Consider the following 57,044-nt stretch of genomic DNA (forward strand, 5'->3'; position numbering starts at 1 on the left):
CTCAGAAGTGAAACGCCGTAGCGCCGATGGTAGTGTGGGGTCTCCCCATGCGAGAGTAGGGAACTGCCAGGCATCAAATTAGAAGTATGGCACTGACTTTCGAGGCAGTTCACTACTCGATAAGAGAGTAGGACAAAAGCAAAAGCTTTTGAACGTTGCAAAGCAACGGCCCGAAGGGTGAATCACCAAGGGATTCATAAACTGCCAGGCATCAAATTGCAGTAAACCGGGATGAAGAATCCGGGTAGTGACAAAGAAATTCGGTGGAGCGGTAGTTCAGTTGGTTAGAATACCTGCCTGTCACGCAGGGGGTCGCGGGTTCGAGTCCCGTCCGTTCCGCCACTTATTAAGAGCCCTGAGCATTAGCTCAGGGCTTTTTCTTTGCCTGCAATTTAATTATTGCTACATCCGCAAAAATCCTCTGCATTTATCACTCTTTTTCTATAAAGAGCTGGAAGTCATAATCCTCTTAGTTGATGAACATAGTGATTAAAAAGAGGAGTTCTATGGCTATCCCTGCATTCGGTTTGGGTACTTTCCGCCTGAAAGACGACGTGGTTATCGCTTCTGTTAAAACGGCGCTTGAGCTGGGCTACCGTGCTGTCGACACTGCGCAAATCTATGATAATGAAGCGGCTGTTGGTCAGGCGATTGCCGAAAGCGGCGTACCGCGTAACGAACTGTACATCACCACCAAGATCTGGATTGAAAATCTCAGCAAAGAAAAACTGCTCCCAAGTCTGAAAGAAAGCCTGAAGAAACTGCGTACAGATTATGTTGATTTGGCGCTGATCCACTGGCCATCTCCAGGAGATGCTGTATCTGTTGAGGAATTCATGCTGGCGCTGCTCGAAGCAAAACAGCAGGGACTGACTCGTGAAATTGGTATCTCAAACTTCACTATTGCGCTGATGGAAAAAGCCATTGCCGCAGTAGGCGCAGACAATATTGCGACCAACCAGATTGAGCTTTCTCCGTATCTTCAGAGCCGTAAGGTGGTTGACTGGGCGAAAGCACACGGTATCCACATCACCTCTTACATGACGCTGGCTTACGGTAACGCGCTGAAAGATGAAGTGATTGCGCACATTGCCGCTAAACATAACGCGACCCCGGCGCAGGTTATTCTGGCATGGGCAATGGGGGAAGGTTACTCCGTAATTCCTTCTTCTACCAAACGTGAAAACCTGGCAAGCAACCTGCTGGCGCTGGAACTGCATCTGGATGCCGAAGATAAAAAAATGATCGCGGCACTGGACTGCAACGATCGTCTGGTCAGCCCGGAAGGTCTGGCTCCTGCCTGGGATTAATTGCCCGATCCTGTGTATCCCTTACCCCTCTTTTACAGCTCCTTCGGGAGCTGTTCTTATATATTCACTTAAAAAGTCTATAAATGCACGAATACGTGTACTGACCGCACGATCGCTGTAGTAAACGGCGCTGAAAGGCATTTTTACCGGCAGACGTTTATCGGCCAGCAGTTCCACTAGCTTTCCCCGCGCGATCTCTTTATCTATCATATAATCTGAAAGACAGGCGATGCCGTTGCCGTTCAGGCAAAGCTGTTTTAGCGTTTCCCCACTGTTGGAAGAAATTCCACACTCGACCTCATGCAGCTGTCCGTCGCTACAGGCAATCGGCCAGGTATTGAGCGAAACCGGTTCGGAAAACCCCAGACACAGATGCTGTTTTAACTCTTCGACGGTCTCTGGTCTACCAAAACGGGCAATGTACTCCGGTGAGGCAATAATCTTGCGATAGCTGGTAAATAACGGACGCGCACGTAGACTCGAGTCAGTCAGTGTACCCGCTCGTATAGCAACATCCACTTTTCGTTCAATAAGATTGATGAATGTTTCCGAGGAGACGAGAGACAACGTCATCTCGGGATACCGCTCCCGGAACGGTTTGATTAGCGGCATCAGGAAATGCAACATCACCGGTGTTGCTGCGTCGATGCGCAGCAGGCCGCGCGGAGTATTACGCGACTCCATGATTTCCGTTTCTGCTGCACCCATCTCTTGCAGTATCTGCTGCACCCGCCTGAAATAGCGCTCTCCTTCCTCAGTGAGACTTAGCTGTCGGGTCGTTCGATTAAGCAAACTGACGCCCAGTTTCATCTCCAGCTTTTTTACTGCCCGACTGATCGCGGAATTGGCTTGTCCAAGCTGTTCTGCCGCCCGGCTAAAGCTGCCGCTTTCCACTACCGCTACAAAAATCGCAAGTTCTTCAGAGGTTGCTTTCATTTTTGCACCTGACGCAAAATTATATTGAGATTTTGAATATTTTTGTCATTAAAACATCCAGGCATACTGCGTGTCATCTGATTACTGATGTTACGGAGTTATTTATGCCTCTCGCTTTATTTGCACTAACAATTAGTGCCTTCGCTATAGGCACTACTGAGTTTGTGATTGTTGGTCTGGTGCCGACCATCGCTCAACAACTGGCGATCTCGTTACCTTCCGCCGGGATGCTGGTTTCCATCTATGCGCTGGGTGTGGCGATTGGCGCACCGGTACTGACCGCTTTGACCGGACGCCTGCCACGTAAACAGTTACTGGTTGCGCTGATGGTTCTGTTTACGGCGGGGAATTTGCTGGCATGGCAGGCTCCCGGGTATATGACACTCATTGTCGCTCGTCTGCTGACTGGGCTGGCACACGGCGTATTCTTCTCGATTGGTTCTACCATCGCGACAAGTCTGGTGCCGAAAGAGAAAGCGGCCTCCGCCATCGCTATTATGTTTGGTGGCTTAACGGTGGCGCTGGTAACTGGCGTGCCGCTGGGAACGTTTATTGGTCAACACTTTGGCTGGCGCGAGACTTTCCTTGCGGTATCAATGTTAGGCGTGATTGCACTGATCAGTAGCCAGTTGTTGATCCCCGCCAACATTCCCGGTCGTGCAGCCGCCAGCATTCGCGACCAGGTGAAGGTGCTGACTCATCCCCGTCTGTTGCTGATTTATGCCGTTACGGCACTGGGCTACGGCGGTGTATTCACGGCATTCACCTTCCTGGCACCGATGATGCAGGATCTGGCGGGATTCTCTCCGGCAGCAGTAAGCTGGATCTTACTGGGTTACGGTGTTTCAGTGGCTATCGGTAATATCTGGGGTGGTAAGCTGGCGGATAAGCATGGTGCCGTTCCTGCGCTGAAATTCATTTTCGCCGCGCTGTTTGTTCTGCTGATGGTTTTCCAACTGACGGCTTCTACGCAGTATGCCGCGCTGGCTACCATCCTGGTAATGGGGATCTTTGCCTTTGGTAACGTACCGGGGTTGCAGGTCTATGTGGTACAGAAAGCGGAACAATTTACGCCTAATGCTGTAGATGTGGCGTCAGGGTTGAATATTGCGGCGTTTAACATTGGCATTGCACTGGGTTCAGTGATTGGTGGACAAACGGTCGAGCATTATGGTCTGGCGCAGACGCCGTGGATTGGCGCACTTATTGTCCTGGTTGCGTTCCTGCTGATGGGACTCAGCGGTCGTCTTGATAAGCCCGCACGCGTTGCTTTGGGGTAAATCATTGATGTAAGCGCCCACTTACAAAACAAACTGCAATTGTTCGTTGAAAGTGAGTGCTAAAATCCCTATAACAGAAGAACCAGTCCGGTTGCGGACTGGTTGACGTTACAGAGGTTTGAAAGTCTAAAGTGCGAAAAAACACCTATGCCATGCGTTATGTTGCCGGACAACCCGCCGAGCGGATTTTACCGCCGGGGTCGTTTGCGCATATTGGCCAGGCATTACCCGCAGGCGTTCCGTTAAGCAGTGAAGATCGCATTCGTGTGCTGGTATGGAATATTTTTAAACAGCAGCGCGCAGAATGGCAGTCGGTGCTGAAGAATTTTGGCAAAGATGCGCATCTGGTGTTATTGCAGGAAGCACAAACCACGCCAGAACTGGTGCAGTTTGCGACCGCTAACTATCTTGCTGCCGATCAGGTTCCGGCCTTTGTGCTGCCTCAGCATCCCTCTGGCGTCATGACGCTCTCTGCTGCTCATCCTGTTTACTGCTGTCCATTGCGCGAGCGTGAGCCTATTTTACGGCTGGCGAAATCGGCGCTGGTGACGGTGTACCCGTTGCCTGACACTCGGCTGTTAATGGTGGTGAATATCCACGCGGTTAACTTTAGCCTTGGCGTTGATGTCTATAGTAAGCAGTTACTTCCCATTGGCGATCAGATTGCTCATCACAGCGGTCCGGTGATCATGGCTGGCGATTTTAATGCCTGGAGCCGTCGACGGATGAATGCGCTGTACCGCTTTGCGCGTGAAATGTCGCTGCGCCAGGTTCGCTTTACTGACGATCAGCGCCGCCGTGCGTTTGGTCGCCCTCTCGATTTTGTGTTCTATCGCGGTCTGAACGTGAGTGAAGCCTCTGTGCTGGTCACCCGTGCATCCGATCACAACCCGCTACTCGTTGAATTCAGTCCCGGCAAACCTGAACAATAACGGTGTGTCAGGTCTGCCATAGGGCAGGCCTGTGATGGTTGCCCTTCATATTTCATAACAACCGAAGGACAACACAATGACAACACGCTCTCACCATGACAACGTCGAAAAACAGTTTGGCTCTCAGGCTAATGCCTATTTAACCAGTACGGTGCACGCCTCTGGCCGTGACTTGCAACGTCTGGGGGAAAGGTTGTCGGCATTTCCGCAGGCTCGCGTATTGGATATGGGATGCGGAGCAGGGCACGCCAGCTTTGTGGCCGCGCAACAGGTAAAGCAGGTCGTGGCTTATGATTTATCGTCGCAGATGCTTGAAGTGGTTGCTAAGGCGGCAAAAGACCGAGGTCTGGAAAATATCGCCACACGGCAGGGGTATGCTGAAAGCCTGCCATTTGAAGATAACGTATTTGATGTGGTGATTAGCCGCTATTCCGCGCATCACTGGCATGATGTCGGGCGCGCGCTGCGGGAAGTGAACCGCGTTCTGAAGCCCGGTGGTGTACTGATTGTGATGGATGTGATGTCGCCTGGCCACCCAGTACGTGATATCTGGTTGCAAACCGTGGAGGCGTTACGCGATACCTCACACGTACGCAACTATTCCAGCGGAGAGTGGTTGTCGTTAATCAATGACGCCAATCTGATTGCCGATACCTTGTTAACCGATCGTCTGGCGCTGGAATTCAGTTCGTGGGTGGCGCGGATGCGTACGCCTGCAGCGTTGAGCGACGCGATTCGTGCCTACCAACAAAGTGCTTCTGCACAAGTGAAAGACTACTTTGCGTTACAGGAAGATGGCTCGTTTACCAGCGACACGATAATGGTTGAGGCACATAAAGCGGGATAAATAAAAAAGGCACTGGGGGGAAACCAGTGCCTTCATTTCTACAATGCTATCAGGAGTCCGGCATGTCGTTGTTTTTCACAAACAACGTTAGCTGATCGCCTGGCTGTAGATTATTCGTATCGCTGTTCCAGCGCATCACATCCTTGATGTTAACCCCGTGGCGTTTGGCAATACTCGAGAGCGAGTCGCCTTTACGCACACGATAGGTGATGCTATCGCTGTTGTTCGCCAGTCGCTGTGCGCTGCTACCAGCGCCCACCGTCAGATTCTGGCCTACTTTCAGCGACGACCCGCGCAGATTATTCCACTGCTTAAGGTCATTGATGCTCACGCCAAGACGTGAAGCGACGCCAGAAAGCGTATCGCCAGAGCGAACTTTGTAGCTACGGCTGTTCAGCGGCGTGTTATCCGCGACCAGCGTTGACTGCACGGCTGCAATTTCGCCTGAAGCCAGAGACTCACGCAGCTTCTCTGCATGCTTCTTTGGCACCATCACATATTGCGGGCCGCTGGCACCCAACGTGGAACCTTTCACGCCTGCATTGAAGGTCTTCAGCTTGCTGACGGAAATACCCGCCATATCGGCAACCTGAGCCATCTCAACCGGGCTACTCAGGCGAACACGTGCCAACGCGCGGCTTTCGTCTGTTGTTGGCAGACGTACGCCATAGCGTTTGCTGTTTTTGAGTATATCGCTCAATGCCAGCATTTTGGGCACGTATAGCTTCGTTTCCTGAGGCAATGGCAACGACCAAAAGTCAGTGGGTTTACCACGAGCTTTGTTCGTTTTGATTGCCTTCATGACACGACCTTCACCGCTATTATAAGCAGCAACGGTCAGCAGCCAGTCGCCATCAAACATCTTGTTCAGACGCTGCATCATGTCCAGCGCGGCGGTGGTGGAAGCCACAACGTCGCGACGTGCATCATAACTGCGGGTCTGTTTTAAACCATAATTGCGCCCCGTGCTCGGAATGATCTGCCAAATACCTGCGGCATTGGCGCCAGACGTTGCGTGAGGATCAAAAGCGCTCTCCACTATGGGTAGTAGTACCAGTTCCATAGGCATGTTACGTTTCTTAACCTGCCCGGCTATCCAGTACATATACGGCTCTGCCCGTAAAGTTACATCGTGGAGATAGCTCTTATTGCGTAAATACTTCTGTTTCTGTTCGCGAATCCGGCTGTTTTCCGGAATTCCCATCTTTAGCTCGTCACCAATGAAAGCCCACAAATCTTGATCAGCAGCGATAGATGTTCCGTCGTCCATCCATCGCGCCTGACTTGTAAACTTTCCTGCTTCCCCTTGACCAGCTGCAGAAAGGCTCTGTGCGTGTTGTTGGACGTTACCAGTATTCTGGCACCCAACAAGCAGTACAGAGGCGAGTAATATCGCTTTTGCCTTCATGTGTGTGTCAATAGTTGCTTAAAAGACGACCGATCATAACGGCGAAGTTTTCAAAAGGCAACCCGGAATTGTCAGAACGTATCTTTCTTTGACCTTAACCAGGCAAAACGCTCCTCAGGTTGTTGCAATATTGTTTCTTTGTTAATTTCATTAATTAAATCAATGTCTTCTGTTCTTAAAAAAAGATTATTTCGCCGCTCATTTTTCAGAATTACGGGTAGTGTCATTTGTTTTTTTACGCGTAACTCATTAACTTTACGATAATATTCATTTATGAACGAATCGTGCGGGAGAATGCTTAAGGCAAACATCATGTTTGCTAATGTGTACTCATGCGCGCAACAAATTAATGTATCGTCAGGAAGGGCGTTGATTTTTTTAAGTGATTGATACATTTGGGTTGCGGTGCCTTCGAAAAGTCGACCGCAACCGCCAGAAAAGAGTGTGTCACCACAAAATAAGTAAGGATGGCTAAAGTAACAGATATGTCCTAAAGTGTGACCCGGAGTAGCAATTACCCTAAATTCATGCCCCAAAACGAGTGCAATATCACCATCTTCGACTATGTGTGTCGTTCCCTTATCTTGCGTTTCAGCCGGTCCGTATACCACTATTTGTGGGAAATGCTGCAGAAGTTCTTTCACTCCGCCCACGTGATCCTGATGATGATGGGTTAGCAGAATGGCTTCAGGCACCCAGTTATGCTCTGCAATGGCTTTCAGAACAGGAGCCGCTTCACCCGGGTCCACAATCAGACAATGCTGGTCATTATTTGACAAGACCCAGATGTAATTGTCCTGAAATGCAGGAATACTGTTAAGATTCATATATTGCCTCTCAATGCGTAACGGAAGGTTGTGATGAAACCGGCAAGGATCCCTCATACTGTCGTAGCGCCCGTAAGCTGGGATGATCTGCCCTGGGGCGAACACTATCGTGAGGCGCTGGAGTATCAGCTTAACCCGTGGTTCGCAAAAATGTACGGTTTTCATCTGCTTAAGGTTGGTAATTTAAGCGCAGAAATCGATTCCGAAGCGTGCGCGGTTTCTCATCAGGTAAATGTTTCTTTGCAGGGTTCTCCCATGCAGGTGACGGCCGATCCTTTGCATCTTCCCTTTGCCGATAAGTCCGTGGATGTCTGTTTATTGGCCCATACGTTACCGTGGTGTTCCGATCCGCATCGCCTACTGCGTGAAGCCGATCGCGTGTTGATTGATGACGGTTGGTTGATTTTGAGCGGCTTTAACCCGGTAAGCCTGATGGGTTTGCGTAAACTGGTGCCCGTATTGCGTAAGACATCGCCCTATAACAGTCGGATGTTTACCCTCATGCGTCAATTGGACTGGCTATCATTACTGAATTTTGAAGTGCTGCACTATAGTCGTTTTCATGTTCTGCCCTGGAATAAGAAGGGCGGGAAAATGTTAAGCACCCATATCCCCGCGCTGGGCTGTTTACAGCTGGTGGTTGCGCGCAAGCGAACCATTCCACTTACACTCAACCCGATGAAACAAAATAAAAGCAAAACGCCTATCCGTCATGCCGTTGGCGCGACCCGGCAATACCGTAAACCGGACGCTTAAGCCTCAGTCTGATACCCAATATCATCCTGAGTTGGGCTCATGGCCGCGGCGCGCGCAAGCTCATCGCAGCGTTCGTTTTCCGGATGGCCCGCATGGCCTTTAACCCATTCCCATTTGATTTGATGAGGGCCTAAAGCGGCATCGAGACGCTTCCACAGATCGACGTTCTTCACTGGTTTTTTATCTGCTGTTTTCCAGCCACGCTTCTTCCAGTTGTGGATCCACTGCGTAATGCCCTGGCGCACATACTGGCTGTCCGTGCTGAGTATCACTTCACACTGTTCTTTCAGGGCTTCCAGCGCAACGATTGCTGCCATCAGCTCCATGCGATTATTAGTTGTAAGGTTGTAGCCTTCGCTAAAGGTTTTTTCGCGCCCGCGATAGCGTAAAATCGCCCCATAACCACCCGGTCCTGGATTTCCCAGGCAAGAACCATCGGTGAAAATTTCTACCTGTTTAAGCATCTCTGGTAGACTTCCTGTTTTAGCAAATCGAAATCAAACGATAAGTCTGACATAAATGACCGTTATGAGCACTGGAATTACACGACAGATCGTCCTCGATACCGAAACCACCGGTATGAACCAGATTGGCGCCCACTATGAAGGCCACAAGATCATTGAGATCGGTGCGGTTGAAGTGGTGAACCGCCGCCTGACCGGCAATAACTTCCATGTTTATCTGAAGCCGGATCGGCTGGTGGACCCGGAAGCGTTCGGCGTACACGGAATCGCAGACGAATTCCTGCTTGATAAACCCACGTTTGCTGATGTAGCCGACGAATTTCTCGACTACATTCGCGGCGCGGAGCTGGTCATCCATAACGCATCGTTCGATATCGGTTTTATGGATTACGAATTCGCGAAGCTCAAGCGGGATATTCCGAAGACGAACGAATTCTGCAAAATAACCGATAGCCTGGCGCTGGCGAGGAAAATGTTTCCTGGCAAGCGAAACAGCCTTGATGCGTTGTGCTCGCGCTATGAGATAGATAACAGTAAACGAACCCTGCACGGCGCATTGCTTGATGCCCAGATTCTGGCCGACGTTTATCTGATGATGACCGGCGGGCAGACCACGATGGCGTTCTCAATGGAAGGCGACAGCCAGCAGAGGAATGACACGGGGATCCAGCGTATTGTGCGACAATCCAGCAAACTACGTGTTGTTTTCGCCACTGATGAAGAGTTAGCGGCCCATGAGTCACGCCTTGACCTGGTGCAGAAAAAAGGCGGAAGTTGCCTCTGGCGGGCATAGTTTGTACATTTACGGTATGAAAATGGCTATTCGGGTGATTTTTGCAGCAAACGATTAAAAAACGTGAGAAAAAGCGTTGACGAGGTGCGAGGCAATCCGTAATATTCGCTTCGTTCCCAAGCGGAACACAACGCGGAGTGGTAGTTCAGTTGGTTAGAATACCTGCCTGTCACGCAGGGGGTCGCGGGTTCGAGTCCCGTCCATTCCGCCACTATTCAGAAAGCCTGAATCAGAAATGATTCAGGCTTTCGTCGTTTTAACCCACCAAAAATAATAATCTCATTCTCACGTTCTATCGACCGCGCCCGTGCTTTCGGGTGGGCAACACATCAGGTCATCCTTAACCCGACGCATATCCAGAAGGCGATTAACTCGCGAAGTGATTCATCACGCAGGCGAAGCGGGGTGAAAAGTTATCGCCAATAAGAACCGTTTCCTCATTCAGGTGCTTTAGCATATACAGCTTGTCGGCACGTTCGTAAGCGTCAAAGAAAAGATAATCTATAGCATCCGTTGCTTCATCATCCGGGGATTTTTCGCGTCCGTCGGGGGTGAGCATAAAAACGCCGGCGGTATGGCCGAGTGGTCGGGCATAGCGAAAGAACAGTTTTCGGTTAACAGCAAACTCGCCATCATCACTTTTGAGTTTCCCTTGTACTGACAATGAGAGGTGTCCAGAGTTGTAGCTGGTGATCAGCATTATTCCGTGGAGTTCCTTTTTGGTGTTTTGGATGTCGAGTATCGACGTGAATTCCGAGGAACAGGAAAAACTGATTTCTTGTTTTTTCGCATTCCCGGCGATAATAAAAAAAGCGATAGTCGCCAGCCCAAAAATGGCAATCACGACTGACCATAGTAAAGGAGAGTGATCGCTTTCCTGCTTCATATCATTCCTCATGATGGCGATACTGGCTGATGCAATGGTAATAGCCGAGGTTTAGCCCACATTCAGCGGCAAACGACCACTCAACCAGATTATGGTTGCTCGCCCAGGTATTGAGATACAGATCTTTTGGATACGAACAGTTAGGGTTAATACCCACGGACTTGAAAATATCCAGCGCTTTTTTTTCGGTAATGGTGTCGGTGAGGGCGTTTCCTAATATATGCACTCGGCATTGCTCGTAGTCGATAGTCCGCAGGATCGCTGCGTCCGTCATAGCGATTTTATTGGGTATCCATGTTAACCACGCTGTCGCCAGCACGGCGATGCCGGTAATTAACGTTGTTATCATGACAGGCCACAGGTTTCGTTTCTTTTTCCTGGGCATCAATGCAACATTGGCTATTCTGGTGGGTGCTTGTGCTTCCTCCAGTTGCTGAATATTGATACTGGCGTCGCCCATCCGAAATCCTATTCGCGGAATGGTGACGATCAGTTCTGCAGGATGGCCCGTAGACGTTATTGCTTTGCGCAGAAATGAAATGTGCTGATTGAGATTAGCATCCGTCGCTCTGGCGCCATTATGCTGGAAAACATTCTGCAGAATTTCATCGCGCGAGGATATCTCTTTACCATTTTGCAACAGATAGAGCAGTAATTGTGTTGCCACATTATTCAATGTGGCCATTTCACCAGACGCCAGGTCTTTTAGGGTATTTTTATGTGGTCTGAAAACTAAGCCATCACCAATAATTACGGATTTGATTTTGTTTATTGGTATATGAGAAATCACTGATGTCTCCTTTAAAGCAGGATATCTCGCATTCGAGTGGGGGAAGCAATAGCATAACATAATTCATTTATAAAAAATGATTGTACTATAGAACTCTTTATTAATATTTATATAACAATCTTTTAATATATCTAATAGAATCCTCCTATGTCCTTCCTCTCTTTCACTATCTTATTGTCATTACTCGCTTTTGATACCTAATTTCATTTTTACAAAACTTTCATAAATACATTTTGCCTGTTCTTCTGGCTAAATAAAAAAATATTTGATAGATAAAAACTCTATAAAAACTATAAATAATAGCAATTAACACTGGGCGTGGTGTGTTTTTTTGCTGTTTTTTAGGTAAACGATCGCTCGACAGACAGTGTTACAACACGATTCCCTGAGTTTGATTAATACCGGATTTTTGCATTGTGTCATTTTTTCGTCGACTTAATATAAGCCCCGAAACAGCGTAAACACCTGTGGACGGTATTTCTGATGGAATACCAATGAAGTTCAAAATACGGGGTGGCTTGAGATGGATTGTTTGCAAGGATATGCGCTACCGCCACCTACAGATCAGGATTTCCCTTGCATTAATTGTCTGCGGAAATAGATCGTCGGAATAACCAAAAAACAGATATAAGGTTAAGTAGTAATATGAAAATGAAAAACGTGGCTGTGGCCTGTGCGCTGATGGCGGGAATGACTTTTACTGCATCTTCTGCTTATGCTGCAAAAAATGTTGAACCGACTAACGGTAAAATTCACTTCACTGGTTCTCTGGTTAATTCCGCATGCGGTCTGGCCCCAGAATCCAGCCCGGTGCAGGTAAATTTTGGTGAAATCCCAACTTCTCAGTTAAAAGACAACCAACGTGCTGGCGTTAAGCATGCCAAAATCGTGCTGCAGGGCTGTGATACGACCGTCGCGAAAACGGCTACTGTGACCTATACCCCGGCAACAATTGATTCAGATAACAACGCGCTGGCCGCGTTCACCTCGGGTACTGCAAAGGGTGCGGGCATCGGTATGGTTGACAGCGGCAACCAGGACGTGGAATGGGGCAAAGCGGCCTCTCAGGTCAACATTACCGATGGCGAAACCGACATTGATTTCGTCGCTTACCTGCAGGCAAACAACGCATCTGCAGCGGTAACTCCGGGTGATTTCGAATCTACCGTTAATTTCCAGATCGACTACCAGTAACGATCTGCAGCAGGCGCAATTATGCGCCTGCCTAACCCTTCCTGCGAATAACTGAAAGGAAATGCGGTGATGCCTGGATGGCGTATTTTACTGCTTTTTATCTTTATATCGCCTGCATGGGTTTTGGCTGACACTCATCGTCTTGTCAGTACGCCCGGCAAAATGCGCATGCGGGGAAATATTATTGAAGCTGCCTGTTATGTCGATCCGCGCGACCGGTCGCTACTGGTTGAATTTGATGACCTCTCAGCCAGAGATATTTCCGGTAAACCTGAAAAAGTATCTGCGCATGATTTCAGCATTCATTTGCTGGGATGTTCCCTTGGGGATTCTCAACATCCGGGGAGTCTGTTTCAACGCGCTAATATTACCTTTTCCGGCGCACCCGATAGTGACAATCCTGATTATCTGAGCGTGCAATCGGAAACTGAAAATTTAGCGATAGAAATATATGACGGCAAAGGACAGCAAATTCATCTGGGTGAGCCATCACCGGACTATGCGCTTAACCCAGGGAAAAACACGCTCAATTTTACGGCTTATTTGATCTCCCGCGACGGAAGAATGACATCCGGCGAATTTACTGCGGTCACGCATTTTGTTGTGAATTATCTCTGAGCTGCACTGCAATTCGGGTATCTGAAGGTTTGCGAACGAAAATGATCACGCTGAAAACAGATAAAAAACGTCTGGCGCTTTTTATTGCTCTGGTCTGTGCCTCTTCATGTGTTGAAGCGGATGAGGCCATTGAATTTAATACCGACGTACTGGATGCCAGCGACAGGCACAATGTCGATTTGCAGCGTTTTTCCGAAGGCAACTTTGTGACTCCCGGAGAATATCTGCTGGATGTTCGTATTAACAGCCAGGAGATCCCTCAGCAGTCGATTCGTTATATCGTCGACCCTGCCAACCCGCATAAATCCATGGCCTGTCTGACGCCACAACAACTTGAATTACTGGCGCTCAAAGAAGAGGCGCTGACCTATATTCACCCGATCAGCGCGGCCTGCTATGACATTTCCCGCCTGCCGGGTGTGGTGCTGAATAATAGCGCCGGCGTACTGGACATTACCGTGCCTCAGGCATGGATGAAATATACCGATCCAGACTGGACGCCGCCGGAGCGTTGGGATAACGGTGTCGCAGGGCTGATTTTTGACTACAGCGTTTCAGGTCAGGCCACACATTACGAGCAGGGCGGCGATCGTTATCGCTCTCTGTCTGGCTATGGACAGACTGGCTTTAACCTCGGCGCGTGGCGTTTTCGTGGCCAGTATCAAGCCAATTACGCTTCGGATGAGAACCGAGGGCGAATCGATTGGGATCAGATCTATGCCTATCGCCCGTTACCGATGCAGGCGGCAAAACTGACGCTCGGCGAAATCTACCTGAATTCTCAGGTTTTTGATTCGGTACGTTTCACCGGGGCGAACCTCGCCAGCGACGAACGCATGCTGCCGCCGAATTTGCAGGGCTACGCGCCCGAAGTACATGGCATCGCGCGCAGCAATGCGAAGGTCACTGTCAGTCAGCAGGGGCGTGTTATCTATCAAACCACCGTTCCTGCGGGGCCATTTAATATTCAGGATCTGCACGGCTCGGTACGCGGCACGCTGGATGTTCGCGTCGAAGAGCAGGATGGCAGTGTACAAACCTTTCAGGTCAATACGGCCGATATTCCTTACCTGACGCGCCCGGGCTATGTTCGCTACAACGCCGCGGTCGGTAAGCCATCGCGTTATAACCACGACGTCCAGGGGCCTGCGTTTTATAGCGGTGATTTTTCCTGGGGGGTCAGCAATGCGTGGTCGCTGTATGGCGGCGCGTTGCTCACTGGCGATCGTTATAACGCCTGGTCGATGGGGATTGGGCGGGATTTGAGCTGGCTGGGTGCGCTGTCGGCTGACGCGACGCAATCCGTGAGTCGGGTGAAGCATCAGGCTGAACAAAAAGGGATGTCCTTTAAGCTCAGCTATGCCAAAACCTTTGATGAGTACAACAGTGCCATCACCTTTGCTGGTTACCGCTTTTCACAGCGTAACTTCCGCACCTTCTCGCAGTTCCTTGACGAGCAGTATGAAAATAACAACAGCGCCGGCAACGAAAAAGAGATGTACACCATCACCGGTAACAAGACCTTTTTTGCTGACGACCCGCAATTAGCGACCACGCTGTACCTGACTTATACCCACCAGAATTACTGGGATCGTGGCTCTCAGGATCGTTACGGGTTGTCGATGGGACACAGCTTTTCGTTCGCAGGCATTCAGGGGATCAGCGCCAACCTTGCCGCTTACCGCTCTGAGTATCAGGGCAAACGGGACGACAGCCTTTCGCTGTCCATTTCGGTGCCATGGAGCGATGGCCGCTCCATGGATTATGAAGTGCAAAACAGCGGCAACCAGACCAGTCAGATGGTTTCGTATTCCGATAACCGCGACCGTAACAATCCATGGCGACTGCGCGCAGGGGTTTCCGGTGAAGGGCACACCGCGTTTGATGGTTACTACAAGCATCGCAGCATGATGGCTGAGCTTGAGTCTAACGTCAGCTGGCAGCAATCACGTTATTTCTCCGTTGGCGGCACGATGCGCGGCGGCTTTACCGCAACGCGTCACGGCGCGGCGCTGCATAACAGCCAGGCGTCAATGAATACCGCCAGGGTGATGGTTGATACCGACGGTGTGGCGAATGTACCGCTGAACGGTGAACAGGCGCACTCAAACCGCTTCGGTATTGCCGTAGTACCGGACGTCGTCAGCTATCACAGCTTTGATACCCGTATCGATGTAGACGCAATGGACGAGGATATTTCCGCGACCAAAGCCATCGTCACCAACACCCTGACGGAAGGCGCGATTGGTTATCAGCGCTTCGCCGTGGCGCAGGGGCAAAAAATGATGGCGCTGCTGCGCCTGAAGGATGGCTCTGTACCGCCGTTTGGAGCCGAAGTGTTTAACGCCAACGGTGTCAGCGTCGCCATGGTGATGGAAAACGGCATGGCCTGGATTGCGGGTGTGAATCCAGCTGAGCGTCTTTCTGTTGCCTGGGGCGGTCGTGCTCAGTGTCACTTACAGGTGCCGCAACAAATCAACCTGGAGGGTAACGTGCTGTTGCCTTGTGAATAATTTCAATAACCTGAATGAATTTTGTCATGAAAAATAAAGCTTTTTACTCCGTGCAGCGTTGGCTGAAACCCGTGGCCTGCGGTCTGCTTTTTATTGCAGAGATCAACGCCTCATGGGCGGGTATCGCACTTGACCGTACGCGCCTGATCATCACCGGTGATGCGCGCTCTGTCAGCGCGAACTTAACCAACACCAGTCCGAGCATTCCGTTTCTGGCTCAGTCGTGGGTGGAAGACGCCAATGGAACAAAAATTACTTCGCCGCTGATGGTTTTACCGCCGCTACAACGGATTAACGGCGGGCAAAAGGGCATTGCACGTGTGACGAAAACCAGCGGTATTAACGCTCTGCCACAGGATCGAGAAAGTCTGTTCTACCTGAACGTGCGCGAAATTCCGCCCAAGCCGGATAAGCCGAACGTTCTGCAGCTGGCGATGCAGTCGCGTATCAAACTGTTCTACCGTCCGACCGCCATCGTGCCGGAAACACCGGGCGCCGTGTGGCAAAACCAACTGGTCTTTCATAAGCAGGGCCTGCGCTGGAGTGTGGATAACCCAACGCCGTACTTCGTCACCTTGATCGGCTTAAGCCGCAAACCTGAAGCTCAGGGCGGCGACAGGCTGACTGACTTCCCTGGGGTTATGGTTTCACCAAAGTCCTCTCGCGATTTCAGTGTGACCGACGGCAGCGTTAGCCAGTTCAGCATGATGTATGTGAACGATTTTGGCGGTCATCCCGAATTGAAATTCAGCTGCACAGGCAATGTGTGTAAAGCATTGCCAATGGAGCAACAGCCCCGGTAACAGGATTCGTAAATGAAAAAGATGCTTTGCGCTCTGCTGATGGCGGGCATGGCCTGCTCGGTTCAGGCCACAAGCGGTCGCCAGGATATGAGCAACGTGTCCGGTGAGTATGGCAATGTCCGCTTTCATGGTCGGGTATTCGTTTCGCCGTGCGTGCTGGATATGGCCTCCCGCGATCAGACTATCGATCTTGGTGATATTTCCGCCAGCCGATTTCGCCAGGGCGGCGATCGCAGCGATCCGGTATTGGTTACGCTGTATCTGAACGGCTGTTTAAAGGGCTCCGGTCATACCTTAAGGGATTTTCCCGGGCAGACCAGTGAGATGCCTGAGCTTGCTTACAGCACGGTGGAGCGTGGTGTTTCGATGACGATGATGGCTGAAGGCGCACCGGAAAACAGCGATTTGGGGCGCATTCGTGGCGATGTTCGCGGCGCGGGCATCCGGCTACTGACTGAACGTAAGCAGTTGATCCACCTGAATCAACCGCAACGCATGTGGATCCTCAAACCGGGCGATAACGCCATTCATTTTCTTGCCGCGCTGGAATCTTTTGGGCGAGAGGTGACTGCCGGAGAATTTAACGGTCTGGTCAGACTTAAGCTGGAGTATCTATGAGCGTATTGCGCAAAATGCTGCTGTGGGGGGTGCTGGCAGGCTGTCCTCTGACCGGGCAGGCATTTACACAGGGAGAAGGTGAGCCGGAAGGTGGGGCGCCGCATCAGTACGATATTGAACTGAACTCGCTGGATGTCAGCAAAAACCACGTGGGCGGCAGAACGGAGCCGTTTCCCTGGAATCTTGGCAGTTGGTATGTAGTGGATTTTCACTGCGAACAGGCTGACATCTCCCGACAACCGATTTACTACACCACCACGACCACGATGCCGCCTTCCAATCAGGGAGCGAACCGTTTTCGCCTAAACGAGTATCTGGATGTGGAAGTACAGGTGTGGGTCGCCGGGCGTTATAACAACTACGTTCAGGCACCTTTTACCAATTTTTCAAATCGTTATAACGATCATAGCTGCAAAAAGCGCAAAGGTTACGAGCGGGCTACCAACATAGAAAGTGGTTCAAAAGGGAAAGTGACGTTTATTGTCACAAAACCCATTATTAATGGCATCAATATTACCTCCCAGTCGCTGGTGGAGGTTGCTGGGCGCTTAGGGGATGCTGGTCCGACGCCGACAACGCCAATTTCCCGCGTGGTGATTAAATCCGGGCTGATTACCGTACCGGACAAATGCACCTTCAACCGGGGAGACAAAATCAGCATTGAGTTTGGCGATTTGCCAGGATCCGCTGCCCGGCTCAACGGCACTAACTATAGTAAGCCAATCCCTATACATGTGGTGTGTGAGGGCGGCAGCTTCGATCAGGGCGCGCTGAATATCAATCTTGGCGTGCAAACGACCACGGCGTCAGGCACAGCGGGATTTAACGGTAATCTCCTCGGCACGTTAAGCGGCGGACAAAAACGCGACGATCTCGGCATTATGCTTAAAGACGAGGGTGGTGGCACCGTCGTGCCCAATCAATTTTACAACGTGAAGGGGTTTTACCAGAATCAGGGCGACTGGAATCTCACCGCCGCGCCGGTGGCAAAGCCGGGCGTGGGAAGTGTGAAGGAAGGTGAATTTGAAGCCTCTGCCACCGTTGTCGCGCAGTTTCAGTAGGGGGATGTCATGAGATTCTCGGCGTTATTCGCGACCGTTATGTTGCTGCTTGGCAGCATGGCACAGGCCGACACCAAACTGGTCGGCGGCGATATGTATTTTCACGGCACCATCAGAGCGCTGGCCTGCAGCCTTGCACCGGGTGGCGACAAAATCGAGGTCGATTTCAAGCAAATCGCGACGCAGGATCTCTATCTCTCGGGGCGCAGTAAGCCGGAAAAATTCAGCATCCAGTTACGCGACTGCAATCCTGAGGTTTTCCGTGGGATCTCGGTTACCTTCAGCGGTCGTGAGGATGCGGAGCTGGCCGATCATCTGGCGCTGGATAGCAGTGAACAAGGCGGCGCGTCAGGGATCGGGATTGGGATGAGCGAAGAGGACGGCACGGCAATCCGCCTTGATGAGAGCACATCAGTCAAAGAGATAACAGAAGGTTCGATGACGCTGAATTTTTTGGCGTGGGTCGCCGCGGAGCCATCGGCGATAAAAAATCAGTCTCTCGAATACGGTCCGTTCAGCGCCAGCGGGACCTGGACGTTGAACTACCAGTAGCATGATGAACGTACTGAATCGCATTGCGCCGCTGCCTGCGCAGAAATTATTGCTCGGTATTAGTCTGTTTTTCTGGTGTGGGGCCATGCATTTCTACTGGCCGAACAACGGCGGCAGCGGTCTGTCGTTGCCGCTTAATATTACGAGCTGGATCTACGCTGTTGTACTGGCTGCAAGCGCATTGATGCTGGCGCCTCGTCAACGCTGGCGCATCACTGTGCCAGCTGCGGGTTTTACGATCGGGGCGTTCATCCTGATGTTGCTTTGCCTGCTAACACCTGACGTCAGGCAGGCCGAGGCACTACTGGTGGCGGGGGCGTTACTGGGAGGTGTGAGCGTCTATCTGGTCACATTGCAAATTCCTCTCACGGCAAACACCCTGACGGCACTGCTGGCCCTGCTATGGGGGGCTTGCGTGATTGAATGTCTGGTGTTTGTCTATCAGTACTGGCATTTGCCGGGTGTTGATTACTGGGAGTTTGCCTGGCGACGTGGTACACGGCCTTACGGCATTTTTCAACAGGTCAACCTGCTGGCCAGCTTTACGGCCTGTGGCGTGTTGCTGTCAGCCACGCTCTTTTTACGGCTGCGCGACGGGTATCGAATTGTCATCGGGGTTGGCCTGGTGATGATGGGATTTGTGCTGCATGAATCCCAGTCGCAAACCGGTTACCTGTCTCTGGTAGTCGGTGAAGTGCTGCTGCTGGCGGTTTTCCCGGCGCAACGGCGTACGTTGTTACTACTCCTGTTACCGTTGGCGTCAGGCATGGCGACGGGGTCGCTCGCTCGCCATTTTTTGTCCGTAGCAACGGTCGATCATTTCACCACTTCCCAGGTGCGCTGGACGGTACTCAAAACGTCGTTGGCATTATTTGCCGAACGCCCGTGGACGGGGTGGGGTGTGGGCAGTTTTGCCGCCGTGTTTCTCGAACGTGCGGGACCGTTGGGGTTGAGCAGCATCTCGCATCCGCACAATGAACTGGTGTTATGGCTGGTGGAGGGCGGTCTGGTTGGGCTGGTGGGAGCGCTGTGTTTTATTGCGAGTGGTTTCTGGCTCTGGAGGCATGGAAATCGTTGGCGTCGCGCCTGTCTGGTGGCGGCGCTGCCGGTGGTGATTCATATGCTGACGGAATACCCCGTCAGGCAGTCAACGCCGCATTGGCTACTGCTGATCCTGTTGCTTCGATGTGCAGACAGCGACCGAGCTGGAATACGCCTGGCGCTTACCTCGACGTGGCTGATTCGCGCGCCAGGGGTTATCTCGCTACTGACAGTCGCGCCATTGCTGCTTCTCACGCTGCATACGCAACAGCAACTGACGCTGGCGGAGAGGCAGTCATCGCAGTGGCATCTTGCCGAATCGCTCCCTGTAGGAGGCTGGCTTCTTACCAGTCGCTATCGGTTTGATGTCCAGATGGGGTATCTGCAACGGTATCAGCGTACTCGGGACGCTCGTTGGCTGGAGGCGGTTCGCCGCTGGGCGCCTGACTATGTGCGCGTTCACCCAGACCCTAATGTCTCCTTCACGCAAATCTTGCTGGCGTTGCAACAGCGCGACCTTGTCGAGGCGCATCGTCTGGCGACGCGCTTTTGCCTGATATACCCGAACGATCGCCGTATCCCGTGGCTGCAGGATGCACGACGTCCTTTTAATAAAATACTGGAATGATATGAACAGATTCAGCGAACAGGCCCGTTATGTACCAGAACTTCCCCGCAACGCCGAACTGCTGCAGATCACTGGGATCCGTTTGCAGCGCATTCATTTTTTTGATGACATATCGCTGGATGTCTGTGAAGTGTTAAGTCAGGTACGCACTCCGCTTCCACTGGATTTGTTTTTTAAGCACCTTTCAATTGCGGCAAAACAGCAGCTTTTTCTATGGCAAATGCAACGGGTGCTGGCTCTTTCTGGAAGCTATTCGTTGAATTTATCCGTCAGGATGCTGACCTGTCTGTCATGGGTCACGCGTCTCACAAAGCAGGTGCATCAGGGGCGGATTGTTATTGAGATTCAGGATCCGGGCTCCATGATGCGGCTGGAGAAGGCAGAGCAGCAGGCCGTATGCATCGCCGTAAAAACGCTGGTGCGTCACGGGTTTCGCGTGTGGCTGGATGATGTTTCACCTGAGCTATTTTTTGTCTGGCGGCTGTCGGGCATCCGTTTCGATGCCATCAAAATTGAAAGTGGAATGTTTCATCAGTTCAGAACATCGGAGTGGCAGTTGAGGGTTCTGGTCAATCAGTTTCGTGGGCTGGGTGAACGGGTTGTCATTGAGGGGGTAGAAACGCCACAGGATTATGCCATTTGCCGTATGAGCGGCGCAGATGCTGTACAGGGTTTTTTGTTTGAACAGGCGATTTTACCGAAAAGCCTGAATCATTGCTGATTCAGGCCATGAAAATTACTCGCTCAGCGTCTGTGCGATGTCTTTTTGCACCTGCTGGCGCTGTTCTGGAGTCAGCACTTTGTTCAGGTCAAAATAGTATTTCACGCGATAATAACGCGCCTGCTGTTCGATGTTGCTGAATGCCGAAAGCTGTTTTTTGACGGCTGCTTCATCCCACTTCCCGGACTTGATGACGTCAATCAACGCGCCGTCTTTAACATCCTTCACCGAAATCTGGCTTACGTTGGTTTCAAGCTGCTGGTGCAGTTTTTTAATCTGCGCAACCTGGTCAGTGCTCAACTTAAGATGTTGTACTATCGGATCCTGGGCTGGAGCCGGAACATTAGATGTGGTTGCTGCAAGCGTGCTAAAAGAAGCGCCAGCCACGGTAACTGCCAGCAAAGTCATGCGTAAGAAGTTCTTCATGTCGAGATCCTGATAAGGGAATTATTAACATTGTCAGTCACTCGCTGGTTACGAGTGATTATCTTTTGCAGGATACGATGCCCACCGCATGTCGCCACACGAATTTGTTTTGCGGTTGGTTACGGAGTGAAACAATCCCGCCACGGAAAAACGTTGTGCAGCGGGAGTGAAGGCGATAGTTATAGCGTGAACGGGTCGGCGTCCTGCCAGGCGGGAAATTTCTCGCGATATTCACGCAGCGCTGAGAGAGACAGTTCTGCGTCAATGCGTGTGGCCTGATGCGGCTCGGCGGTGGCGATAATCTCACCCTGCGGATTAATCACCCGGCCGTCACCGCGATAATGATGCCCGTTACCGTCAGTGCCCACGCGGTTACATCCTGCTACATAAGCCTGGTTCTCAATCGCTCGTGCGGCGAGCAAAACCTGCCAGTGTAGCGAACGCGGCGCAGGCCAATTGGCAACATACAACGCAAGGTCGTAATCGTTGCGATTGCGCGACCATACCGGAAAACGCAGGTCGTAACAGACCAACGGCAGAATGCGCCAGCCGCGCCATTCAACAATAACGCGCGCGTCACCCGCCTGGTAATGCTGGTGCTCATCCGCCATGCGGAACAGATGGCGCTTGTCGTAGAAATGCACATTACCTTCGGGTTCAACCAGCAAAAAACGATTCACCGGCCCCCGTTCAGACTGTATCGCCACGCTACCTGCTATCAGGGCATTTGTCTGCTGCGCTTTGCTACGCATCCAGCTTACAACTTCTTCTTGCGGCAACGATTTATTTGCCGCTTCCATGGCAAATCCGCTGGTAAACATCTCAGGCAATACAATGACATCACGTCCGGCGACGGTTTCCAGTTGTCGGTCAAAATGGCGCAGGTTGGCCGGGCCATCCATCCAGATCAATGGTTGTTGCAGCAGAGTAATTTTCAAACCAGGCACGATCGAGGCTCCTCGTTGAACAACATTTTGACACTGTAGCATGAGCATTAATGAAAATGTGGCAATAAAAAGCCCCGCATTAAGCGGGGCTAAACGTCGTGCGAGTGTCGTTATGCGGCTTCGACTTTACGCACTTTCTCTGGCAGCTTTACCGGCTGAGTCGCCAGCTCCTCGGGTTCAAAGTCATCCACGTTGATACTGCGCAGGCGGCTCGCTTCGGCTTTCACCAGAATCGCGGCTTCATCTTTATCAATCAGCCCTTTCGCCAGCGCATTGTGCGCCAGTTCGTCGAGACGGGTAAATGGCAGGTTTTTACCCAACTCTTTACAGATCCGCTGGTGGATTGGGTCGGCTGCAATCACGTCCAGCAGCGCCTCTTCCAGCAAACCAACCGGGTTATGCTCGCTTGGCGTCAGATATTGACCGCGACCAATACGAGAACGAGTAGCGCTCGGAACCTGCAAAATCTTCGCGACTTTATGATCCAATTTGTCAGACGGTGCATGGTAGTGGCGACCGGTAGGGAAGATAACCACATTCAGCAAGCCCGCGACCAGACGGTTCGGGAAGTTCTTCAGCAGATCGTCCATCGCCTGTTCCGCTTTGTACAACGCATCCTGAACGCCCCAGTGAACCAACGGCAGGTCCGCTTCATGACGGCCTTCGTCGTCATAACGCTTCAGCACCGCGGAGGCCAGATACAGCTGACTTAACACATCGCCCAGACGTGCGGAGATACGTTCACGACGCTTCAGACTACCGCCCAGTACAGCCATAGATATATCTGAAAGCAGGGCCAGGTTGGCACTCAGACGGTTCAGGTGCTGGTAGTAACGTTTGGTCGCATCGCCAGTTGGCGTGCTGCTGGTTAAACCACGCGTCAGGCCAAGCCAGAAGCTACGCACTTTGTTACTGCCGACGTGACCGATGTGTTTGAACAGCAGCTTGTCGAACGCATTCACATCGTTACTCTGTGCCGCAGCCATCTCTTCCAGAACATACGGATGGCAGCGAATCGCACCCTGACCGAAGATCATCATGCTACGGGTCAGAATGTTGGCACCTTCAACGGTAATAGCGATTGGCGCACCTTGATAAGCACGGGCGAGGAAGTTGCTTTCGCCAAGCATAATGCCTTTACCGCCAGTGATATCCATCGCATCGATGATTGACTGCTGTCCGCGGTGGGTGCAGTGATATTTCACGATGGCCGACAACACCGCCGGTTTTTCACCCAGCATAATGCCGTAGGTAATCAGTGATGCTGCAGCGTCCATCACGTAGGCGTTACCGGCAATACGTGCCAACGGCTCTTCAATACCTTCCATCTTGCCGATAGAGATTTTGAACTGGCGACGAATGTGCGCATACGCGCCGGTGGCCATCGCGACCGATTTCACGCCGCCCGTCGAGTTAGATGGCAGGGTAATACCACGTCCCACAGACAGGCATTCCACCAGCATGCGCCAGCCCTGACCGGCCATTTTCGGACCACCGATGATGTAATCAATTGGTACAAACACATCTTTGCCCAGTGTCGGACCGTTCTGGAACGGCACGTTCAGCGGGAAGTGACGACGCCCAATTTGTACACCTGGCGTTGAGGTTGGGATCAGCGCACAGGTAATGCCAAGATCTTCTTCGCCACCCAGCAGTTTTTCCGGGTCGGAGAGTTTAAATGCCAGACCCAGCACGGTAGCGATAGGCGCCAGCGTGATATAGCGTTTGTTCCAGGTCAGGCGCATACCCAGCACCTGCTGGCCCTGCCAGTCGCCCATACAAACCACGCCGGTATCAGGGATCGCGCCTGCGTCGGAGCCGGCTTCCGGGCTGGTCAGAGCAAAGCATGGGATCTCCTGACCGCGAGCCAGACGTGGCAGATAATGATTTTTCTGCTCTTCGGTGCCGTAATGTTGCAGCAGTTCGCCTGGGCCTAATGAGTTAGGCACGCCAACGGTGATCGCCAGGATCCCAGAAACGCCGGAGAGTTTCTGTAGAACGCGAGCCTGAGCATATGCTGAGAATTCCAGCCCGCCGTACTCTTTCTTAATGATCATCGCGAAGAAGCGGTGTTCTTTCAGATATGCCCACAGTTCCGGAGGCAGATCCGCGAGTTCGTGAGTGATCTGAAAGTCGTTCGCCATGCGGCACGCTTCTTCCACTGGACCATCAATAAACGCTTGCTCTTCAGCAGTCAGATGCGGCTGAGGATAGTTATGCAGTTTTTTCCAGTCAGGCTTGCCCTGGAACAGGTCACCTTCCCACCAGGTCGTACCAGCATCAATCGCTTCTTTCTCAGTACGCGACATCGGCGGCATGACTTTACGGAAACCGCGGAACACCGGTGCAGAGATCATAGATTTGCGCATCGGCGTAAAGTTAAACGGTACGAGAATAATGGCCAGAGGAACCAGCAGCCAGACTGACCACAGGCCAGCCACGCCAAGCGCGGCCGTCCAGGCGAGCAAAATTAAGCTGCTGAGGAATAAGCTCACGCGGTGATAAAACAGAACGCTGAGCAGAACAACCGTAGCGATAATACTCAAAATCATCATAACGAAAAGCTCCCTTGCTTGTAGGAGGTCTGACCACTTGTGATGATATGGTTGTAGTGGATGTAAATTCTTTTAGCAATGTGTTTACAAAATAATTACAACAAAGCTCACATTGTTGCTGTTTTAACCGGCACAAAAAATCAAAAGCCGTAGCCATTCCTGTGGCTTGTACTTCTCGCTGGTAGCGCTATCCGGTACACTGCACCTTGTCATTTACATTCATGCTGAAGGATATCCTCATGTACCAGGATCTTATTCGTAACGAACTGAGCGAAGCGGCGGAAACGCTGGCTAATTTTCTTAAAGATGACGCCAATATTCACGCCATTCAGCGCGCGGCGGTCCTGTTGGCAGACAGCTTTAAAGCCGGCGGTAAGGTACTTTCTTGCGGTAACGGCGGTTCCCATTGCGACGCGATGCACTTTGCCGAAGAGCTGACCGGACGCTATCGTGAAAACCGTCCTGGTTACCCTGCTATCGCTATCTCTGACGTCAGCCATATCTCCTGCGTCAGCAACGATTTCGGTTACGATTATGTGTTCTCTCGCTACGTAGAAGCCGTGGGTCGTGAGGGAGATGTCCTGTTAGGCATCTCGACTTCGGGTAATTCCGGTAACGTAATTAAAGCGATTGCCGCAGCGCGTGAGAAAGGGATGAAAGTTATCACCCTGACCGGTAAAGATGGCGGCAAAATGGCGGGCAGCGCGGATATCGAAATTCGCGTGCCGCACTTTGGCTACGCTGATCGTATTCAGGAAATTCATATCAAAGTGATTCATATCCTGATCCAGTTGATCGAAAAAGAGATGGTTAAACCATAAGAAGACGATTGCCGGATGGTGGCTGAAGCCGTATCCGGCCTACATGAGCGCCACGTAGGCCTGATAAGCGCAGCGCCATCAGGCAGTTCACGGTTTTAAGGTAGGTGATGTATGTGCGAACTGCTCGGGATGAGCGCCAATGTGCCAACCGATATCTGCTTTAGCTTCACCGGGCTGGTCCAGCGCGGCGGAGGTACCGGGCCGCACAAAGACGGCTGGGGTATTACGTTTTATGAAGGTAAGGGCTGCCGTACGTTTAAAGATCCGCAACCCAGCTTTAATTCGCCTATCGCCAAACTGGTACAAGACTATCCCATCAAATCCTGTTCCGTGATTGCCCATATTCGTCAGGCGAATCGTGGAGAAGTCGCGCTGGAAAATACCCATCCATTTACCCGTGAACTATGGGGACGTAACTGGACGTATGCCCATAACGGGCAGCTCAGCGGTTATAAATCACTGGAGACCGGTAATTTCCGCCCGGTCGGTGAAACCGACAGCGAAAAAGCCTTCTGCTGGCTGCTCCACAAGCTGACGGAGCGTTATCCGCGCACGCCTGGCAATATGACGGCGGTGTTTAAATATATCGCGATGCTGGCAGGAGAACTGCGGGAGAAGGGCGTCTTCAACATGCTGTTGTCTGACGGACGTTATGTGATGGCCTTCTGCTCGACCAATTTGTTTTGGATCACGCGTCGTGCGCCGTTTGGCGTGGCGACATTGTTGGATCAGGATGTGGAGATTGATTTTAGCTCAGAGACCACACCCAATGATGTGGTCACCGTGATTGCCACTCAACCGTTAACCGGCAATGAAACCTGGCAAAAGATTATGCCAGGCGAGTGGGCATTATTTTGTCTCGGGGAGCGTGTAGTTTGATGCCAGTTGCGGCTGAACGACTTCGTGGCTCAACGGCTTGCTGACGACGTAACGACCATCGACGACGGAAACGGTCGGTGGTTTACGTGTTTGTTCAAAGTAATCGTATCCCGGCTTTAACTGGGCCCAGAAATCTTTGTAATACGAGAACTTATGGCGCTGCATGTTGGCATCGGTCATGCGGAACGGGTAAATGCTAACCTGTACGCTGGACTGCCCGAACACCAGAGCTCCGGTCACAAACTGGAAAATCTCATCAATGCCGTTGTCGGTCATTGCGTAGCAGCCGACGGAAACACAGGCGCCGTGGATCATCAGGTATTTACCTTCATAACCGTGGGCGCGATCGTAGGCATTAGGGAAACCAATGTTAATCGCTTTATAGAAGCGGCTATCCGGTTTCAGCTGTCCACGCTGAACGCTGTAAAACCCTTCCGGACTTTTGAAATCACCCTGACGCTGTTTCGGCCCTAAGCCACCGGAATAATTACAGATCTTATAACTGTCGAGCAATTGATACTGTTCGCCCATCTTGACGTACAGATCCAACGTTCGCTCTTCTTTGAAGATCTGGATATAAACGGGGGAGCCCATTAATTGCTGCTTATATTCTTTGCTGACAGGCGTAGTCGGGCTGCTGCTGCTCAGCAAACCGGCAAACGAAACGCACGGCAATAAAAGCATCGCAAGAAAAAATGCGATTTTACGCATACTGCTTATTCCTTGATAAAACGATCACACACGCCAGGACGGCAAAAGAGTCCCCAAATCGGATAAATCTGGATCTGGAGCGCTCACATTATCACCCAGAGAGTTTTTCGCAAGTCTCTCGTGCTGCGTTTACACTTTAGATTTTCTTTATACGGATAATTGTGCTTAAAGTCTGTCAGACACTGGCGTATTTTGCGGGTGAGCGACCGTCATTGAGCCCTATTAGTGAAAAATTCCTAATGTATTGAATTTAAAAAATTAATACTTTAATAATCAAATATTAAAATGGAATACCCGGTAATAGCGGTAGACTGCGCGGAACGTGTTTGATTAGGTATTTTTGTTTTCATGTCTTTTGTCTCTGCACCCCGACGCTTTTTGCCGGGTCTGCTGTCTTTGTGTGTTGTATTGTCCTTACCGTCTGTCGCCAAAGTTCAGCCCCTCTTATCTGACGCCCATGTAAGCTATGCGGCGCAAATGCGCATGCGTAATCGTGCCCGGCTGCTGAAGCAGTATCACGCACAGGTAAAAAAGCAGGCAAGCTACGTGGTGGAAGGCAACGCAGAAAGTAAAAGCGCGCTGCGCCAGCAGAACCGGGCACTGATTAAACAGCATCCGGAGTGGTTCCCTGGCCCACTAAAAGCCAGCGACCATCGCTGGCAGGAACTGGCTGAGAATGACCATTTTCTCAGTAGCAATCATCTACACAATATCACTGAAGTGGCCATCCACCGACTTGAGCAACAGCTAGGTAAACCCTATTTGTGGGGCGGTACCGATCCGGATGAAGGGTTTGACTGTAGCGGGCTGATTTTTTATGCCTACAACAAAATCCTGGCGGCAAAATTGCCCCGGACAGCGAATGAAATGTATCACTATCGACGGGCAACGATTGTCGCTAACCGCGATCTTCGCCGTGGTGATTTAGTGTTCTTTCATATTCACAGCCGGGATATTGCCGATCATATGGGCGTCTATTTGGGGCAGGGACAATTTATTGAATCACCGCGGACAGGAGAAACAATTCGGGTGAGCAATTTATCCGATGACTTCTGGCAGGATCATTATCTAGGCGCTCGTCGTATTCTTACGGAAAATACGATTCTGTAATCAAAAAGGCGGTGTAATGACACCGCCTCGGCAGGCGTTAACTTAACGCCCCCATGATCTTTAATTCCAGTTCATCCGGAACTTCGTTATAAGACAACACCTGTAGGCCCGGGGCAAACAGGCGCGCATAGCGCGCGAGCAAAGGACGTAACTGCGGCGCGACCAGCAGCACAGGCTCTTTCCCCGCCGCTTTCATCTGTTCTTTTATCTGCGGCATATTGGTCTGAAACTGATTCAGCATATTGGGATCGACCGGCACGCTATCCAGCACCACTTTTCCACTTTGCTGAGCCTGATTCACCACATTCGCCAGCAGATTCTCCAGTTCACTGTTCAGCGTATATACGGCCAGCTCATCTTTGCGCACAAACGGGTGGGTAATGCTGCGACGGAGCGCCAGACGCACATCCGCCGTTAACAAAATATGATCTTTGGTCACGGTGCTACTGGCGACAAGTACGGTGGCTATGGTGACGATATCGCGCAATGACACACCTTCGATAAGCAGCGCCCGGTACACTTTCAAGAGCTGGCTGTAATTCAGCGCTGCGCTCAAATCTTCCGCCAGACGTGGCGCCATAGAAGAAAGGCGGTTATGCAACTGCGTAATGTCATCGTAATTAAACAGCTCTGGAATATAGTTACGAATGATCTTATTCACATGCGTCGCAATGACGCTGGCACTATCAATAACCTGGTACCCCATATTTAACGCTTTAGCTTTTTGCGCCGGAACAATCCAGGTGACCGGCATACCATAGGCCGGATCGTGGCCTAAAACACCGTCGATCTCGCCATAGGTTTCACTGGAGGGCAGCGCCATCAGCTTATCTGCGGGAATATCGGCTTCATCGGCCTTGATCCCATTGATAAAAATGGCGTACTGGGTCGGTTTAAGGCGGAAGTTTTCGCGGATGCGAATTTCCGGCAGCAGTACGCCGTTCGTGTCTGAGATCACCTGTCGCACACCGCGAATGCGTTGAGTGAGCGGATTCCCTTTGGATTTATCGACCAACGACACCAGCTTATATCCCAGGCTCAGGCTGATAGGTTCTATTAAGGGGATAGTTTCCCAACTGACCTGTTGCTCGGTGGTTTCAGCGATGGTTTTGGTCAGCGTTTCGAGATTTTTCTCTTCGGTCTCAGCCACCTTCGGTCGCTTGCTCATGCGCCAGGCGGTGAATCCCAGCAGGGCGCTGAAAATCAGGAAGGGGAAATGCGGCATCCCCGGCACCACTGCCAGCACAAACATAATGCTGGTGGCGGTATACAGCACGGAGGGGCTGGCCAGCAGTTGGCTACGTACGTCCGTGGCAATATCGCCGCTGTCGCTTACGCGGGTGACGATGATCGCTGCTGCTGTCGACAACAGCAGAGAAGGGATCTGGGCGACCAGGCCGTCACCGATGGTCATCAGTACGTATTGCTGGAAGGCGGCTTCGGCGCTTAAATCGTATTTAAAGATCCCGATACAGACGCCGCCGATCAGGTTGATAGCCAGGATCATCATCCCGGCGATGGCATCGCCGCGCACGAACTTTGACGCACCATCCATCGCGCCATAGAAATCCGCTTCGCCCGCTACGTCTTTACGTCGCGCTTGCGCCTGCGCCTGATTAATCAATCCTGCGTTCAGATCGGCGTCGATCGCCATCTGCTTACCGGGCATGGCGTCCAGCGTAAAACGGGCAGAAACTTCGGAGATACGCTCCGCACCTTTGGTCACCACGATAAAGTTAATGATCATCAGAATGATGAACACCACAAAACCGACGACAAAGTTACCGCCGATCACCACCTGACCGAAAGACTCAATCACCTTACCGGCAGCGCCTGCGCCCATATGCCCATGCAGTAACACCACGCGTGTTGACGCCACGTTCAGGGTCAAGCGCATTAAGGTGGTGATCAGCAAAATGGTCGGGAACAGACTGAATTCGAGTGGGCGTTTTGCGGAAACGGCCACCAGCAGCACCATCACCGCCAGCACGATGTTAAAGGTGAACAGAATATCCAGCAGGGCCGGTGGTAACGGCAGGATCACCATCGCCAGGATACACAGTATAACCAGCGGAATGCCGATGTTACCGTTACGCAGCAGCGCGAGGAATTGTTTAGTTGTTTTCGGCATCCAGTTTAAGAACCTCTTTTGGAATGGAAATATGTCTGTTCAGAGAAGGGCGGGCCTGGGAACCATCACGCCAGTGTTTCATTTGCAGTACATAGGTCAGGACGTGTGCAATCGCCCGATACAGTTGAAATGGGATCTGTTGATTCACCTGGGTGGTGTAATAAACGGAGCGTGCCAGCTTAGGAAACTCAACGATTTCAATATTGCTTTCTGCCGCTACCTGCCTGATATACAGCGCGATTTCATCGGTGCCTTTGGCAACCACGAAAGGCGCTGCGGCGCGTGACTGGTCGTACTGTAGCGCCACGGCATAGTGGGTTGGGTTGGTGATCACCACATCGGCTTTTGGCACAACTTTGCGAATTTGCCCCATCGCCATTTGCCGTTGCAGGCGACGGATCCTGGCCTTAACCTCGGGTTTACCTTCTTGATTTTTATACTCTTCTTTCACTTCCTGTTTCGTCATCTTCAGCCCTTTGGTGAACATTTTTTTCGCCAGAGGGACATCGATCAACGCGAAGAAAACAAACAGGATGACAAAGTTGCGCATGATGCTGCTGTACAGCGCCAGACCATCACTGATGGCCTGTTTGAAATGAAGCTCTTGTAAGCCGAGAAACGCGGCAACGTTATTGCGTACGCTGATCCATAGCATCACCAGCAGCACTATCGCTTTGAGCGTCATCTTGCCGGTATCCACCAGATGATCGGTAGAAAACAGGCGACCAATACCTTTGAGCGGGCTTAATTTGCTAAAGTCCGGCAAAATTTTCTTCGGCAGGAATAGCCAGCCTCCCGGAACAAGTGAGGCAAACAGCGCGGCAACCGGCATGGGTAACAGCGTCAGGATGAATTTCCCCAGAATCAGCAGATGGTGTTCAAGGAACTGACCGATGATGTCCGGGTCATTAATGTTCTGCGCGTACTGATGCACGCTGATAAAGCTTTCACGCACGAAATCTTCGTACCAGGGAAAGCTGCTGGAGATCACCATAAACGCGGCAAACAGACTGGCGGCAAGCCCCATATCTTTTGAACGCGGTATTTGTCCCTCTTGTCTGGCCTTGCGAAGTTTTTGCGCCGAGGGTTTTTCTGTTTTTTCTTCGCTACTGTTATCCGCCATAGTGCCCCTTCAGCGCGTCAAGCTGCTGTAAGACGAAATTCGCCAGGTGCAAATAGTGGTCGGGCAGGTTGTAAAGCAGAGTCGCAAAGCAGATCAGGCCCGCCAGCATGTTAATGGGAAAACCTAATGAGTACAGGTTGAGCGGCGGCGCAATACGGTTTAGCAGACCAAAGCAGCCCTGAACAATCAGCATGATAAAGGTTGTCGGCAGCGCCAGCAGCGTGGCGGCAGCGAATACCCAGCCCAGCGCCAGAGAAATCGTGCGCAGAGATTGCGGATGCAACGCATTGCCAATCGGCCAGTAAGTAAAGCCTTTGAATAAAATGCTCACCAGCAGCAGATGCCCATCCATGGCAAAAAACAGTATCACCGCGTAGATGTTGATCATTTCCGCCAGTACCGTCGTTGACGCGCCGCTGCTGGGGTCGTTCATCACCGCCATGCTCATCCCCATATTAAAAGAGAGGATTTGGCCCGCCAGTTGTAGCGCTAAAAATAAAAACTGCAGCATCAGGCCGAAAAGTATTCCCCACAGAAACTGCTCCGTGGTCAAAATAATACTGTTCATCGACAGCAGGCTGGTGGGCACCGGGTGGGGGATAAGCGGCGTAATGATAAAGGCCAACGCCAGTGACAAAATAATGCGTATACGTATGGTCAGCGCGGCATTATCCAGTACTGGTGCGTAGTGAATAAACGCCATAATGCGTACGAAGGGAAACCACATTCCCAGTATCAGATTACTTAACTGTGTAATATCGGTTTCGCGCATGTCAGTGCACCAGAATGGCGGCCTGAGTGAACAGATGCACGCAGAGATCGCTCAACTGGACGATCATCCATTTTCCGCAAATACCCAATACCGCGAGGGTGACGATTAGTCTGGGTAAAAAACTAAGTGTTTGTTCGTTAATCTGCGTCACAGCCTGAAAAATGCTGACCAACATACCGACCAGCAGGCTGGGAACGACCAACACACAGACTAAAATGATCACAACTTTTATACCGCTGGCAACGATGTCTGCGGCTACATCAATGGTTAGCATGTCTGATCTCCGTTAGCCCAGTCCCAGACCGCGAATGCTGGAGGTCAGCGTCCCAACGGTCAGCGCCCAGCCATCAATAAGCACAAACAGCATCAGCTTAAAGGGCAGCGAAACGATCAGCGGTGACAGCATCATCATCCCCATCGCCATCAGTACGCTGGCGACGATCAGGTCGATCACCAGGAACGGAATGTAAATCATGAAACCTATCTGGAAGGCGGTTTTGAGTTCGCTTAGCACATACGCCGGGACAATAATGGAAAGATCCTGATCGACTGCATTCCCTTTCGCGTTGGCGATCTCCATGATCTGCGCTATCGCCTTTTTGTTAGTCTGCGCCAGCATAAAGCGCTTCAATGGCGAGGCGGCAGTGCTTAGCGCGTCGGGGAGCGTGATTTGATCGTTTTCAAAAGGGACAACGGCATGATCGTAAATATTGAGCCAGACTGGACGCATTACCAGCATGGTTAACGACAGCGCAATGCCAATCAATATGCGGTTCGGCGGCGTTTGTTGCAGCCCTAACGCCTGACGCAGCAGAGAAAGAACAATAATAAAACGGGTAAAACAGGTCATCATCAGCACCAGGGTAGGCAGAATGCCCACCAGGGTCATCAGGATCAAGACCTGGATTTTTACGCTGTACTCCTGGCTATTTCCGTGTGAAATCACATTCAGCAACGGGATATCTCCCCCTTGCGCGCAGGCAAAGGGAGAAAGGATGAGTAACGAGATACCCAGTAAGAGCGTGAGTGTTGGCGCGCGTTTCATGGTGCAAGGTCGTTGATTTCATGCGTGTTGAATTCAAGGACGCGCAGGCCATATTTTTCGTTAACCACAACCACTTCAGCCTTACCTAGCTGGATATTATTGACCTTAATATCCAGCGGTTCACCGGCGAGTTTATCCATCTCAATGACGGTGTCGTCATCAATGTTCAGCAGGTCGGCCAGCATCACCTCCACGGACGAAACCTCCAGCGTTAGCGTGACCGGAATACGTTTGAGTAATGACATCGACTCGGAAAAACGGTCTTCTAAACGCGCCACCAGCTTTTCTGTAACAGACGGCGCGGATGGCGTAGTAGCTTCGGGGGCTAACTCGAAACCTTGCTCTAAAATATCTTCTGGCTTACTCATAGGATTTCTCCGTCTTGCTCGTTAATTCGGATAAAAACAGTTTGTCTTTATCCTCTACGATCAGGGCATTAAATAATTCGGATTTCCCGATATACACAGGGAAAGTATCAGGCATCGCAATCGGTAAAATATCGCCGGGTTTAATCGTCGTCAGGTCGGCAACATTCAGCGGAATTTCTGCAATCTTCACGTTCATGGTCAGCGGCAGCGTATGGATAATTTCTTTGATCAGCGTTTTTTTACGCGTCTCGGCGCTGGCTTTATCAATCTGCTTTTTTTTCTCGCCGTGCTCGCTATGGCGGATTAAATTCAGAATGTAATCGGTATGCGAATCGTCCAGTAAGATGCGGAAACTGCAATTCTCATCATCACCTAATACAAATGTAAGCTGATAAGCCCAGTGGGTTTGTATGGTGCTGCTGTCGGGTTTGAGTGTCAGTGGAATACCGGATATATTTTTATTAAAAATGGTATTACAAATATCCAGCGCCAGTCTGCTTCGCAACCGGATTTCTGTTTTGGTTGGTAAATCATCCTGTGGCTTCTCGTCGGCGAGAGATGATGCCAAACCATAAAAGTTACCTAATAACATTAACAATAATGCGCGGTCGATATCAAAGGCCAGATGCCCAACCTGAGAAACTAATAATTCCGCACTTTTATTGATAACATCCATCTCACAGTGTATTTTTTTAAGTGTTATATTTGTGCGATGTTTTTTCAGGAAGTAGTTTCCAAGATGTGATTCAATTGTATCAAAACTTCCCGTAAACATAGTCGGCAGACGATGATATGGACGTCCAAGCCGGTTTCCTTCAAGTTTAAAGATTCCGGGCGTTTGACTATATTTCAGCATGGTACGCTTTCTCAGCTGTAATTTCTGGGGCGGTTGAATTGATATCAAATCCCGCGGTTATCAAAAGAAATTCAAATTCGCTTAATTTATTGTTCATCCTTGACGCTATTCTCATAGTGTTGAAGTCCATTAGATACGAAATACCGTACCCACTCACGTCTATGGAGTAGGGCTGGATATTAGATATTTTACCCCTCTCCTCTGCAAGTTATTAATGGCGTTAGGTTGTAATTAAAAAATAATTAATTACATATACGTGATGTTTCTCGCTTACTGCTTGTCGCAGATTAGGCTTCCCCCTTATGTCTATTTTTTACGCCACCACTAACGCAATGTATTGTTTTTAAAGGAATAATGTTTTTATTATCTTTTAATTTGAGATTGTTAATGGTACTGGTGTTAGTATTTTTTTAGGAAAAACCCTATTTGAAAATAGTCTTCAATAGGGCTGCCCTTTGATGGGGTGGTAAAACATGAGCAAGGATGGGATTAAGACATGGCACGGGCGATATCTATTATTCGATGATTGTGCTTTGGAATGATTTGTATATTTCTCGTAACGGATGTTAACTTTACTTCTAAGTGTAAATAATCATGTTTGAACTTATTGCCGAAGCAGCCTCAAGCATTAATGTTTTTTCAATGGCAAGGCGTATTGCTGCTTTTAATGTTCCTGTACTTATCCATGGCGAAACCGGTACGGGTAAAGAATGTATCGCCAAATTTATCCACTCGATTGCATTTGCGCAGGAGGCTTCAGCGCCTTATATCGGTGTGAACTGCGCCGCTATTCCTGAAAATATGCTTGAAGCAACGCTCTTTGGTTATGATAAAGGGGCGTTTACCGGGGCGGTGGCCACCGTACCGGGAAAGATGGAATTAGCCAATAATGGTACATTACTGCTGGATGAGATCGGTGACATGCCTTTGGCGCTACAGGCCAAAATACTGCGTGTATTACAGGAACAACAGGTTGAGCGTTTAGGTAGTAACCGTCTAATCAAATTAAATTTTCGTTTAATCGCCTGCACCAATAAGAATCTTGAAGAAGAGGTGGCCGCAGGACGCTTCAGAGAAGATCTCTATTATCGCATGTCAGTGATTCCGTTGACCATGCCGCCGTTGCGCGAGCGTATGGAAGACATTATCCCGCTGGCGGAATCCTTTATTAAAAAATACTCCACAGTGCTGGTAAAAAATATCAAGCTTTCTGAATCGTCACGCCGGGCATTACTGAGCTATGCGTGGCCGGGTAATGTGCGCCAGCTTGAGAACGCCATTCAACGAGGAATGATCCTTAATCGTGATGGCGTTATTTATCCCGATACCTTAGGTCTGCCGTCCATTGAGTCCGATTCCTGGAGCGAGCCGCAATGGCAGCCAAAACCCAGTGCGCAAATCACCACCAGCGACAATCTGGGCCAGCATGGTCGCAGCGCGCAGTATCAATATATCGCTGACCTGATGCGCAAATATCAGGGTAATAAAACCAAAATCGCTGATTTATTAGGAATTACCCCACGTGCGCTTCGTTATCGTCTGGCATCAATGCGAAAACAGGGAATAGAAATCTTTTCCTGAATCAGTCTGTGGTACCGAGAACGCTTTTCTAATTTTAAGAGTAGGTCATGAGCATAAATACGATAGCCCCAGCCAGTACGATGCAGACGCAAATGATGCAGGACATGCAGCAGATGAAAGCGGTCGCACAAGCCCCTGTCCTTTCGCCGATGCAGATTAACGCCGTGGGTGCGCAGTCTGCATCATCTCCGGTTTCGTTTGACCGTGTTATGCAGGGCGCACTCAACCATGTTGATCAATTTCAGCAGGTCGCAGAGCAAAAACAAACGGCCATCGAGATGGGGAAAAGCGATGACCTGGCGGGGGCGATGATCGCCAGTCAGCAGGCATCGTTATCGTTTTCCGCGCTGGTGCAGGTACGTAATAAAGTCGCTTCCGGATTCAACGACCTGATGAGCATGTCAGTCTAACGCTATGAATGAACTAATAAAAAAAGTAACTCAGTTTTTACCCTCGTTCTCTTTCAGGCTGGATGGTAATAAACGCCTGGCATTACTGGCGGCAGCGGCTATTGCGGCCACCGCCATTATTGTCAGCGTGTTGTGGAATGGCAACCACGGCTATGTTTCGCTGTACGGTAGCCAGGAGAATATCCCGGTTTCGCAGATAGTCACCGTGCTGGATGGTGAAAAACTGGAATACCGCATCGATCCGCAAAGCGGACAAATTCTGGTTCCGGAAGAGACTTTGTCTAAAACGCGAATGACGCTGGCGGCGAAAGGCGTTCAGGCCATGCTGCCCAGCGGCTATGAGCTGATGGACAAAGACGAAGTGCTGGGCGCCAGCCAGTTTGTGCAGAACATTCGCTATAAGCGGAGCCTGGAAGGCGAACTGGCGCAAAGCATCATGACGCTGGATGCTGTAGAGAGCGCCCGAGTGCATCTGGCGCTCAATGAAGAGAGTTCTTTTGTCGTCAGCGACGAGCCGCAAAACAGCGCCTCGGTGGTGGTGCGGCTGCATTATGGCAGCAAGCTGGATCTCGACCAGGTGAATGCCATCGTGCACCTGGTATCCGGCAGCGTGCCTGATTTGAAAGCTGCGCAGGTCAGCGTTGTCGACCAGGCGGGGAATTTGCTGTCCGATGGTATTGGCGCGGGTGAAGCGGTTTCTGCGGCGACGCGTAAGCGCGACCAGATCCTCAAAGATATCCAGGATAAGACCCGCGCCAGTCTCGCAAATGTTCTCGACTCGCTGGTAGGAAGCGGTAACTACCGGGTAAGCGTGATGCCGGATCTCGATCTGAGCAATATCGACGAAACCCAAGAGCATTACGGCGACACACCAAAGGTGAATCGTGAAGAAACGGTGCTGGATAGCGATACCAACCAGATCGCTATGGGGATCCCCGGCTCGCTGAGTAACCGTCCTCCATTGGCGGCAAATCAGGTGACGAATGGCGCCAATGGAACCGCGCCAGAGGAGTCTCGCCAGCCCGCTGCGTTGTCAAAGCATAGTGAGAACAAACGCGACTACTCCTGGGACCGCAGCATTGAACATATCCAGCATCCCGGTTTCGACATTAAACGTTTAAATGTGGCCGTGGTACTTAACCAGAACGCGCCTGCGTTGAAGAACTGGAAACCGGAACAAACCACGCAATTGACGGCGCTGTTGAATAACGCTGCCGGGATTGATGCCAGGCGTGGCGACAATCTGTCCTTATCGCTGCTTAATTTTGTGCCGCAGTCAATTCCCGTCGAGCCGGTGGTCCCCTTATGGAAGGATGACAACATTCTGGCCTGGGTACGTCTGATTGGTTGCGGCCTGCTGGCTCTGCTGTTGCTGCTGTTTGTTGTACGTCCGGTTATGAAGCGTTTGACCGCCGAACGTCGTCGCACCATAGCACCAGAGCTGGCGCTGGACGCTGCACCGATGGCGATTCCTGCGGATAAGCCCCATTTTGCGGCCGCTGAAGACGAACGCAAAAATATCGAACTGCCTTCTTTCCCTGGTGACGACAGCCTGCCTTCGCAGAGCTCCGGTCTGGAAGTGAAGCTGGAGTTCCTGCAAAAACTGGCGATGAGCGACACCGATCGCGTAGCTGAAGTTCTCAGACAATGGATTACCAGCAATGAGCGAATTGACAATAAATAACGGCAGCAACAACAGCTACCTGGAACAGGCCGCAATTTTATTGCTGTGTCTGGGCGAGGAGGCGGCAGCCACGGTGATGCAAAAACTCAGCCGCGAAGAGGTGGTGCGCCTGAGTGAAAACATGGCGCGTCTGTCTGGGGTAAAAACCAGCATGGCCAAAAAAGTGATCAATAACTTTTTTGATGAATTCCGTGAGCAGAGTGGTATCAACGGCGCATCGCGTTCCATGCTGCAAGGGATCCTCAATAAAGCGCTGGGCACAGAAATCGCCAGTAGCGTGATCAACGGGATTTATGGCGATGAGATCCGTTCGCGGATGGCGCGTTTACAGTGGGTGGAACCGCGCCAACTGGCGATACTGATCTCAGAAGAGCATTTGCAGTTACAGGCCGTATTCCTTGCCTTCCTGACGCCAGAGATCTCGGCCACGGTACTGTCATACATGAATGAGTCGGTGCAAAACGAGATCCTTTATCGGGTTGCCAAACTCAACGATGTAAACCGCGACGTGGTGGATGAGTTGGATCGCTTGATTGAGCGTGGGCTGTCGGTGCTTTCCGAACATGGTTCGAAAGTGAAAGGGATCAAGCAGGCCGCGGATATCGTTAACCGCTTCCAGGGGAACCAACAGGTGATCCTCGATCAACTGCGCGAACGCGATGAAGATGTACTCGAACAGTTGCAGGACGAAATGTACGACTTCTTTATTCTGAGCCGTCAAACCGACGAAGTGCGTCGTCGACTGCTGGACGAAGTACCGATGGAAGATTGGGCAGTGGCGCTGAAAGGTACCGAAGCGCTGTTACGCCGTTCGATTTATGCCGTGATGCCTAAGCGTCAGGTACAACAACTGGAGGCGATAACCTCACGTCTTGGTCCGGTTCCGGTAAGCCGTATTGAACAGATACGCCGTGAAATCATGGGAATTGCCCGCGAGCTTGAGGAAGCGGGTGAAATTCAGCTACAGCTGTTTGCTGAACAGACGGCGGAGTAACACATGGCGATTGAAACCATTCGTGGTCGTTACCGGCTGCATCGTTTTCCCCCTCGCCAGCGCCATCTCCAGGCTGAACAGCTTACGCCGGGGATCACACCGGCGGATTATCAGCGCCAACTGATGGACGGCTTCCAGGAAGGGCTGCAAAAAGGTTTTGAACAAGGGATGACAGAAGGCCAGGAGCAGGGCTTTCAGGAAGGTCATCAGAAGGGACACGATGAAGGCCGTCGTCAGGGATACACTGAAGGCAGCCTGGCCGGGCAGCAGGAAGGGCGCAAGCAGTTTGAACGAGCCGCCCAGCCGCTGGAGGCTATCTCCGGCAAAGTGAATGACTATCTGGCGCACGTTCAGCGCAAACAGCGGGAAGACCTGTTGCAGCTGGTTGAAAAGGTTACCCGCCAGGTGATTCGTTGTGAGCTGGCGCTGCAACCGACGCAGCTATTATCGCTGGTCGAAGAGGCTATTTCGGCTTTTCCGGCGATGCCTGAGTCGCTACAGGTGCTGCTGAGTAACGAAGAATTTAACCGCATTAAAGATGCCGCTCCTGAGAAGGTCGCTGCATGGGGACTGACGCCATCTCCCGATCTGCAGGCGGGCGAATGCCGGGTGATTACCGATAAATCCGAGCTGGATATTGGCTGCGAGCATCGACTCGAGCAATGTATGTCGGCACTCAAAGAGTCGCTGCTGCCGGAGCCGACGGGTGAGTGATCTTTCCAGCTTCGACAACGCGCTGCGTTCCATTGAGTCGATTCCTTTAGCTCGGGTAGCCGGGCGACTGGTGCGCGTGAACGGCATTTTGCTGGAGAGCGTGGGCTGTCCGCTGGTGACCGGCCAGTTGTGCCGCGTTGAAAGCGCCAACCATACGCTGATCGACGCGCAGGCGGTAGGATTTAATCGTGATATCACCTACCTGATGCCCTTCAAACACCCCGTCGGACTGATGGCGGGCGCACGCGTATTCCCCGAAGAAAAAGCTCAGGAGATCCTGATTAGCGAAAGCTGGTTGGGGCGGGTGGTCAATGGCCTGGGCGAACCGCTGGATGCCAAAGGCCGTCTGACCGGCAATGATGTGCTGCCGCCGCAGGCACCGTCTATCAACCCCCTCACGCGTCGGTCGGTGAATCAACCGCTGGATGTGGGTGTAAAAGCAATCAACGGGTTGTTAACTATCGGCAAAGGCCAGCGCGTAGGATTGATGGCCGGCAGCGGCGTGGGAAAAAGTGTGCTGTTGGGGATGATCACCCGCCAGACCAAGGCCGACATCGTGGTGGTGGGGTTAATTGGTGAGCGTGGCCGCGAGGTGAAAGAGTTTATCGATCATTCACTGGGCGCGGAAGGGTTGGCAAAATCTATCGTCGTCGCGGCTCCGGCGGATGAGTCGCCGTTGATGCGTTTGAAAGCCACCGAACTTTGCCACTCTATCGCCGCCTGGTTTCGCGATCGCGGACATCACGTTTTACTGCTGGTGGATTCGTTAACCCGTTATGCCATGGCGCAGCGCGAGATTGCGTTGTCATTGGGGGAACCTCCGGCGACGAAAGGCTATCCGCCATCGGCGTTCGGCATGATCCCTAAACTTGTGGAAAGCGCCGGCAACAGCGAAAGCGAAGGCTCAATGACCGCCATTTACACGGTGCTGGCGGAAGGAGACGATCAGCAGGATCCGATCGTTGACTGTGCGCGCGCGGTGTTGGATGGACATATTGTGCTGACCCGTAAGCTGGCGGAAGCCGGGCATTATCCAGCTATCGATATTGGGCAGTCGATCAGTCGATGCATGACGCAGGTTACATCCAACGAACATCAGCAGTCAGCACGGTTACTGAAACAAAACTACGCCGCCTATATGGAAATTAAGCCGCTGATTCCGTTGGGGGGTTATGTTGCCGGAGCCGATCCCGGCGTTGATAAAGCAGTCAAAGCGTTCCCCGCTATCGAGCGTTTCCTGCGTCAGGAGGTGAGTGAACCCGCCTCACTTGAGCTGGTGCAAAGTCGCTTACAGGCCCTTTTCCCCCAGGCAAAGAAAACGGAAGGTAAATAATCATGCGACAAATTATCGATACCCTGGCGCAGTTGCAGCGCCTGCGGGATAAATCAGTAAAAGACATGACGGTCCAACTGGCAAAACAGCAGCAGGTCTGTACCGGCTTTGATAATAACATCAAAGCACTGGGCTACCTGATTCAAAAAACCGGCACCGGCGTTGAGGCCCCTTCCGTTGAATCTCTCAAAAACGTGACCGGATATAAAGGCACGTTACGCACGGTTATTGCCTGGCAAGAGCAGGAGAAAACGCTGGCAAAAATTAAAGAGCAGCGTATTCAGAAAAACCTCGTTGTGGCGGCCTGTGAAGAAAAAATTGTCGCCATGACGCTCGATGATAAACGCGATGAACTGAACAACGAGGCGCTGGTAAAAGAGCAAAAAGCCGTGGATGAGATAGCCGCGCAGTGCTGGTTAAGACAGAAGACATTGGGGCTGGTATGAAAACGATAATTACGTTTGGTACGTTTGACGTTTTTCATATCGGGCATCTGCGTATTCTGCAACGCGCCGCGCAGTTGGGGGAGCGACTGATTGTCGGTATCTCTTCAGATGCGCTAAATATGCAGAAGAAAGGCCGGATGCCGGTTTACAGCCAAAGCGATCGTATGGGGATTGTTGCCGGACTTAAATGTGTGGACAGCGTGTTTCTCGAAGAGTCGCTGGAGAAAAAAGCGGACTATATTCGCCAGTTTAACGCCGATACGCTGGTAATGGGCGATGACTGGGCAGGGCGCTTTGATAGTTTGTCGTACCTGTGCGAGGTGGTCTATTTCCCCAGAACGCCATCGATATCCACCACCTCTATTATCGAGGTGGTGAAGAAGTTTAAATAAAAAATTATAAGCGATAGTCTTTCCTGACTTTATTTTTATTAAGTAAGGGGGATACAGTTAATCACTGTGTTTATAAGCCAGGTGATAAAGCTCTGAAATGTGTTTTATTTTCATTCCAAATTTAGCGAAAAGGATATCAAGAGATTTGTTTGAATGAATGGTAATATGACCATTTCGTGGGGCTATGTACCAAAAGTTCATTAGCTCAGCCTGGTGTAAGTCATTAGTAAGAGTTGAAAAGAAGTATTTTCCATTCTCTTGGTCCAGAAGAGAGTCTATAATCTCCATCGTTTTGACTGGTGTAGGCGTATGCTCCATTACTTCAAATGAAGTCATAAACTCGAATCTTTCCTCTGGCATCGGTGCTGAATTATTAAATGGATCCCAGCCAACAGCGTCAGCACCATATTCTTTTAGCAACTTCACCAGTTGTCCGTCGCCGCAGCCAAAATCAATCATGCGAAAACTCTTGAGATTTTTGAAGGCATTGCGCAGCAAATTGAAGTTATGAGTAGACCTTTTAGAGATAAAGTTGGGATCATGTTTAGTATACTCTGCATTGTATATATGCTGGGAGTAATCATCATCGGACCACCTATCAAAAGCGTGGGTATATATTAAACCACAGTTGTTGCATTTATAATAATAGATAGCATGACCGCTCAGTGGGTAGTTGTATCTATGCACATTGCTGCCATAGCAAGATGCATTAAAGTCAGTCACTCCATAGAGTTCTGGTGATGAATCGCAAATTTTGCATTGTGGGGATGATGTTGAATGTAATTTCATGAATTTTCTTAATAGTCTCAATGTATCTTTTGGGCAAGAAGTGATTTTTCTTCACTTACGGCTATTTTTATTCTCGATCCATGAATCTAGCTGTTGCTGTAGATGATGAAAGTTATCCGCTAATATCTGTGCCATATCCGCTGAGAAAAAATGCGTGATATGAGGGTGGGCTCCCCCCATACGTTGTCGGTCCACTTTTTTGAGATCGATGTATGGAGTACCTGACTTACTATCTTTTAATAACGTTAAAATATCTAACTGGTTTGCCGGATCGGTTTTCCACAGAAACATCTTGAATTTGCTATCTACTTTCATCAAATGAAAATATTCATTGGTAATAGCATACCCTTTTTTTAAGGGACTTCCCTGGTGTTGGCTTTTTTGTTGTGCAAATAGATTACGGCTAAAGCAGACTTTACGTTGCGGGGTTAAGGCAAAAAATTTATTATCACAACGCATTGAAGGTATATTTGCTAATGTCAAAACCGTGTTATAAATATCAACCATGCTAACCATATGGTTGATATCTGAAGATTTCATTCCCGGGCAAAAGATAAATGCTGGAGTATGAACTAATGCAGTATAAGGCTCTATGCCATGAGCATAGCCACCGTTAAATCCATGCCCCCAGAAATCATCACCATGATCGCCAAAAGCAACGATGATTGTATTATCGAGTTTTTTTGCCTCCATCAGCATTTTAATTGTCTGGCCAACCATCAAATCCATGCTTTGATAGCCACGCTGCCAGCGTTCGAGGCTGCTAGCGCCTCCTTTTTTGATATCATCGTAGTAACAAAGATGGCTACTGAGATTCCACAGATAGAGCGCAAAGGGTTCTGGCCGGGAAACGACTTGCTGCATTTCTGCCAGCATGATTTTCGAGGTGTCATACCAGTTAAAGGTATCCTTTTCACTCCAGATAGCATCGACATTTGCCCAATTTTTTGGGTACCCCATTCCGGCTGTGGTGTACCCGTGCTGCTTCAAAACATCGAAAAGTGCGGGGCATTGGCGATGGATGGAGATGTTTTCCTCAAGATGGGTATTATGTTCTAACGTATTGTCATCCCCATGTAAAAGGTCGCTTAGCGCCATCAGTGAGGAGGTTGCACTAGATATAAAGTTATTGAATCGCAGCGACTGGTTATAGATTTTATTAGTAAAAGGAAACCACTGTCGATGATTAAAAATCGTGTGATTCAGACTTTCAAGGTGTAAAAATATTATATTCTTCTTCATATTATTCACATATTAATAGTTCGAGCATACTGATGTCGAATGTAGGGATAGCGGTGGTAGAGTAAATATCCTGTCTTTCGTGAAAACTGTCATCGATAAATATGGCGTCAGCCTCGTGAATATAATCACTTTTCTTATCGTGTTTACCTAAGTGGGTGATGGTGTCAAAGAAATTGTTAATCCGCCGTTTCGCCAGTTCAGCATAAATATCACCGGCGTGACGCGTGATGAGATGAATCTTTATCCCGCGATTCAGGCACTGACAGAGAAAAGTAAAAACGGGTACGCAAAGTTTATCTTTTAGCACCACCGTATCGTCGTAGTCGATGTACACATGCCGGTAGGTAAAATCATGCGTATAGTGATTGGTTAAGCTGCGGGTAATTTGCAGGTTTTCAGCAAACGGGCGCAATGTGACGTTAACGCGCATACTTTCGTACAATGTCAACATGGCGAAGTTAATACCATTGACGCGATTGAGCGCCATCGTTCCGGCGATACGTGGAGCGACTTCCAGTAACGTCAAAATACCCGCACTGGAACGCTTCAACTGAAAAAACCATGCGCCGTATAACTGTAATCGCTGTGAAATAGCGCGTGCGTAAGTTTCAACTTCCGGCAGACTGACTAACGTTGAGGTCATCGCAATTCCGGCACGTATCCGCGAGCGTACGCGTGGTTGACAAAACAATAACCCCTGCACGCGATCGGAAAAACAGTCCACGGTGAACTCTTCACCGTTTAAATATTCACATATGATCAGGTCATCCCTTTCAGCCTGGATTGATGTCAGTCTCTCTGGGGTATCAACACGTAAAGCTCCCTGCGCGCCTTGTCCGCGGTCAGGTTTAACAAATACGGGCCAGTGCGCGATTTCCGTTGGGACATTGAATACGACTGGAAGGGGGACCGTACCCTTAAGCGCCTGGTAGGTTTTACTTTTAAACCGCGTGATTCGGCATGTTTCCTGCGACGGGCAGAGTACCGTGGCGGAAAATGCCTCCCGGTTTTCAGACAGAAAAAGAAGAGCGTCATCATGAGCCGGAAAAATATAATCAATACTTTCTCGTACAAGTAATGCCTGCAATGCGGGTAGCCCATCCTGATGCGTAACATCAGGCACGATATGATATCCGCATGCATAATGGCGGGCATAGCTGTCGTAGTCGGCACCGGCTAACACCAGGTTAATATTTTTTTCGTAACGCAGAGACAGGTAAATTTCTCGGCCAATCTCGGTCCCCGCAGGGAAGATAAGGACATTGATCATGCGGTAATCAGCTCGATAATAGTACTGAGTTCAGCGGAAGTCATATCTGGATAAATCGGCAGGCACAGCACCTGTTCGGCGATTTGGTTTGCTACAGGCAGCGTCTTTTTACTGGCGCCAGACATGTTTTTGTACATGTTGAGATTAGACAGTAGAGGGTAAAAATAACGACGCGCTAAGATGTTATGACTTTTTAAATGATCATATAACGCATCTCGTGACATTTTATAATCAGGACGCACGAGGATCGGGAAATAGCTGTAGTTACTCTTATGATTTGCATTGCCTGCAGGGATGAAAATTCCTTGCGTATCGGCTAACCGCTCACGATAACACTTATCGATTTTTTGGCGTTTTTCTATTGCCTCATCCACGTACTTTAATTGCAAGAGGCCAAAAGCAGATTGAACTTCATTCATTTTTCCATTGATGCCAGGCGCGACAACGGTTAACTCATCAGCAATACCGAAGTTCTTCAGGTAATCGATGCGTTGTTTGGTATTTTTATCGTAACTAACGATGGCGCCACCTTCAAAGGTGTTGAACACTTTTGTGGCATGGAAGCTCAGTACGGAAAGATCGCCATGGCGCAGAATGCTTCCGCCATAATCTTCTACTGCAAATGCATGTGCTGCATCGTAAATAACCGGAATGCCATAATTGTTTGATATTCTCTCAATTTCAGCGGTGTCGCAGGTTTGTCCGTAGACATGCACCGGCATGATCAATCCTGTTTTAGGGGTAATCGCAGATTCAATCAGATGTGGATTGAGGTTAAAGCTGTGTGGATCAATATCAACAAATACCGGCGTTAACTGGTTCCAGAGAATACTGTGCGTGGTGGCAACAAACGAGTAGGGAGTGGTAATAACCTCGCCTTTAATTCGCAACGTTTGCATAGCGGCGATTAATGCGATGGTGGCGTTACAGAACAGCGAGATGTACGGTACATTTAAATAAGAGGCCAGACTTTCCTCTAGCAGTTGATGCATGACGCCATTATTTGTTAGTTGCTTACTTGACCAAATTTCTTGCAGATATGGCATAAACTCCTCAAGCGGCGGCAGGAAGGGTTTGGTGACCGTGATAAGGTTTTGTCCGGCTTGTTTCATTGCTGAAGATCCTGATAAAATTTTGCGCAAATTTGTTGGTATTGAGCGGGCAGTCTGGCTTTCAGGCTGGTGAGTATCGTGTTTTTTATTTTATTATCAGTAATACTTTTTAAGGCCGCAGAATATAATTGAGGTAATACCTCCAGACGAATGTCACAATAAATGATGGCTTGCACAATATGATATTGTGCTTTGATGACATCTTTATTGTGAACGGCAACGATAAAACCCTGGAAATGCAACAAAGGGTCGGTTGGGCGTTCACATAACAGTTCATCAATATCTTCTTTAATCAGCGTATGATCGGGATGGGCATACTGTTTCCAGCGACTGTTCATCGCCTCTACCCAGGCATCTTCATGTTTCCACTGGTTAAGGATCATCATTCTGTTTCGATACATTAATTTGCTGTTATCTTTTCTGTACCAGGTGTTATTGTCATGTCGACGGTAGTAAGCCACTAAACGCTGGGATGAAATGAAATGGCCCTGGCGGGAAAGCTTCAGGAACATATCCCAGTCTTCCTGCACCAGATCTGGATCGGAACGTTCTATCTTCAGGTAAGCCTCACGGCGGATTAACGATCCGATATACAGGCTAAGATTCCCTGAGACAAGTAAATGATGGAAAACATCGCCATCAAGAAATATATCACTGTAGGGAAAACGCGAACCGTCAGGCATGATGACCTGAATGGCGCTATAGCACATTACGCAGTGTGTATTTTTCTCTAATATATTAACCTGATGAGAGATTTTGGTAGGGGCGATAAGATCATCAGAGTCGACCACGGCAATATATTTTCCTGTGGCCATGTTCATGGCTTCAATGATCGGTTTGTCGCCAGTTTTGTTCTTCTGAGAATAATAGTTGGTATCCCGCAGTATTGTTTTGCAATTATATTTCTGCTGGTATTTTTTAATGATATCGACGGACCGGTCGGTAGAAGCATCATCGACGATAATGACTTCGATATTTTTCCACGTCTGACTAAAGACGCTTTCCAGCGCCTCTGCAAGGAAAGCATCGTGGTTATAACTGGTAACGATAATACTCACTAAAGGCGTTGGCATAGAATAATCTCTGGCTAAAATTATTGTGTTATCAACTAAATAACTTCTCTTGCAGACTAAGTAGCAATCTATTGTTTTGCTGCGGTACCTCAATGAGGTTCGCAATCTCCTGCGCCGCCCGTTTCCCCGCCTGGCCATCCATAAACGCATCACAATAATGGCGGCGAATCTCGGCTAACGGTGCTTCCAGCTCAGTCCAGTCAAATGTGTCAGACAGCGCGCTGCGCAACATCTGTATATCCTGTGCTACCGGGAGAACGTCGCGGATCCGCTGATCCGCGCTGTCTGGGGTCGAGAAACTTTGTTGGCCATCCAGCAGCGAGGTCATCTCTGGCCAGCTCAGTAAAATGACGCGTTTATTCATATGAATGGCGTCAAAAATAAAGCCGCTGCTGTCCGTCAGGATGTAATCCGCCTGTGCCATAAGCGCCAGCAGATGCTGTGGATCGTCAATTCTGTTCTTTAAATAGCGCTGTGCCAGTGCCAGCGAGGCAGCTTCTTCCGGCCTGTGCAAAGTGCCATGATGCAGTTTGGTAACGATATTGTATTCATGGCTTAATCGACTGAGCTGTTGTGCCCAATGAGGGAGCGAATTTAGCGTGCCGTAGGTTGGGGCATACAGGATGGTCTGCTTTTTCGCGTTCAGCTTCAGGTTTTGTGGCAGCGTTTTATCGTAGTTGTGGTTGTGCCACTCATCGAAACGGGGATTGCCCACCACTTTTGCGCTGCCGCCGATATCAAGCGCGTGCTGACTATAGTGGCTGTAGCAGAGAATGCGATGATAAAAGGCGTTCCACCAGGCATGGTTCCACTCTTCTTTCGCCAGTCCATACATCGTGCGCACATGAGTATCTGCCAGCCCGTTTAGCAACGGGGTGTAATAAGGGCTGACAAGACATTTGAAACGCTGACGTTTCTCAATCACCACAGAAAGACGCGTTCCGCCCAATAGGGGATCGTTAATGGTTTTAATTGTTTCGGTCATTTCGTCCAGAAACGACGCGTGTATTTTGTCACTGACCAATAGAGAGCAGGTGTGCCCCATCGCCTGTAGCGCCGTTATGATCGGGCGATAGACCGCGTAGTGCAGTGACGTTTCCATATAGAAACCAATAGCATCTGTTCGGGTGGCAGTTGAAGGAAGCGGGGCATCAGTCAGCGCGTTGACGGTATCGGGTTTCTTATTGATTTTATTGAAGTAGTAGCCGATGTTATCGGTTTCTTTTTTCTCGATATCGCTATAACCCGCACGCTGATAGCAGATGCTCGGATAGCAGGAAAGCCATTTTCCGTCACGTAGCAGCGACTGCCATTGTCCTTCGAGGGTATCGGAGAGGTCATGCTCCATTTGCTGAGCCAGCGTCGGGTAATAGCTGCTGTTGACCAGATAGGCGCAAACCTTATTACAGTCGCGGGCGTGGATCATCCCAGTCAGGCTTTTTAATATGCTTCCGCGTTTAATTTCGCCGCCGAGAAGAATGACCTCCCACGGAAATTTAGGCAGGGCATTAAGCAGCGAGCTAAGTACCCGAATATGTTTTTCTTGTTTCAGAATAACGGCGTCATCTTCAAGCAGCAGGTAATTTTTCCATCCCATTTGTTGTGCCAACTTGAGTGTCCGAAGATGGGATTGGCGGCGACCAATCTGGCCGTTAGTGGCTACTGATGCGGCAAGGCGGGTGACTTTTTCGGCTGGGAACTGGAGAAATGCCAGCTCTTGCTGGATATGCGTTAAACGATCCGGACGTGAGTCCAGATTCACGATCACCACCTGATCGATGTAATCCCACTGGATTGGCTGATGATGGGTGGCGTTATGCAAGCTCTGATACCAGTTTTTCAGCATAGGGTCGGTAATCGCCTGCGCCAGCGGGGTTTCCAGTGGCTCGCTGCTTCCCAACACAAAGTCTTTGTCGAACGTATTTTGGCTGTGTGAGATACAAATAATGGTGCGTTCACCCGGCAATTGCAGCGGGTTTGCGGTGAACTGGTTAGTGAATCCCTTTTCTTCGCCTAAGTTACATTCATCATCGTAACGGTGCTTTTTCAAATAATTGCGATGGTAGCAAAAGGTGCCGTTGAGAATGTTTTGTGGGCCAAAGCTGCGGCTTTTAAACAGGCGGTTGATATGGCTATACCAGATAGGGATCTGATCGGAACCCGAAATCAACGCCCGGTGGCGCTGCATCATGTCGATGGTGTAAGAGATCTTATCTGCCGGATAATAGTCATCGTCATCCATACAGAGAATATATTCACCTACCGCCAGCGCATTGAGCATATTGCGCTTTTTCCCCAGATCGAGTTTTTCCGGGTGATAGATATAGCGAATATTAAATTTCTCCGGATGGTTCTGCGTCAGCCGGTCAATGATCGACTGATTACTTTGCGGGGAATCATCGAGTATCACCAGCTCCCGCCGGTCGGCAGGATAGTCCTGATAACGGAACATATACAGCAAATAGGGTAAGAAAGCGCCGCGGTTCCACGTTGGCGTGATAACGCTGACAAACGGTTTTTTGCGGCCAGTGTCGAGTGTTTTAACAATACCGGGCAAGGCGGGTCGTGCTTTAGGGGATTCAGACATGGTGATGTGTATTCGCGATTCGAAAAAGGACCGGGCATCAGCCCGGCCAACAGGCACTAACGTGTTATCAGGGAGAACGCCGAGAGCAGTGGATCTCCCAGCAGCATGTCCAGAATATGCTGGCGCAACGAGTGGGCGCTCTCGCTGTTGCGCCACGCTTCAAACAGCGCGAAGAGGGCGTAAATTTCGTCATGGTTTAGCGCAGAATCATCCATCGTCCACAGGCAAAACAGAGTGCGAATCATAAAGACGTCAGCCGCCAGCCAGAAGAAACGCAGCAGTGTGCTTTCGCTCTCATGCTGAGGGAAAGTGTCGTGGTACAGGCGATAAATCAGATAGTTGCTGAATATCCATGCCTCTTGAGCAAAGTAGCGCTCATACGTGTTTAGCCATTGAGTCTGCAGCTGCTGCTGAAGCATGGCTTCACTGTTCGCATCTTGCAGCATCAACAGGCTGACCTGCAGGGGTAAGGTCAACTTACGTGTGCTTTCTGGCAACAGATCCCAGTTGAACTCACAGCTGCCCATTTGGGTGATCAGCTCGCGCTGCAGCTGGGGCAGGCTGGGCAGTTGCGCGAACTGATCCTGCAGTTTTCCGCTTTGCGCATGGTCAGCCAGAACCTGCGGCAGCGAGGCCAGCTTCTCCAGCACCGCTTCACTATCGCCTGGGCATTTCTCACTGAAAGAGAGCATGATGCCCAGCGCATACAGGCGCAGCTCCGGCGATAAACCTGGAAGCGTGATGGTATGCAGAGCGGATTGATTCAATACCTGATCGCGTGGGGATAGCGCCGGGCTGTCCGGGTTGGCCGCACATTTTGAATGATGCAAGACAAAGGCATTGGGATCGCCTAATGCAGCCTGACAGCTGGCCGGTTCGGTTAAGGCCAGACTCTGACGCACTTCTGTTTTCCAGCACACGTTAACCCGTAAAGCGGAATCCGGATGGCGGGATAAAAACAACCGGACAAAGTCAGGTTCATAACAATCAATCATACTCATAATCTGTTCTCAGCAATCCCAATATTCAAAATCTGTTTATGACATTGCAATATCCATGCCTGAATTTTTATTTCATTTATATCAAATGGTTAAGCGAGGCGCGGAAAGCGGGTTTCCGCGTCAGGGAAGGAAGTTTAGCGCTGATAAATAAAATCCGGCTCAGTGCCTAAAAAGGCCTGAATAAATTCATACTGGCGGATCAGCAGATCGCCGTTTTTTTCGTTATACGCCTTACAGCGTTTCGCTTTTTGCTCAAGGCTTTGCCACCAGCCCTCTGCGGCACTTTTCTGTACGCCCGGCAACCAGCTAAAGACCTGCTCTATCCCTGTACGATTGACGCTTACGCCCAGCAGTTGCAGGATCGAACGGCGCTGTTGGCTGCTGTTTTGCAACTGCTCATAATGCTGTTGAATAAGTTCATTGATGGCCAGCAGCTCGTCGCTGTCGCGACGGATCATACACAGACGTTGTTGTTCCAACTGGTGTCTGAGCGCGTCATACCGCGTTCCGTCTTCACGAATGCCCTGAAGCAGAGTTTTCACCTGCTGTAGCCTGGTGTTCACTGTTGTAGCCTCTTATTTCTGGAAAAAGCTGAGCATGTCCCCAGCCAGTTGATCGGTATCAACCTGCAAATCGCCTGAGGCCAGCATGGCCTGCATTTGCGCCACTTTGTCGTAATCAACGTCACTTTGCGTATCACTGTTCAGCGTTTGCTGCGCCGTTTGCAATCCCGCCTGAGTAATATCATCGGCGGAAAGCGATGCGGAACTGGACGTGCTCGTCTGCACGCTGCTCTTGTCTGCACGTGCCTGTTCGGTTGTCGATGCAGGGCGATTGCCTGGCAGGGTTGGGGTAATTTTCATAGCAACCTCGTACATATTCCGTTGGGTTGGTTATCTGTTATTGGCTAAAAGCGGCGGCAATAGCGGAAAACTTTAATCCCATCACAAAAAATCCCCGCACTATTCCGCCATCAGCGTGGTGACCACGCCGGTATCGTCCACCATACCGCTAATGATCCGCTGGCTGCTGCTGTTGCGAATTTTTATCACATCCCCTTTACGACCATTCTTCAACGCCACGCCCGGCATTGAAGCGGTAATGCCAGCCATATGGGAGACGATCATCACTGGCTGGTCGCGTTTGACCAGCATCGGCTGAACCAGCTCGCTACGCGTAATCGGTTTACCCGGTTGCAGGGCGCGTTTGCTGGTGAGACCAATCGCTTCATCCATATTTGTTATCAACCCTTCCCGCTGGTTGCTGATATTGAATTTTTTAAGCTGAAGGTCGTCGGCAGTAATCACCGTATCTCGGGCAATCAACGACTTTGGCATCACTACCGGCACCGACACGTCGGGGCGCACTGCAACGTTATATTTCCAGCCCGCATTGCCTGGGCAGGTCACCACAAAGTTCATTCGTGACAAGGCCATCTCCGGGGAAGAGTTAGCGGTGATCTGTGGCGCCGACGCGCATAGCGCGCTGTTACTCACGGCTGAGGGGATATAGATATTGAACGTGTAGCGATAGTCCTGCCACTGCTGTTTGTGCGCCAGTGCGTCGATTTCATGACTGGCGGCAGTCAGAACAAGTGCGTTGATCTGTTCCCGGGCGCTGTGCTGAATGGGATGGACGGCGGCATGTACGGGTAAGACGCAGCATAAAGCCAGCATTATCTCCGCGGCAAAGGGGAAAGAAGGCTTCCTTACGTAGGAGGGTAGTTTCATAAAGTCATTTCTCATCAATCACTTAAAAGTTGGCATGGTTATTGCTAGCAATAGCGATATCTACGCAGGAGTGATGCAAGAAATGGGAATCAGTTTTCAGCAGGCATTGGGTGTACATCCGCAGGCAGTGAAGTTACGTCTTGAGAGGACCGAGCTACTGACTGCGAATCTGGCAAACGTCGATACACCAAATTTCAAAGCCAAAGATATTGATTTTGCCGCTGAGATGCAACGGGCAAGTCACACAAATGTTTTGCCTGAGGCTGACGTGAAATACCGGGTGCCGATGCAGCCCTCAGAGGATGGCAATACCGTAGAACTGAATACCGAGCAGGCCCGGTTTTCACAAAATAGTATGGATTATCAAAGCAGTCTGACTTTTTTGAATCTGCAACTTAGCGGAATCAAAGAAGCCATCGAAGGAAAATAACCATGTCGTTTACTGATATTTACCAGATTTCCGGCTCGGCGATGACGGCGCAAACCATCCGTCTGAATACCGTCGCCAGCAACATGGCGAATGCGGAATCTCCTGCCAGCAGCGAGGCGCAGGCCTATAAAGCGCGCAGCCCGGTTTTTGCTGCGGTTTACAACAATAGCCTGATTGGCGCAAACAACCGTCACGGCATTGATGGCGCCAGCGTGCAAGTGCAGGACGTGATGCAAAGCGGCGGGGCGGTGAAACGTTATGAGCCGCATCACCCAATGGCGGATCAGAACGGTTTTGTCTGGTACCCGGACGTCAACGTGGTCGAGCAAATGGCCGACATGATGTCTGCCTCTCGTGATTTCGAAACCGACGTTGATGTGCTGAATAACGTCAAAAGTATGCAGCAAAGCTTACTCAAACTGGGAGAAGTGTAATGAATACCCTGGCTCTGTATGCCCAATCTCAGGCGCTGGCTTCTTCTCAGGAGAAGACGGCGGTGGCTGAAAATACTGTGAGCGCCACGGCGCAAAGCAACAACCTGGGGGATAGCAGCTCTTCCTCTACCTCGTCAACCACCGATACCAGTGGAACCAGCGGCACACCGACGACGACAACGTCCACGGAAACGTCCGCGGTCGACACGTTTCTGACGCTGTTCGTAGCCGAAATTGAAAACCAGGACCCCACCGATCCGACCGATCCTACGGCCTATATCGATCAGCTCTCCTCAATGGCGCAGGTAGCGATGATGGAAGAGATGAGCGTGCAGGCCAATACCAACGCCGTGCTGATGAGCAACATTCAGGTGATGGCGCTGGGCAATATGGTCGGCGACGACATCATGGTGCAAACCACCTCGCTGGATATCGAAGATAACAGCAAGGACATTCAGGGACGCGTCACGCTGGATGACAGCTGTACCGATGTGGATCTGCATTTCACCGATGAAGCGGGTGATGACTACACCGTGTCGCTTATTCCGGAAGGTGAAACCTCCGTCGGACCCGGCCAGGTGGATTTCGACATCAATCCTGCGGATTACGGCATCCCGCCGGGTGATTACAGCGTGTCCGTGGTGACCAATACCGGGGAAGAAGAAGTGCCGATTGAGGTGACGGGCAAGGTGGAAGATGTGCGTATTCCGCTCGATGGCAGCACGCCGGTGCTCAACGTTGACGGCGTTGGCGAAGTGCCATTCACCATGATCACCCAGTTTGGTGTACCGGACAGCACCGATGACACCACGCCGCCTGACACTGACGACGGCAGCGATAACGCCGACAGCAATACAGTGCTCTGATTTAGTTTACATTACAGGAAGAAACAATGAGTTATGAAATTGCAGCGACGGGGCTAAACGCCGTCAACGAACAACTGGACGGAATCAGTAACAACATCGCGAACTCCGGGACGGTCGGTTATAAATCAATGACCACTCAGTTTTCCGCGATGTACGCCGGGACGCAGGCGATGGGCGTGAGCGTGGCGGGTTCCGCGCAAAGCATCGCCACCGGCGGCTCAATGGTTTCCACCGGCAATGCGCTGGATTTAGCCATTAACGATGATGGCTTTTTCGTTATGTGCGACAGCGCAGGGAACATCTCCTATACCCGGGCCGGCTCCTTTGTGACTGACAAAAACGGCTATATCGTTAATGCCTCCGGTGATTATCTGCAAGGCTATCCGGTGGATGACAGCGGCACGCTGCAAACCGGTACCGTGACCGATATCCAGATTAAAACCGGCAACATCCCGGCGCAGGCTACCGACAGCATGACCTTCACGGCCAACTTTGATGCCAGTGATGACATTATTAGCCGTACAGGTGACCCTACGGCTGATCCTGCGGTTCCAGCTGTGCCATTTGACCCGAATAATAGCGACACCTACACCGACAGCTACACCACCACCGTGTATGACTCGCTGGGTAACGAGCACTCCGTTAGCCAGTACTTTACCAAAACGGCGGATAACACCTGGGAAGTGCAATACACCTTTGATGGCGAACCGCAGACAGGCGTACCTGCAACTACGCTGACCTTCGATCCGAATACCGGCAAGCTGACCTCTCCGACCACGCCGCAAACTATCACCTTCACTACCGACGAAGCTGCGCCGATCTCAATGACGGTCGATTACTCCGACTGTACCCAGTACGGCTCCGACTTCTCGGTCACCACCAACTCCGCGACCGGCTATGCCTCCGCAACGCAAAACGGCGTGCAGGTGGATGACGACGGTAAAGTTTACGCCACTTACAGCAACGGCGAGCGCATGCTGCAGGGCCAGGTTGTACTCGCCACCTTCCCGGATGAGAACGGGCTGGAAGCGGTGAGCGGTACCGCGTGGGTACAGACCGGCGAATCCGGTACGCCGCTGATTGGCGTGCCTGGCTCTGGTTCCTGCGGCACGCTCTCTTCCGGCATGCTCGAAAGCTCCAACGTGGATATCACCAACGAACTGGTCAACCTGATGACCGCCCAGCGCAACTACCAGGCGAACACGAAAGTGATTTCGACCAGTACGCAGTTGGACCAGGCACTCTTCCAGGCGATGTAAGGCTAAGAAATGGATCGGTTGATTTATACCGCACTAAGCGGCGCCACCCAGACGCTGCTGGAGCAGCAAATTAGCGCCAACAACCTCGCCAACGTCAACACCAATGGCTTTCGTGCGGATATGGCGATGGCGAGTAATGACAAAGTCAAAGGCGGTGGCTTCGACACGCGTTTTATGGCGAAAGAGAGTCCCAGCGGCGTCAATGACAGCACCGGCGTGGCGGAAAAAACCGAGCGTCCGCTCGATGTCGCCATTCAGGGAACCGGCTATATCGCCGTGCAGGATAAAGCCGGAAACGAAGTTTATACCCGCAACGGCAATATTCAGCAGGACGATCAGGGGCAGTTGACCATCGACGGCAATATTGTGCTCGGGGATAACGGCCCGATTATTTTACCGCCGAATGCGATTGCCTCTTTCGGTAGCGACGGCACGCTCTCCGTCACACCTGACGATGGCGATGTCACTGCCACGATGGATATCGATCGCCTGAAGCTGGTGGATATTCCGGTCGCCAATCTGGCGAAAAATAGCGAGGGGATGCTGGTGACGGCGGACGGCGTACCGGCACAACGCGATGAGAACATCAAAGTGAGCGGCGGCTTTCTGGAAGGCAGTAACGTGTCTGCGGTGAGCGAAATGATGTCGTCCATTGCGATGAACCGTCAGTTCGAAGCGCAAATCAAGATGATGAAAACGGCTGAAGATCTCAGCGACTCAGGCAACAGGCTGCTACGCGGCTCCTGAGCCGTAGTCTTTAATCAGGGATAAAGTTTTATGAACGCAGCGTTATGGATCAGTAAAACCGGCCTGTCGGCGCAGGATGCTGAGATGAGTGCGATTGCCAACAACATCGCCAACGTCAATACCACGGGCTTTAAGCGCGACCGCGTGATGTTCCAGGATCTGTTTTATCAGACTCAGGAAGCGCCGGGCGCCATGCTCGATCAAAACAACATCATGCCGACCGGAATG

59 protein-coding genes and 2 tRNA genes (1 of these 61 running past the window's edge) are annotated in these 57,044 nt (G+C 50.6%); 34 read left to right on the top strand and 27 right to left on the bottom strand.

Annotation, left to right across the window (positions count from 1 at the left end; translation table 11 throughout):
• Positions 1–265: 265 nt before the first annotated feature.
• Positions 266–342 (top strand) — tRNA-Asp (locus tag OGV71_RS08350).
• A gap of 164 nt (positions 343–506) precedes the next feature.
• The gene (gene dkgB, locus OGV71_RS08355; protein ID WP_032937070.1) at positions 507–1,310 is read left to right on the top strand and encodes a 2,5-didehydrogluconate reductase DkgB; all 804 of its coding nucleotides are present in this window, start codon (positions 507–509) and stop codon (positions 1,308–1,310) included.
• Positions 1,311–1,331: 21 nt separating this feature from the next.
• Here the strand turns inward: dkgB and yafC are convergent, their stop codons facing one another.
• Entirely contained in the window at positions 1,332–2,246 is a 915-nt protein-coding gene (gene yafC / locus OGV71_RS08360) for a DNA-binding transcriptional regulator YafC (RefSeq protein ID WP_204584069.1), read from the bottom strand.
• A gap of 104 nt (positions 2,247–2,350) precedes the next feature.
• On the opposite strand from yafC, the gene OGV71_RS08365 reads away from it, so the two are divergent.
• From OGV71_RS08365 to OGV71_RS08375, 3 genes are all read left to right on the top strand, one after another.
• On the top strand, positions 2,351–3,526 hold the full coding sequence (locus tag OGV71_RS08365; RefSeq protein ID WP_003838907.1) for an MFS transporter: 1,176 nt from the start codon (positions 2,351–2,353) through the stop codon (positions 3,524–3,526).
• Positions 3,527–3,657: 131 nt separating this feature from the next.
• Positions 3,658–4,458, top strand: a complete 801-nt coding sequence (locus OGV71_RS08370; RefSeq protein WP_003031427.1) for an endonuclease/exonuclease/phosphatase family protein — start codon at positions 3,658–3,660, stop codon at positions 4,456–4,458.
• Between the two features lie 76 nt (positions 4,459–4,534).
• Positions 4,535–5,305: a class I SAM-dependent methyltransferase gene (locus tag OGV71_RS08375; protein WP_048233096.1), complete on the top strand. Its 771-nt coding sequence runs from the start codon at positions 4,535–4,537 to the stop codon at positions 5,303–5,305.
• A 49-nt stretch (positions 5,306–5,354) separates the two neighbouring features.
• On the opposite strand, the gene mltD is transcribed toward OGV71_RS08375, so the two are convergent.
• Both mltD and gloB read right to left on the bottom strand, forming a co-directional pair.
• Positions 5,355–6,713 (bottom strand): murein transglycosylase D, encoded by a 1,359-nt coding sequence (gene mltD, locus OGV71_RS08380; RefSeq protein ID WP_003031421.1) that lies wholly within the window; start codon positions 6,711–6,713, stop codon positions 5,355–5,357.
• Positions 6,714–6,784: 71 nt separating this feature from the next.
• Positions 6,785–7,540 carry a hydroxyacylglutathione hydrolase gene (gloB, locus tag OGV71_RS08385; protein ID WP_057064479.1) on the bottom strand — a complete coding sequence of 252 codons (756 nt, stop codon included), beginning with the start codon at positions 7,538–7,540 and terminating at the stop codon, positions 6,785–6,787.
• Positions 7,541–7,573: 33 nt separating this feature from the next.
• Between gloB and OGV71_RS08390 the strand changes: the two genes are divergently transcribed.
• Positions 7,574–8,296, top strand: coding sequence for a class I SAM-dependent methyltransferase (locus tag OGV71_RS08390; protein ID WP_049016139.1), 723 nt, complete (start codon positions 7,574–7,576; stop codon positions 8,294–8,296).
• Here OGV71_RS08390 and rnhA read toward each other — a convergent pair.
• Positions 8,293–8,760: a ribonuclease HI gene (rnhA, locus tag OGV71_RS08395; protein WP_003031412.1), complete on the bottom strand. Its 468-nt coding sequence runs from the start codon at positions 8,758–8,760 to the stop codon at positions 8,293–8,295. The two genes, OGV71_RS08390 and rnhA, sit on opposite strands and share 4 nt — an antisense overlap.
• A 64-nt stretch (positions 8,761–8,824) precedes the next feature.
• On the opposite strand from rnhA, the gene dnaQ reads away from it, so the two are divergent.
• Both dnaQ and OGV71_RS08405 read left to right on the top strand, forming a co-directional pair.
• Positions 8,825–9,553, top strand: coding sequence for a DNA polymerase III subunit epsilon (gene dnaQ / locus OGV71_RS08400; protein ID WP_003031410.1), 729 nt, complete (start codon positions 8,825–8,827; stop codon positions 9,551–9,553).
• A gap of 134 nt (positions 9,554–9,687) precedes the next feature.
• Positions 9,688–9,764 (top strand) — tRNA-Asp (locus OGV71_RS08405).
• Between the two features lie 156 nt (positions 9,765–9,920).
• On the opposite strand, the gene OGV71_RS08410 is transcribed toward OGV71_RS08405, so the two are convergent.
• Positions 9,921–10,439 carry a FidL-like protein gene (locus OGV71_RS08410; protein ID WP_003838893.1) on the bottom strand — a complete coding sequence of 173 codons (519 nt, stop codon included), beginning with the start codon at positions 10,437–10,439 and terminating at the stop codon, positions 9,921–9,923.
• A gap of 1 nt (position 10,440) precedes the next feature.
• On the bottom strand, positions 10,441–11,124 hold the full coding sequence (locus OGV71_RS08415) for a winged helix-turn-helix domain-containing protein (RefSeq protein ID WP_226807758.1): 684 nt from the start codon (positions 11,122–11,124) through the stop codon (positions 10,441–10,443).
• 750 nt (positions 11,125–11,874) lie between these two features.
• On the opposite strand from OGV71_RS08415, the gene OGV71_RS08420 reads away from it, so the two are divergent.
• The 9 genes from OGV71_RS08420 (at position 11,875) to OGV71_RS08460 (ending at position 20,978) form a co-directional block, all read left to right on the top strand.
• Positions 11,875–12,423 carry a fimbrial protein gene (locus OGV71_RS08420; RefSeq protein ID WP_044714304.1) on the top strand — a complete coding sequence of 183 codons (549 nt, stop codon included), beginning with the start codon at positions 11,875–11,877 and terminating at the stop codon, positions 12,421–12,423.
• 69 nt (positions 12,424–12,492) lie between these two features.
• Positions 12,493–13,041 carry a fimbrial protein gene (locus OGV71_RS08425; protein ID WP_003838886.1) on the top strand — a complete coding sequence of 183 codons (549 nt, stop codon included), beginning with the start codon at positions 12,493–12,495 and terminating at the stop codon, positions 13,039–13,041.
• Between the two features lie 41 nt (positions 13,042–13,082).
• Complete coding sequence (locus tag OGV71_RS08430; RefSeq protein WP_204584067.1) at positions 13,083–15,554, top strand: fimbria/pilus outer membrane usher protein; 2,472 nt, start codon at positions 13,083–13,085, stop codon at positions 15,552–15,554.
• Positions 15,555–15,568: 14 nt separating this feature from the next.
• Positions 15,569–16,357 (top strand): fimbrial biogenesis chaperone, encoded by a 789-nt coding sequence (locus OGV71_RS08435; RefSeq protein WP_081366233.1) that lies wholly within the window; start codon positions 15,569–15,571, stop codon positions 16,355–16,357.
• 12 nt (positions 16,358–16,369) lie between these two features.
• Positions 16,370–16,975: a fimbrial protein gene (locus OGV71_RS08440; RefSeq protein ID WP_032948581.1), complete on the top strand. Its 606-nt coding sequence runs from the start codon at positions 16,370–16,372 to the stop codon at positions 16,973–16,975.
• Positions 16,972–18,036 carry a fimbrial protein gene (locus tag OGV71_RS08445; protein ID WP_204584065.1) on the top strand — a complete coding sequence of 355 codons (1,065 nt, stop codon included), beginning with the start codon at positions 16,972–16,974 and terminating at the stop codon, positions 18,034–18,036. The genes OGV71_RS08440 and OGV71_RS08445 overlap by 4 nt, the downstream gene beginning before the upstream one ends.
• A gap of 9 nt (positions 18,037–18,045) precedes the next feature.
• Entirely contained in the window at positions 18,046–18,588 is a 543-nt protein-coding gene (locus tag OGV71_RS08450) for a fimbrial protein (RefSeq protein ID WP_032948583.1), read from the top strand.
• Between the two features lies 1 nt (position 18,589).
• Positions 18,590–20,257, top strand: a complete 1,668-nt coding sequence (locus OGV71_RS08455; protein WP_110249249.1) for an O-antigen ligase family protein — start codon at positions 18,590–18,592, stop codon at positions 20,255–20,257.
• A gap of 1 nt (position 20,258) precedes the next feature.
• Entirely contained in the window at positions 20,259–20,978 is a 720-nt protein-coding gene (locus OGV71_RS08460; protein ID WP_204584063.1) for an EAL domain-containing protein, read from the top strand.
• A 15-nt stretch (positions 20,979–20,993) separates the two neighbouring features.
• Here the strand turns inward: OGV71_RS08460 and OGV71_RS08465 are convergent, their stop codons facing one another.
• From OGV71_RS08465 to fadE, 3 genes are all read right to left on the bottom strand, one after another.
• Positions 20,994–21,404, bottom strand: coding sequence for a Spy/CpxP family protein refolding chaperone (locus OGV71_RS08465; RefSeq protein ID WP_016149590.1), 411 nt, complete (start codon positions 21,402–21,404; stop codon positions 20,994–20,996).
• A gap of 179 nt (positions 21,405–21,583) precedes the next feature.
• Entirely contained in the window at positions 21,584–22,351 is a 768-nt protein-coding gene (locus OGV71_RS08470; RefSeq protein ID WP_032937062.1) for an amidohydrolase, read from the bottom strand.
• Between the two features lie 110 nt (positions 22,352–22,461).
• Positions 22,462–24,906, bottom strand: a complete 2,445-nt coding sequence (gene fadE, locus OGV71_RS08475) for an acyl-CoA dehydrogenase FadE (RefSeq protein WP_048216814.1) — start codon at positions 24,904–24,906, stop codon at positions 22,462–22,464.
• A gap of 239 nt (positions 24,907–25,145) precedes the next feature.
• Here fadE and lpcA point away from each other — a divergent pair, with 239 nt between their 5' ends.
• Positions 25,146–25,727 carry a D-sedoheptulose 7-phosphate isomerase gene (lpcA, locus tag OGV71_RS08480; RefSeq protein WP_003031390.1) on the top strand — a complete coding sequence of 194 codons (582 nt, stop codon included), beginning with the start codon at positions 25,146–25,148 and terminating at the stop codon, positions 25,725–25,727.
• 111 nt (positions 25,728–25,838) lie between these two features.
• On the top strand, positions 25,839–26,606 hold the full coding sequence (locus OGV71_RS08485; protein ID WP_003031388.1) for a class II glutamine amidotransferase: 768 nt from the start codon (positions 25,839–25,841) through the stop codon (positions 26,604–26,606).
• Here the strand turns inward: OGV71_RS08485 and dpaA are convergent.
• Positions 26,577–27,317 carry a peptidoglycan meso-diaminopimelic acid protein amidase gene (gene dpaA, locus OGV71_RS08490; RefSeq protein WP_003830823.1) on the bottom strand — a complete coding sequence of 247 codons (741 nt, stop codon included), beginning with the start codon at positions 27,315–27,317 and terminating at the stop codon, positions 26,577–26,579. The genes OGV71_RS08485 and dpaA overlap by 30 nt on opposite strands.
• A 348-nt stretch (positions 27,318–27,665) precedes the next feature.
• On the opposite strand from dpaA, the gene OGV71_RS08495 reads away from it, so the two are divergent.
• Positions 27,666–28,427, top strand: a complete 762-nt coding sequence (locus OGV71_RS08495) for a C40 family peptidase (RefSeq protein WP_204584061.1) — start codon at positions 27,666–27,668, stop codon at positions 28,425–28,427.
• Between the two features lie 37 nt (positions 28,428–28,464).
• On the opposite strand, the gene flhA is transcribed toward OGV71_RS08495, so the two are convergent.
• Genes flhA through OGV71_RS08530 form a run of 7 tightly spaced genes read right to left on the bottom strand, consistent with a single transcriptional unit; the run spans position 28,465 to position 34,722 of the window.
• Positions 28,465–30,558, bottom strand: coding sequence for a flagellar biosynthesis protein FlhA (gene flhA, locus OGV71_RS08500; RefSeq protein WP_046669740.1), 2,094 nt, complete (start codon positions 30,556–30,558; stop codon positions 28,465–28,467).
• Positions 30,542–31,681: a flagellar biosynthesis protein FlhB gene (flhB, locus tag OGV71_RS08505; protein ID WP_086503711.1), complete on the bottom strand. Its 1,140-nt coding sequence runs from the start codon at positions 31,679–31,681 to the stop codon at positions 30,542–30,544. The genes flhA and flhB overlap by 17 nt, the downstream gene beginning before the upstream one ends.
• Positions 31,671–32,453, bottom strand: a complete 783-nt coding sequence (gene fliR, locus OGV71_RS08510) for a flagellar biosynthetic protein FliR (protein ID WP_003838861.1) — start codon at positions 32,451–32,453, stop codon at positions 31,671–31,673. Before fliR ends, flhB begins: the two co-directional genes overlap by 11 nt.
• A 1-nt stretch (position 32,454) precedes the next feature.
• Positions 32,455–32,727, bottom strand: a complete 273-nt coding sequence (locus OGV71_RS08515) for a flagellar biosynthetic protein FliQ (protein ID WP_003838859.1) — start codon at positions 32,725–32,727, stop codon at positions 32,455–32,457.
• Positions 32,728–32,739: 12 nt separating this feature from the next.
• On the bottom strand, positions 32,740–33,498 hold the full coding sequence (gene fliP / locus OGV71_RS08520) for a flagellar type III secretion system pore protein FliP (protein WP_086529052.1): 759 nt from the start codon (positions 33,496–33,498) through the stop codon (positions 32,740–32,742).
• Positions 33,495–33,866, bottom strand: coding sequence for a FliM/FliN family flagellar motor switch protein (locus OGV71_RS08525; protein WP_286533051.1), 372 nt, complete (start codon positions 33,864–33,866; stop codon positions 33,495–33,497). Before OGV71_RS08525 ends, fliP begins: the two co-directional genes overlap by 4 nt.
• On the bottom strand, positions 33,859–34,722 hold the full coding sequence (locus tag OGV71_RS08530; RefSeq protein WP_086503713.1) for a FliM/FliN family flagellar motor switch protein: 864 nt from the start codon (positions 34,720–34,722) through the stop codon (positions 33,859–33,861). The genes OGV71_RS08525 and OGV71_RS08530 overlap by 8 nt, the downstream gene beginning before the upstream one ends.
• A 594-nt stretch (positions 34,723–35,316) precedes the next feature.
• Between OGV71_RS08530 and OGV71_RS08535 the strand changes: the two genes are divergently transcribed.
• From OGV71_RS08535 to OGV71_RS08570, 8 genes are read left to right on the top strand one after another with little or no spacing between them, the layout of a single operon-like run.
• On the top strand, positions 35,317–36,303 hold the full coding sequence (locus tag OGV71_RS08535) for a sigma-54 interaction domain-containing protein (RefSeq protein WP_042310449.1): 987 nt from the start codon (positions 35,317–35,319) through the stop codon (positions 36,301–36,303).
• A gap of 47 nt (positions 36,304–36,350) precedes the next feature.
• Positions 36,351–36,713, top strand: a complete 363-nt coding sequence (fliE, locus tag OGV71_RS08540) for a flagellar hook-basal body complex protein FliE (RefSeq protein WP_016149599.1) — start codon at positions 36,351–36,353, stop codon at positions 36,711–36,713.
• A 4-nt stretch (positions 36,714–36,717) separates the two neighbouring features.
• Positions 36,718–38,397, top strand: coding sequence for a flagellar basal-body MS-ring/collar protein FliF (gene fliF / locus OGV71_RS08545; RefSeq protein WP_286533053.1), 1,680 nt, complete (start codon positions 36,718–36,720; stop codon positions 38,395–38,397).
• Positions 38,375–39,391, top strand: a complete 1,017-nt coding sequence (locus OGV71_RS08550) for a flagellar motor switch protein FliG (RefSeq protein WP_006685955.1) — start codon at positions 38,375–38,377, stop codon at positions 39,389–39,391. Before fliF ends, OGV71_RS08550 begins: the two co-directional genes overlap by 23 nt.
• Before the next feature lie 3 nt (positions 39,392–39,394).
• On the top strand, positions 39,395–40,105 hold the full coding sequence (gene fliH, locus OGV71_RS08555; protein ID WP_003838845.1) for a flagellar assembly protein FliH: 711 nt from the start codon (positions 39,395–39,397) through the stop codon (positions 40,103–40,105).
• Entirely contained in the window at positions 40,098–41,438 is a 1,341-nt protein-coding gene (fliI, locus tag OGV71_RS08560; RefSeq protein WP_069219734.1) for a flagellar protein export ATPase FliI, read from the top strand. Before fliH ends, fliI begins: the two co-directional genes overlap by 8 nt.
• A gap of 2 nt (positions 41,439–41,440) precedes the next feature.
• Complete coding sequence (gene fliJ, locus OGV71_RS08565; protein WP_286533055.1) at positions 41,441–41,884, top strand: flagellar export protein FliJ; 444 nt, start codon at positions 41,441–41,443, stop codon at positions 41,882–41,884.
• Complete coding sequence (locus OGV71_RS08570; protein ID WP_286533057.1) at positions 41,881–42,276, top strand: FAD synthase family protein; 396 nt, start codon at positions 41,881–41,883, stop codon at positions 42,274–42,276. Before fliJ ends, OGV71_RS08570 begins: the two co-directional genes overlap by 4 nt.
• A 57-nt stretch (positions 42,277–42,333) precedes the next feature.
• Here the strand turns inward: OGV71_RS08570 and OGV71_RS08575 are convergent, their stop codons facing one another.
• The 10 genes from OGV71_RS08575 to flgA form a co-directional block, all read right to left on the bottom strand.
• Positions 42,334–43,065 (bottom strand): class I SAM-dependent methyltransferase, encoded by a 732-nt coding sequence (locus tag OGV71_RS08575; RefSeq protein ID WP_286533059.1) that lies wholly within the window; start codon positions 43,063–43,065, stop codon positions 42,334–42,336.
• Between the two features lie 51 nt (positions 43,066–43,116).
• Positions 43,117–44,307: a sulfatase-like hydrolase/transferase gene (locus OGV71_RS08580; RefSeq protein ID WP_257651958.1), complete on the bottom strand. Its 1,191-nt coding sequence runs from the start codon at positions 44,305–44,307 to the stop codon at positions 43,117–43,119.
• A gap of 1 nt (position 44,308) precedes the next feature.
• Positions 44,309–45,577, bottom strand: a complete 1,269-nt coding sequence (locus OGV71_RS08585) for an ATP-grasp domain-containing protein (RefSeq protein ID WP_286533061.1) — start codon at positions 45,575–45,577, stop codon at positions 44,309–44,311.
• Positions 45,574–46,689: a DegT/DnrJ/EryC1/StrS family aminotransferase gene (locus OGV71_RS08590; RefSeq protein ID WP_257651956.1), complete on the bottom strand. Its 1,116-nt coding sequence runs from the start codon at positions 46,687–46,689 to the stop codon at positions 45,574–45,576. Before OGV71_RS08590 ends, OGV71_RS08585 begins: the two co-directional genes overlap by 4 nt.
• Entirely contained in the window at positions 46,686–47,855 is a 1,170-nt protein-coding gene (locus OGV71_RS08595) for a glycosyltransferase family 2 protein (protein ID WP_286527110.1), read from the bottom strand. The genes OGV71_RS08590 and OGV71_RS08595 overlap by 4 nt, the downstream gene beginning before the upstream one ends.
• Positions 47,794–50,349 carry a glycosyltransferase gene (locus OGV71_RS08600; protein WP_286533063.1) on the bottom strand — a complete coding sequence of 852 codons (2,556 nt, stop codon included), beginning with the start codon at positions 50,347–50,349 and terminating at the stop codon, positions 47,794–47,796. Before OGV71_RS08600 ends, OGV71_RS08595 begins: the two co-directional genes overlap by 62 nt.
• 56 nt (positions 50,350–50,405) lie before the next feature.
• Positions 50,406–51,350, bottom strand: coding sequence for a lysine-N-methylase (locus OGV71_RS08605; protein WP_286533065.1), 945 nt, complete (start codon positions 51,348–51,350; stop codon positions 50,406–50,408).
• Between the two features lie 134 nt (positions 51,351–51,484).
• The gene (gene flgN / locus OGV71_RS08610) at positions 51,485–51,913 is read right to left on the bottom strand and encodes a flagellar protein FlgN (protein ID WP_071696395.1); all 429 of its coding nucleotides are present in this window, start codon (positions 51,911–51,913) and stop codon (positions 51,485–51,487) included.
• A 12-nt stretch (positions 51,914–51,925) separates the two neighbouring features.
• The gene (gene flgM, locus OGV71_RS08615) at positions 51,926–52,213 is read right to left on the bottom strand and encodes a flagellar biosynthesis anti-sigma factor FlgM (protein WP_213747872.1); all 288 of its coding nucleotides are present in this window, start codon (positions 52,211–52,213) and stop codon (positions 51,926–51,928) included.
• A gap of 99 nt (positions 52,214–52,312) precedes the next feature.
• The gene (gene flgA, locus OGV71_RS08620; RefSeq protein ID WP_416700818.1) at positions 52,313–53,080 is read right to left on the bottom strand and encodes a flagellar basal body P-ring formation chaperone FlgA; all 768 of its coding nucleotides are present in this window, start codon (positions 53,078–53,080) and stop codon (positions 52,313–52,315) included.
• An 82-nt stretch (positions 53,081–53,162) separates the two neighbouring features.
• Here flgA and flgB point away from each other — a divergent pair, with 82 nt between their 5' ends.
• The 6 genes in view from flgB to flgG are tightly spaced (at most 30 nt apart) and all read left to right on the top strand, a layout consistent with a single transcriptional unit that may run on beyond the window.
• Positions 53,163–53,510 carry a flagellar basal body rod protein FlgB gene (gene flgB / locus OGV71_RS08625; RefSeq protein ID WP_003838822.1) on the top strand — a complete coding sequence of 116 codons (348 nt, stop codon included), beginning with the start codon at positions 53,163–53,165 and terminating at the stop codon, positions 53,508–53,510.
• A 2-nt stretch (positions 53,511–53,512) separates the two neighbouring features.
• A complete protein-coding gene (gene flgC / locus OGV71_RS08630; protein ID WP_003843812.1) occupies positions 53,513–53,944 on the top strand; it encodes a flagellar basal body rod protein FlgC in 432 nt (143 codons plus the stop codon).
• Positions 53,944–54,810 carry a flagellar hook capping FlgD N-terminal domain-containing protein gene (locus OGV71_RS08635; protein ID WP_071696397.1) on the top strand — a complete coding sequence of 289 codons (867 nt, stop codon included), beginning with the start codon at positions 53,944–53,946 and terminating at the stop codon, positions 54,808–54,810. Before flgC ends, OGV71_RS08635 begins: the two co-directional genes overlap by 1 nt.
• Positions 54,811–54,836: 26 nt before the next feature.
• Positions 54,837–56,069, top strand: coding sequence for a flagellar hook protein FlgE (flgE, locus tag OGV71_RS08640; protein ID WP_071696398.1), 1,233 nt, complete (start codon positions 54,837–54,839; stop codon positions 56,067–56,069).
• A gap of 9 nt (positions 56,070–56,078) precedes the next feature.
• The gene (locus OGV71_RS08645; RefSeq protein WP_003838815.1) at positions 56,079–56,816 is read left to right on the top strand and encodes a flagellar basal body rod protein FlgF; all 738 of its coding nucleotides are present in this window, start codon (positions 56,079–56,081) and stop codon (positions 56,814–56,816) included.
• A 30-nt stretch (positions 56,817–56,846) separates the two neighbouring features.
• Positions 56,847–57,044, top strand: partial view of a flagellar basal-body rod protein FlgG gene (flgG, locus tag OGV71_RS08650; RefSeq protein WP_003838810.1) — the start only. It continues 588 nt past the right edge of the window; 198 of the gene's 786 nt are visible here — the first part of the coding sequence; it begins with the start codon at positions 56,847–56,849; its stop codon lies beyond the right edge, outside the window.

It is taken from the genome of Citrobacter sp. Cf088, from assembly GCF_030334295.1.
In the GTDB taxonomy this organism is placed as follows: Bacteria; Pseudomonadota; Gammaproteobacteria; order Enterobacterales; family Enterobacteriaceae; genus Citrobacter; species Citrobacter freundii.

Bases quoted from the DNA above. Each gene is read 5' to 3' on its own strand.
- dkgB (WP_032937070.1), top strand. From the start codon at position 507: ATGGCTATCCCTGCATTCGGTTTGGGTACTTTCCGCCTGAAAGACGAC.
- yafC (WP_204584069.1), bottom strand. From the start codon at position 2,246: ATGAAAGCAACCTCTGAAGAACTTGCGATTTTTGTAGCGGTAGTGGAA.
- OGV71_RS08365 (WP_003838907.1), top strand. From the start codon at position 2,351: ATGCCTCTCGCTTTATTTGCACTAACAATTAGTGCCTTCGCTATAGGC.
- OGV71_RS08375 (WP_048233096.1), top strand. From the start codon at position 4,535: ATGACAACACGCTCTCACCATGACAACGTCGAAAAACAGTTTGGCTCT.
- mltD (WP_003031421.1), bottom strand. From the start codon at position 6,713: ATGAAGGCAAAAGCGATATTACTCGCCTCTGTACTGCTTGTTGGGTGC.
- gloB (WP_057064479.1), bottom strand. From the start codon at position 7,540: ATGAATCTTAACAGTATTCCTGCATTTCAGGACAATTACATCTGGGTC.
- OGV71_RS08390 (WP_049016139.1), top strand. From the start codon at position 7,574: ATGAAACCGGCAAGGATCCCTCATACTGTCGTAGCGCCCGTAAGCTGG.
- rnhA (WP_003031412.1), bottom strand. From the start codon at position 8,760: ATGCTTAAACAGGTAGAAATTTTCACCGATGGTTCTTGCCTGGGAAAT.
- dnaQ (WP_003031410.1), top strand. From the start codon at position 8,825: ATGAGCACTGGAATTACACGACAGATCGTCCTCGATACCGAAACCACC.
- OGV71_RS08410 (WP_003838893.1), bottom strand. From the start codon at position 10,439: ATGAAGCAGGAAAGCGATCACTCTCCTTTACTATGGTCAGTCGTGATT.
- OGV71_RS08415 (WP_226807758.1), bottom strand. From the start codon at position 11,124: ATGGCCACATTGAATAATGTGGCAACACAATTACTGCTCTATCTGTTG.
- OGV71_RS08420 (WP_044714304.1), top strand. From the start codon at position 11,875: ATGAAAATGAAAAACGTGGCTGTGGCCTGTGCGCTGATGGCGGGAATG.
- OGV71_RS08425 (WP_003838886.1), top strand. From the start codon at position 12,493: ATGCCTGGATGGCGTATTTTACTGCTTTTTATCTTTATATCGCCTGCA.
- OGV71_RS08430 (WP_204584067.1), top strand. From the start codon at position 13,083: ATGATCACGCTGAAAACAGATAAAAAACGTCTGGCGCTTTTTATTGCT.
- OGV71_RS08435 (WP_081366233.1), top strand. From the start codon at position 15,569: ATGAATTTTGTCATGAAAAATAAAGCTTTTTACTCCGTGCAGCGTTGG.
- OGV71_RS08440 (WP_032948581.1), top strand. From the start codon at position 16,370: ATGAAAAAGATGCTTTGCGCTCTGCTGATGGCGGGCATGGCCTGCTCG.
- OGV71_RS08445 (WP_204584065.1), top strand. From the start codon at position 16,972: ATGAGCGTATTGCGCAAAATGCTGCTGTGGGGGGTGCTGGCAGGCTGT.
- OGV71_RS08450 (WP_032948583.1), top strand. From the start codon at position 18,046: ATGAGATTCTCGGCGTTATTCGCGACCGTTATGTTGCTGCTTGGCAGC.
- OGV71_RS08455 (WP_110249249.1), top strand. From the start codon at position 18,590: ATGATGAACGTACTGAATCGCATTGCGCCGCTGCCTGCGCAGAAATTA.
- OGV71_RS08460 (WP_204584063.1), top strand. From the start codon at position 20,259: ATGAACAGATTCAGCGAACAGGCCCGTTATGTACCAGAACTTCCCCGC.
- OGV71_RS08465 (WP_016149590.1), bottom strand. From the start codon at position 21,404: ATGAAGAACTTCTTACGCATGACTTTGCTGGCAGTTACCGTGGCTGGC.
- fadE (WP_048216814.1), bottom strand. From the start codon at position 24,906: ATGATGATTTTGAGTATTATCGCTACGGTTGTTCTGCTCAGCGTTCTG.
- lpcA (WP_003031390.1), top strand. From the start codon at position 25,146: ATGTACCAGGATCTTATTCGTAACGAACTGAGCGAAGCGGCGGAAACG.
- OGV71_RS08485 (WP_003031388.1), top strand. From the start codon at position 25,839: ATGTGCGAACTGCTCGGGATGAGCGCCAATGTGCCAACCGATATCTGC.
- dpaA (WP_003830823.1), bottom strand. From the start codon at position 27,317: ATGCGTAAAATCGCATTTTTTCTTGCGATGCTTTTATTGCCGTGCGTT.
- OGV71_RS08495 (WP_204584061.1), top strand. From the start codon at position 27,666: ATGTCTTTTGTCTCTGCACCCCGACGCTTTTTGCCGGGTCTGCTGTCT.
- flhA (WP_046669740.1), bottom strand. From the start codon at position 30,558: ATGCCGAAAACAACTAAACAATTCCTCGCGCTGCTGCGTAACGGTAAC.
- flhB (WP_086503711.1), bottom strand. From the start codon at position 31,681: ATGGCGGATAACAGTAGCGAAGAAAAAACAGAAAAACCCTCGGCGCAA.
- fliR (WP_003838861.1), bottom strand. From the start codon at position 32,453: ATGCGCGAAACCGATATTACACAGTTAAGTAATCTGATACTGGGAATG.
- OGV71_RS08515 (WP_003838859.1), bottom strand. From the start codon at position 32,727: ATGCTAACCATTGATGTAGCCGCAGACATCGTTGCCAGCGGTATAAAA.
- fliP (WP_086529052.1), bottom strand. From the start codon at position 33,498: ATGAAACGCGCGCCAACACTCACGCTCTTACTGGGTATCTCGTTACTC.
- OGV71_RS08525 (WP_286533051.1), bottom strand. From the start codon at position 33,866: ATGAGTAAGCCAGAAGATATTTTAGAGCAAGGTTTCGAGTTAGCCCCC.
- OGV71_RS08530 (WP_086503713.1), bottom strand. From the start codon at position 34,722: ATGCTGAAATATAGTCAAACGCCCGGAATCTTTAAACTTGAAGGAAAC.
- OGV71_RS08535 (WP_042310449.1), top strand. From the start codon at position 35,317: ATGTTTGAACTTATTGCCGAAGCAGCCTCAAGCATTAATGTTTTTTCA.
- fliE (WP_016149599.1), top strand. From the start codon at position 36,351: ATGAGCATAAATACGATAGCCCCAGCCAGTACGATGCAGACGCAAATG.
- fliF (WP_286533053.1), top strand. From the start codon at position 36,718: ATGAATGAACTAATAAAAAAAGTAACTCAGTTTTTACCCTCGTTCTCT.
- OGV71_RS08550 (WP_006685955.1), top strand. From the start codon at position 38,375: ATGAGCGAATTGACAATAAATAACGGCAGCAACAACAGCTACCTGGAA.
- fliH (WP_003838845.1), top strand. From the start codon at position 39,395: ATGGCGATTGAAACCATTCGTGGTCGTTACCGGCTGCATCGTTTTCCC.
- fliJ (WP_286533055.1), top strand. From the start codon at position 41,441: ATGCGACAAATTATCGATACCCTGGCGCAGTTGCAGCGCCTGCGGGAT.
- OGV71_RS08570 (WP_286533057.1), top strand. From the start codon at position 41,881: ATGAAAACGATAATTACGTTTGGTACGTTTGACGTTTTTCATATCGGG.
- OGV71_RS08575 (WP_286533059.1), bottom strand. From the start codon at position 43,065: ATGAAATTACATTCAACATCATCCCCACAATGCAAAATTTGCGATTCA.
- OGV71_RS08580 (WP_257651958.1), bottom strand. From the start codon at position 44,307: ATGAAGAAGAATATAATATTTTTACACCTTGAAAGTCTGAATCACACG.
- OGV71_RS08585 (WP_286533061.1), bottom strand. From the start codon at position 45,577: ATGATCAATGTCCTTATCTTCCCTGCGGGGACCGAGATTGGCCGAGAA.
- OGV71_RS08590 (WP_257651956.1), bottom strand. From the start codon at position 46,689: ATGAAACAAGCCGGACAAAACCTTATCACGGTCACCAAACCCTTCCTG.
- OGV71_RS08600 (WP_286533063.1), bottom strand. From the start codon at position 50,349: ATGTCTGAATCCCCTAAAGCACGACCCGCCTTGCCCGGTATTGTTAAA.
- OGV71_RS08605 (WP_286533065.1), bottom strand. From the start codon at position 51,350: ATGAGTATGATTGATTGTTATGAACCTGACTTTGTCCGGTTGTTTTTA.
- flgM (WP_213747872.1), bottom strand. From the start codon at position 52,213: ATGAAAATTACCCCAACCCTGCCAGGCAATCGCCCTGCATCGACAACC.
- flgA (WP_416700818.1), bottom strand. From the start codon at position 53,080: ATGAAACTACCCTCCTACGTAAGGAAGCCTTCTTTCCCCTTTGCCGCG.
- flgB (WP_003838822.1), top strand. From the start codon at position 53,163: ATGGGAATCAGTTTTCAGCAGGCATTGGGTGTACATCCGCAGGCAGTG.
- flgC (WP_003843812.1), top strand. From the start codon at position 53,513: ATGTCGTTTACTGATATTTACCAGATTTCCGGCTCGGCGATGACGGCG.
- OGV71_RS08635 (WP_071696397.1), top strand. From the start codon at position 53,944: ATGAATACCCTGGCTCTGTATGCCCAATCTCAGGCGCTGGCTTCTTCT.
- flgE (WP_071696398.1), top strand. From the start codon at position 54,837: ATGAGTTATGAAATTGCAGCGACGGGGCTAAACGCCGTCAACGAACAA.
- OGV71_RS08645 (WP_003838815.1), top strand. From the start codon at position 56,079: ATGGATCGGTTGATTTATACCGCACTAAGCGGCGCCACCCAGACGCTG.